This window comes from Pseudomonas sp. MWU12-2345 (genome assembly GCF_023242385.1).
Taxonomy (GTDB): domain Bacteria; phylum Pseudomonadota; class Gammaproteobacteria; order Pseudomonadales; family Pseudomonadaceae; genus Aquipseudomonas; species Aquipseudomonas gingeri_D.
Window position 1 is genome coordinate 1 of sequence record NZ_JALLJA010000013.1, and the last position, 56,572, is coordinate 56,572.

Consider the following 56,572-nt stretch of genomic DNA (forward strand, 5'->3'; position numbering starts at 1 on the left):
ACATGGCGGTTTTTTTGTTTGATGGGGCCAAATCCTTTTGTCAGGTCAATCTGCGCTCCAGGATGTGAGGAATTCGTGAAAAGACTGTCGCAGAATGCGAAATCCCTGCTGAGCGTGCCGCTTCTTCGCACCCTAGGTGTTCAGTCTCGGAGAGTCATGGTGCATCCTTAAGCACCGAGCAAGAGGATGCATTATGGAAGGACGTCTTCATGGTTCAACCCGGACAACGCCGCGAATTCGAGCCGAGCTAGCGTGCCCACAACCAACGTCGATGGGGGAATAGCTGTACCTAGACCAGCCGTCCCCACACTTGAACGAGCCCGACAAAATGGGCCATACCAAAACCTGTGCAGACTGCCGAGCTGATCAGAATGAATCGAGTGGTTCTGCCGGTATTTTTCAAGATGAAAAATCCTGCGAATCCCCGAAGCAGGTAAACGAGCGTTATAGCACTTAGCACGGGTCGCAACAGTGGTAACGGTCTAATCACCGACGCGCCGGACAGGGCATAGAGAGCCCAGACCGTGAGGATCAGCGCGATTCCAATTGTGACGATTGCCGGAAATGCTCTTCCCGCCTCCGCTGCGCGAACAAAGCGTTTTCCTGCGCCGGCAAACTGGTATCCGGCAGGACCTGCAATGACAACGCCTATGTGTAAAGCGGCAGCCATGGCGCTGCAGGCCGCACCTATGACGAGTGCTTGATTGTATTCCTCGACCACATTTTATCCTTCCTTGAGTGCCCGAGACAGAGACATCTCGGAACGGGCCCGCGTCGCCGCTTACGGAGATGGCGGAACCAAACGATGACGTTTATTTATTGCTCTTGCGGTGCAGCAGGACAAACAAACCGATCAGTTGCATCCCCACCACGACCATGACCACCCTCTTCCCTCCGATGCCGAGGCCAGCCACCCAGTCGATAAAAAGCAGCAAGAGCGCTACGCACACGGGAAGCATACAAAGGATGTACAAGACTCTGATCAGCTTCCGATTACGTCGTGCCCATGTGGACGGCCCGTCTGCTTGGGCTACAGAGTCCAGAGGGCCCAGGAACTCCAGAAGAGCAATGAATAGATCGATCATGATGTGTTCTAGCGCAATGGTTTCGACAGGAGGTGTGTGGCTTCAATTGGAACGTGCCTTTGTAACGGCTGCGTTTGAGTTTTCTGCATCCTCCTCATGACTACCAACGCCCACCTTGGCTCGAAAGCAGTCTGCCATCAACGGTACCTTTCAACCAGCGGGATCGAACACAGGGCCAGTGGTGCTCACGGTCTCTCACTGGAGCCGGCAATTTCAGCGTCCGGCAAGAGTTCTCTCTTTCCCTTGAGTGAAATTTCCTAGAAAATCCTGACCGCTTGCGCCTGCCCATATCGCTGGTTATCTTCGATCCGTCACTGCACATCAGTGACAGGGTTTGGTAGCCCTCGGTGTAACTAGGCGCAAAGCGCCACCTTGAGCAAGGCGCTTTTTTTCGGCCTCAGCTTTTATGGTGGTCGTGCGCAGGGCGTCCGCGGACGCGCCGGGTTCCTAGTGCACCGGTCTACCAACCTGCGTACGGCCGCCACCCTTCAATCGTTTGGTAGCGATGGTGACGGCTTCAATACATGCACTTGGAGTACCTCGTACTATGTTCAAGCCCACCCCCAATCCGCCTGCAACCTCAAACATCGAAAGCATCGACCCTCGTATCGCCGACCGTGCTTTGTCTCACTACAACCTCGGTCCGAAGGCAAGCGTCAAACCAGCGCCTGTCACCGTGTTGCATGAGCATCTGAATGAGCCCGGGAGCCAGGAAGACGCTCTGACCAACGTCTACTCGATTCTGCAATCCGCGGCGGCCACGGCCTATGAGCACGCCGACAACCAGACCGGTTCGAACCGCAAGGTGGCGATGGGTGTGGTTCATCTGATCGAACTCGCACAGCTCAAAATGGACTCAGTACTGGATGGGCAAGCGGTCAGCACCGGCGGCTGACCACGTTCTACGGAGAGCGGAAAGCCTGGCTTTCCGCTCGTTCGGCTCCGAAGTTCAACGGCCATGTCAGCCCCCCTCAGTCGATTGCCTGCGCCCTGCTCGGACCGACCCCATGCTGTGTGCGACGCAGTTGAACCACCACAGGCGGAATCAAGATACTGATCGCTGCCGCCGCATAAATGGCTGCCGTTGCTCACCTGTGATGCCTGTTCGCTGACAGACTGTCAACTTGCTGAATGGATTGCTGAATGTTCAAGCAAGCGGCCTGAGAAACTTCACTTGGACCGAGGATGATGTCAAGGTAATAGCCTATTGCTTTGATCAATTCGGCCAGAGCCACGTGCTTCACCGCTTGGTCAATTTCAAATGGACTTGCTGTGTTAGACATTCAGGGGAAATGTGATGCTTATGCGCTGGTGTGCCCCGTGGCTGTTGTATCTTGCTGTGAGCCAGGTTTGGGCTGTGGAAGCCGAACCCCAGAAGCTGATCACTTCAACTGTCGGCGATACGAGCGTCCAAGTGTCCGTGCTGAAGGCGAAGTCTCAGTCGGATGACGACAAAAAAATCGTGACCTTGACGCGAGAAGGTTCACAGCCGATCACGCTCAGAAACTTCGACTTCGACGTGCTCTATACAGACCCCGACCCCACCCATGCGCCGAACATGATCGTGGTGGGCCGCAGTGGTGGCGCTAATTGTTGCCATACGTTGCACATCATCAGTTTTGCTCCATCACTGCATAAACAAGATATCGAGGCTTACAACTCGGATCAGTTCGATATGCAGGAGGTTGCTCATGGCGGACCGGTATTGGGTTTCTTCGATTTCAGTTTCGCGTTTTGGTACCACTCATTCGCAGGCAGCCCTGCACCGCCAGTCTCGCTCAGTTGGGATGCCATACAAGGACGCTATGTGCTGAACGTCGCTGGCATGCGCAAACCGGCGCCATCGGATGTCGAGCTGAAGGAAGATACGCAGGCGCTCCTGCTGGAAGAGGTCGGTACCAACGATCTGTGGCCACCCGCCCTGCTATGGCGTGACATGCTGACGTACATCTATTCAGGCAACAGTGCGTCGGCCCGAACCTTGATGGATACAGCATGGCAACCGAAATGGGGTGAAAAACAGCTGTTTTTTACCTGCTTTAGCCAGAAGCTGCACGCAGGCTGGCTCTGGAACTACATGGACATCGGTCACTTAATGAAGGCCGACGGCGACTTTCCCAAACCGATAAGTGTACCGGAGAGCTGTACACAGTCAGCGCCGGAGCGGACCCCGACGAGCCATATATAACAAAGTCCTCGCCGGTTGTAAGTCGTATACCATTTCCGTTTTTTGGCAAGGATGTGCCATGCCCCTCCGAGACTGAACACCTAGCAAGCAGTTTATTGATCTGTATTCGTAGCGCTCGGTTTTCCCAAAGCTCAAGGAGTGTTGAAATGATTAAGCGTGCTCTGGTTATAGCGTGTCTGATACCAACGATTGCGTCTGCCGCGAGTTTCGATTGCGACAACGCCCATTCACCTTTGGAAAAAGCCGTGTGCGCCGATCCGGCGCTATCAACGTTGGATAGCTCAATCGCAACGTCGTATAACGCCGCGTTGCAACGCCTGTCGTCGGACGGACAGACCATCCTGCGAGACGGGCAACGACAATGGTTGCAGTTCGTACGAGATCTCTGTTTCACGCCTCAGGATGCCTCCGAAGTCGGATTCTGCCTGACTAAGCGCTATACGGATCGCCTCAAAGACCTTTCTACCGCGGCGGTTACGATTGGGCCCTACCTGTTCAGCCGTAGCGACTACTTTTCCGCGACCACTCACGACAAAGCTGGCCGGCCGTACGAAATTCACGCTGGCGCACCACGAATCGATGCACCGTTGTCACCAGCGATTGCGTCATGGAATGACGCAATGGAAAAAAAACGGATGATGCGCGCGGTTGACTCGGATTGCGGCTCTAGACATGGCGACGAATACTCCAGCCTTGAAGTGAACTACGCTTCCGCGAAGGTAATCAGCGTCAAGGCGACAGACTGGGAATACTGCCATGGCACGCCGCATGGCCAAGGCGGAACGATCGGCCTCACGTACATCATCGAGCCGCGCCTCCATACTCTTGAAGCTACGGATCTGTTCAACATAGACACCGCCTGGAAAGACTTTTTGACCAGCCGAAGCTACGAGGCCATCAAAAAGAAAGCTGACGGCACGTCAGTAGAACGCGATAGGGTCGAGCGCGCCGCAATCAACATCCGTGGCTGGACGCTTACACAAGACGGCTTGCTCATTACTATTGATCCATACGCGGTGCTCGCCTACGCGTTTGGGACGACCGAGGTCATCATTCCGTGGAGCGACCTGAAGCCCTTTCTTGCGCCAAACGCGCCTATTCCACCCCAGACCTGACGTTTGTAAATACCATTGGCCGCGAGCCTCCAGCGAAGGCATCAGGTGGCCGGTTTTTACTGCAATCAGTGGGGCGTAGGGTGCGTCACCAGCCGTATTTTTCAAGCCTCTAACGAAACACCGCAGACATAACGGCAATCCTATTCGATGTGCCTGATCAGAGTGAACTGACCAGGAGAAAAAGCGAGACGTTGATCCAGCAGCGGATAGACACTATTAGAGGCTCTCGGCGTGATATTGAAAGGTCCATTTCGGACCTGAGCTTCCAACCCGTGGAGGCAGATTGAGCCGCTGATGGCGCTCCATGTAGAGCGGAAACGGGAAGCCAAGCTTCCCGTTCCAGGTGGTTTTACTCTACCGACTTGATCGTCCACTTCCCGTACCATTTGGGCGGGCCGTTACCGACATACTCGAGCGGTACAAACAATCCATACACCTCCAGGTAGGCGTAAGTCGCGACGCCTTGCCCCCAGTCGTAGTCCTTGCCGGTACAGCTGAGTACCTTGGCGTTGCCCGTCAGGTTCGGGTAATAGTCGCTGGCAGGCTGCTGCGATTCAACGTTGCACGTGACGCTATAGTCCAACGGTATCCCAGGCACATCACCAAAGGTGAACGATATCTGCAGGGTGTATCGCAACTGCGCACCAACCGGCATCTTCGCCCAGTCGCCCTTGAACCTGAGATCGATGGCGGGTGGGCGGTCACTGATAGTCGGCCCACTCACAGGGGTGTAGTAGCTACTTTTGCTCAGGGTGATCAGGCCTCGAAAACTGACATCGACCTCCTGATTTGGCGAGACTTGGCGATGTTCAATCAATAATTTTCCCGCGCCGCTCGACTCGTAGTATGAATCGCGTCCCCAGCGCATCAAGTTATAGAGCCCTGATCGCTTTGCCTCTTCCATGTCGTCGGACGCCAGGCGCAGGTGCTGGATACTTTTCTGCGGTGCAGGCATGTTCAATGCCTTGATGGCCTTCAGGACAGGGGCCGCGATCACCTGTGGTGGCAACTCAAAGCCTGATTGCTTACGCCCTTCATAATGCGGGTACTGATCCAATGACTGCGGTTTGCCACAAGCCAACTGAAACAATTGGCGCTCATCAGCTTGCAGAAGACTGCTGCTTTTAGGAACCCGTTTTTCCCGCCACGTCGAGCCGATGACATAGCTGTCCGCGCCAAAGTAGAAGTCACTCAAGAGGGTAAGCTGTTGATGCGAACAATTTGCCCTCCACCACTGCCTTGACTGCTTATACACGGCCGTTCTGTCGGGCGTCAGCATCTCGCGGGCCGGGACTCGGGCGCTCCAGAAGATGACCTCATCCCCCTTCACCTTCAGGCTGGCGCGGTCGATCAGTTGCCAATCCTGATGGTCGGGTGTTGCGACGACGCGCCAGTCGGTCAGTGCAGTTTGAGCGCAGGCCTGTTTAAGCTGCGCGCCCTGCAAATACTGCTTTTTTTGCTCACTCGGTAGCTGCCCGATTTCCTCCGGGTGAGCTTGTGAGCCATCAGAAAACAGCTTCATTCCACCGGAAGTGTAAAAAAGCATCCGCGCAGTGGGCTGACTGCAATCGGAGATGAAGCGCACCATGTAGCGGTGCCCTAACTCCGACGGTGTGATCACGGCATAGGTGATCTGATCGCCTTTACGCACGATTAAGTTCGGCTCTGGCGGCTCGTTCAAAACAGCGTTGAACACCTCAGGCCCTGATGAGACAGCAGGCGGTGAATAAGATCCGAACCCGCTCGTTTGGCATCCTGAAAGTGCCAGGGCGAGAGTGAGCAAAGGAAAACAGCTGAAGCGGTGAAACGAAGCATCCATGCGGGCGTACTTAATCGACAGAAAGATGGCACTTTAACATGAATGCGATTCCGTCACTGAGGATGACAGTGGTGCATGCTTCAGCATCCTCGGCGCCTAATCGAAACAGCCACAAGCGATCGGGTTAAACTACCGGCGCCTCGTATGGACACTCGGACTGAATGCCCCCCTGAAAAAATCACCTCACTATCACTCCTCCTACTGACCTGCCTGCCATTACCAGGGTGGTCAGTTTGGTACGAGGTTCGCGATTACACCGACGCCCTGGGCAGCCGTTCGGTGCATATGTGGCTGCAGACATATGTGTGGCTGCAACAAGGCAACCCAGCAAGGTCAATGACAGCTATTACTATTTTGCCGTCGCCGCCACCATCCATGGTTCAAGTCGTTTACCAAAAGCAATCGCTGCCTCAAATGAAGGCGACCCGCTATTTGATGCGGAGTAACCGTTTTCCTGAACGGTTCGCTGCATCGGCTCAAATACAGACCTGAACGTAAACGGCACGTTGATGTTTTCAGCCCCCCTCTGATTGACATAACCTATAAGCATTGCCTGATTATTATGAGTGTAAACCATCGCTCGGACCTGTCCACGGACAATGCTGTATTGAGTCGTATCCGGGTACTTCGCACGCAGGGCTTCGCGGCTTACGCCAGCGTCAACAATGAATAGTCGACTGCTCATAGTCTGCTCTCTAGCCAGCGTTGTTGGCTGTTTTTTATTTAATTCGGCTGCTTCCATCTTCCTGGCAACCTCAACCGCGTGTTGATATGCTCGACCATTAAATTCCAAAACTATAAATACCTGTCTGGAATGTTGTTTTTGATAGTAAGCGCGGCCCTGTTCCGTATCGGCCGGTGCTGAAACATCAAATCCCAATTCAGCAAGCTTCTCCTTGCCAAACCATCCATCACTGTCCTCTTCGCCGGAAGCCCCCATGCTAAAAGGGCCGGTAGACCTCGCTATCAGTCTTAGCGACATCCCACTATTGTCAGCACCCTCCCTTCCACCATAAGGAACTTGCAATTCACGCTGCGACAACTTAAGCACACTCTCGGGCGTTCCACTTTTGTTGTATGCAACGCCCAGCAGCACGACCACATTTGTGATCAAAATCAACCCTACTCCGGCGATCAACGAGTGTCGACGCGTCCAGTTCATCATTTCGCCTCCCCGGACTGTGCTGTCCTCAACCGCTTGAGAACAACGAGTATGAGCACAGCCGTCAGAGCCAGCACGAAAAAGAACAAATATTTCGGCATAGACGCCCACCACCAATCGTAAAGTTTGGTGTAAAGGAAAACCACGAAAAACGTCATGCCAGTGTTCACCACTTCCGGCCAATAATTTCGTATGCCGAGCCAAATTGCGCCGCTACTAAAAAGGAAGCCTGCGACCTGATAACAATGTTTGATAAACACTGGATCAGCTTCAAAATAACTGCCACCACCCCAATTGGCTAATACCAGCATGGGCAGAAACAATGTCAGAAAAGAAAAGATTCGGTATATCACAGCAAATCCGGAAAAATCCCGGTGCGGCACAAATAGCGCCACAAGAAAGAGTAAAATCGCAGCAGGAAAAAAATTCTCTGGTCGATCACCAAGGTCAAGCCAATACATGCCACCCCACGTCCCGGCACGAGCAGCAATGAAGCCAACAAGGCAAAGAATGCCGGCGGCAAGCAGCAAACGCAACTTACATGTATATGCCAGAAGGAGTGCTAATGCCGCCCAGACAATCAAGGCGTTGTCAGATGAAGTAATATTGAAGATTTGCCCAAGCATCGTAATATCGAGAACGAAACAGGCAAATGCCACCAGGGCCGCTAGTTTAGTGAAGTAACCGGTAGCGTCGTTACTTTGTATCCACATCGTGCCAAGAAAAGTGCCTAGCGGAGCCAATACCAGTGTCGTGACCTGCGCCGGGGTAGAGAACATCCCCCAGAATTTATAGAAGAGGAAGAAAATGCTTGCCGCCAAGGCCAGCGCCCCCAGAAACGAGGCAGCACGCATGCCGATCGAGAGTTGCCGAGATGCCGTCGTTCGATCGATGTCGAACGAGCGAGTATAGCTGTCCAGCAAGTCGCGATGATGGTAGGCCACCGAGTCCCGCTGCTCTTCTGAAAGCGTAAGTACACCATGCTGCTCAAGCCGTTCCAGCTCTTGCTGGAATACCCTGATATCGTCTGCACGCTGCTGTGCATCTGTTTGCGTGAATGCGGTCATAGAGACATCCATTTCTGAGGCGAACGCTTGATGGGTAGCTCGAAAACCCGATGCCACGTCGCAACCTAGTCAATCGCATGCCGAATGTCCACATTGCGCGATCCAGACTGTCTTCGATAGGTGAGTAGGCGGTTCCCCCTTACCGCAGGTTGTGGAGCCGACGGAGCAGGAAAACGCTGTTGTCATGCTTCGTAAACCAAGCCTCCAACGCTGATCAACCCATCACAATTCGACGCGCTGATTTGACACCTATTTCCCAGCATGACGCCTTGATGCAGGATGATGTTTCTTGCCAGGAGTACGCTGAGCGCGCCTGCGGCCACCCCCGTTGCAGCATCCTCCAGGCTCTCCTCCAGATGATTGAAATTACGTCCCTCGTACTGATGTATTTCGCGGTGCGCGTAGGCGTAAATGCCGCTCACGGCGGCCCCCTTCCCCCATGCGACAATCCCATTCAGGTGGGGGCGCAATGCGTACAACGCCTCGGGACTAACCATTTCAACCAATAGCTTGGGGCTGCCGATTGATGCGATGGCCGCCGGGGTCTTGATCGCTGATTCCGTGCAGCCAAGCAGTTCTGCAACGGCGCCGATGGTGGGCACAGGCCTTTTCACATGATCAGGCTCGACGCTGATATGCAGTTCATTTCCTGCATGCGCGAAGGTCAATACCTGTTTGTGCATGACCGTCAGTGCTGACCCTGAATACTCAGCGACATGATGGGTCTGCATGTAATGCGCAGCCGCCAGGGATGCGTGCAGACAGAGGGGACTTCGAGCATGCGGGTAATAAAAATCGAGAACGCACGGTCCGATACCGTCTTCCATTGTGTTGATGAAGACGCAGGCATTGGCCTTCTGTTCGGCTGCGAATTTTTGCCGCTCAGCGACCGACCATTCGGAGGAACCCCTTTGAAAAATGACCAAAGCTTCATTTCCACTGTTCGGGCCTGTTCCGAAACATCTAAATCGCTTTAAGTGCATTTTTTACATTCACACGTGGTGGGTAATGGGTATTCAGGGTGAGGACGCCACGATGATCTTCTCATCCGTTTGGGTCAGCTTACTTTTTGTCTAACGGGTGGTTACGTCCGTTACTCACCGGCACCATGCCCAAGTCTGCAGGGTCAACACCGTCCAAGCAGCCAACGTTGTAAGCGCACTGTGAGGGATCGATTCGCCTGATGTGATGGGTGTACACCCCACAGACGGAACAGAAATAGTGGCTGGCCTGCTGGGTGTTGAAGTGATAACTCTTCAGCACGTCGGCCCCTTTCAGGATCTTCAGGCCCGTGAGGGGAACGGTGCCCATAACGGCGCCTCGCCTCTTGCAAAGTGAACAGTTGCATCGTTTCGGATCAACCACGCCGTTCGGTAGTTCCAGCTCAAGCACCACCTCCCCACAGTGGCAGGAAGCGTTGTGAACCGGTTTGATTTCTGTCTCACCAATACGTTTGATCATCGGTTTCGTCCTTGTACGGCACGGTTGACTCCACAGTACCCGCAGATTACCGAAGCGCCAGGCTGGGCGCACTCTGATTGACCAGGGTCGGGAGGCTACGACGCAGCGCTCCCCAGATTCTTTCAAGGGAGCTACAGGCGGGACTATACGGCCAACCGCCCTCTCCCCCCTCACGGAAGCCTGTCATTTCAGCGGCACGCAAGAGATCTCTCTTTCCCTTGACTGAAATTTCCTAGAAAATCCTGACCGCTTGTTTGCGCCTGCTCCCGCCGCTAGGCTTCGACTCGTCACTGCTCATCAGTGATCGGGTTTAGTCGCCCGGAAGTTCTACATTGGGCGCACAAGCGTCACCTCCCTGTCGGGCACAATTTTTATTGCCCTGCTTTATGGTGGCTGTGCGCAGGGCGCCTTCGGGCGCGCCGGGTTCCCAATGTTCCGGTCGACTAACCTGTGTACAGCTGCCACCCCCTCGTTTAGTCGCGATGACTGGCAGTTCCACTTAACATTGGAAGTGCGAATATGTTCAAAGTAACCCCCAATCCGCCTGCAATATCCAACATTGAAAGCATCGACCCTCGTATCGCCGACCGAGCCCTGTCTTACTACAACCTCGGCCCGGACGTAGGCTCGAAACCTCCCCCCGTCACCATGTTGCGTGATCATTTGAATGAGCCCAAGAATCAGGAAGACACCCTGGTCAACGTCTATTCGATTCTGCAATCCGCGGCGGCCACGGCCTATGAGCACGCCGACAACCAGACCGGTTCGAACCGCAAGGTGGCGATGGGAGTGGTGCATCTCATTGAGTTGGCACAGCTAAAGATGGACTCGGTGCTGGATGAGCAAGCGGCCAGCGTCAGCATCTGACAACTCTAAAACGATAGATGAACGGGAAGCGGATCTTCCCGTTCATTAGTATAAAGCTCTACAACCGTATCAGCCCCTCAGGCCATTGCTTGATACCTGTTCGGACTGAGCAGAAAACCAATGCAGTGCCCGGCACCGTTGAACCACAACAGACGCAGCCTGACGACGACAGCAGAATTTAGAGCAGCCGCTTCAACCGTCTGCGAAGTCGCAGGTTATCTGCAGCCAAAGCAACAAGGGCGAGAAGGTTCAAGACCGCAAACCCATCAGCACCAGCAAAATGCCAAAACGCCCAGGACACGGCGGCCACCACCAGCGCGGTGAGAAGCAACAGGATGGAGTCCTTCATACGACGCCCCTGGCGTTGCGATACAACTGACGGCCTGGCAATTGAGGTTGGTACACGCCTGGATACTGTATCAGGCAGGCACTCAGCCAATGTCGATCGAGATTGTTGGGCCGACCGAACTGGATATTCGCGCACTCAGACAGCCCCACGGTCACCCTGGTGTTGAAACTTCTTTGACGTAGGCTTGGCAGGCTGTCGGGGCGATCAGTCCTGGGTCGCCATCACCAAAGATGCAGGCTAGGACAAGTCGACGCCGGAGACCTTGACGACGGCCTGCCACGCGGCTTCCTGGCTGGCGTGATCGTGGAGATGTGGGTGGCGCTGCGCCTCAATGGGGCCTGAGAACTTCCCTTGAGCCGAGGCGAAGAATTGCCCTGAGACGTCGGTTCCGAACTCCGACGCCTGGAGGTACCGACGGGCCGCAGTCTCCGGCGTCTGATTCATGCCGGGAATAAGGTTCGCGATTGGGATAAACAGATACTTCACGGCCAGGCCAGCTTGTCGCGAAACCTTGGTAGCGGTCGCGGCACCGGGCGACACGGCGTATACGGCCATGCCGGAAGGTAGCCGGCGGGCCAGCGCCGCGACCCACCAAGCGACAATCAGCTTCGCGTCGGCATACGCATTGTTGGGCACGTACTTCACGTTCGGCCCGTTGCGGATCAAGGCTTCCACAGCGGCGGTTTGGTCACCCCGGTAGTACTTGGCCGCGAAGGCTGGCACGTCGGTGTAGCGGAACATGGGTACACCCCCTCGGGCAGGCTCTGCACCGGCGATAACAATCCGTGCGTTGGGGCTCAGCAGGTTGGCACGAAGCAAGCCGACCGTCAGTTGATGATGGCCGATCAGCGGGGCCTGGGAAGCCTCGACGCCTGCGGCCGTGATCACGCGCTCCTTGCCTGGAACCATCCCTGCATTGAGCAGCAGGAAATCGATCGGCCGACCGCGCTTGACCAGCTCGGCGAGGGCGGACTCGACGCTGGCCGGCGAGTTCAGATCCAGCTCCAGCGGCGTGAAGACCTGCGCCTTGGTCTGCGCCGCGAGCTGAGCGGCCGTCTCCTGGGTCCGGGCCAGGCTGCGCCCGGTGACGATAATCTCGCGCCAGTCCTCTCCGGCAAGAGTGCGGGCTGCCGCATAACCGAGCCCGGAGGTGGTGCCGGTGACGAGTGCGATCGAATGTTCCATAGGTGTCTCCGTGGTGAAACGTGAAGCCCCGCGAAGCCGGAGCCGGCTTGCCAATTTAGAACTATTCAGTTATATATTTGCGAAACAACCATTGTCAACGAGTTTTGAACTAAATGATTCAAAATACAGCTAGGCCGCGGGGCCGACCGCGCAGCTTCGACGAAGCGGGGGCGCTGGAAAAGGCGACCCAGGTGTTTCGGTCGAAGGGCTACGACGGAGTGACGATCGACGATCTCGTCGCCGGCATGGGTGTGGGACGACCGAGCCTGTATGCCGTCTTTGGGGACAAGCGGACGATATTCTTGCGTACCCTCAGGGCGTATGCGGAGAGGAAAGGCGCTCTCGCAGCCAAAGCCCTCCTCTCGCCAGGGACTCTTCGCGACTCGCTCACCAGCTTCCTGAGGCAGGCCGTAGAAAGTGCGACCGAGAAAGGTTCTGCCCCAGGCTGTCTTCTCGTGTGCGTCGCGCCGCTTGTGAACGACCCCGAGGTCCGGCAGTTCCTGCAGAACGCGGGAGCTGGCGCGGTGACGCTAGTGGAAGGCCGTTTCCGGGACGGGATCAGCGCGGGAGAAATCCCGTCTGACTTTCCCGTAACCGCGCGCGCAATCCAAGTCACGGATCTAGCGCGTGGGCTGACCATGCGTGCGCAGATGGGCACGCCGCGCACGACGCTCCTCAAAGACGCTGAGGAAGCGGCCGACCTGGTGCTCCTGTCGCGGCGCGTCTGACGGGTTGCCGGAAACAATTCACGGAGAAATGACTGCACAGAAAGCAGAAAGGGGACAGCAGAAAGAGACAGGTTCGCGTCTAGTCCTGTCGAACAGACATCGGCAGGCCGCCTCCCTCCACTTCGATTTCCCTGGCAAGGAAAGGTGCTCGACGGCGCAAATAGTCCAGCGAGATATCGCCACTCGCAAAAGCGGTTGCATAGTCTTCACGAACCTTCAGGCAGTCACGGTCATTCAGATTCAGCCGCTCAATGGTGGCGAGCACACGAGCCTTGATCGCGGGATCAAGGTCAATCCCGGGAATGACCTGATAGCCGGTCAATTCGAGACGGAACCATCCTTCTTCGACCTCGAACGGATCCAGGACATCCTGATAGTGGTTCTTGCGGGCGTTCATCAACGTGCAGGCCAGTCGATAGTTTTGCCACTCATAGACATCCTGCCATGCACGAGACTTGGGCAGCATGTGATCCACCGAGCCCCCTCCAGTGACACGCTCGATGTAGATGCAGACATACGCGCACAGTCGACCGTATGCCTCCATCAAATCCGGTAAGGCTTCAGTCCAGAATGGCGGAAACTCATCACCCGGAATATCTTCTCGTGTTTCGGCTACTTTCTTCCTGGGCCGCCCCCTACGCTTTGGCAAGTCCGGCTCCCCCACCATTTCAGCAATGGCTCGAAGCCCCGGTTTCCTGACCTGTTCATTGAAGCTTTGAGGCTCATCCGCGGGTTCAACTCTAATCATGCGCCGCCCACCTTCTGCTCGCGGAAATGGCTCCAGCGGATCCAGAAGGAATCGACATCACTGAGGCTGCCGCGTAACGCTGAATCAATCTCTGCCAAGGTGCTCTGTTGCTCGGCCGTCAGTGGTGTCGGCTGAGAGGCCACCTCTCGCAAAAAGGCTCGGGCACGCTCCAGCGCTTCCTCGGCGGGGACAGAGCTGGGCTCCTTCAGGTTGAAAACCTCGGACGATAGCCAGGCATTCACATCCCCTTTGCGCGAGTACGGAAAGAGCGAAGCGTGAACCTCAGTCCCGACCAGGTCGAAATCCCAAATGCAATCACGATTGTCGTCAAACTCCGGTTCGACCGACGCCAGCACCAGCGGTGAATGGGTCGCCGCCAACAGTTGCACGGGCACCTCACGGGTACCGGTCAGCGCGTTCATGACATTCAGCAAGGCCGGAACAATTCGACGCTGCCATTGTGGGTGCAAATGGCACTCGATCTCGTCGATGAGAAAGATGATCTCTCTTGCCGGTGGGACTCGATAACGTTCGTAAGCAAGCTGATGCTCTCGCCATGTCCACACCAGCAGATAGGCCAGAGCCGCAATACGGCGCATTCCCGCCGACGCCTGGGTCAGCGGTACATCTTGTCCATAGGGCATGCGCAGCGAAGGAATATCCCTGACGCTGTCGCCCACCCGCATCGGCTCCCCGGGTCTCATCTTTTCTACGCCAGAGGGCGACAAAGCATCCAGCACCTTCACCAAGTCGTCGAAAGCGGGCTTGCCGCTTTCCTGCCACAGCACCCAGTCGCTGATCAGCCCATTGCACAGCTGGGTCTTGCCGTCGCTGGAGAGCAATCCGTTCCAGACGGCGTCAGGCGAGAAGTCAAAGCTTCGTGGACGGTTCGGTGCCGCCGCCTCTCCCTTGTCACTCTTCCAGTAGTTGCGAGCCGGGTCCCAAACCGAAAAACTGCCGTCCACTCCCGCGTATATCACCACCCCCGGAATCGCCGGGCGGCTCTGTTCGACCGACCACTGCTGGGCCTCATGGTCGAAGTCACTTTTGTAGGCAAAATCGCCGGTGCTGCCTTCGTAGCAGTAAGCAATACTCGACCGCTTGGCGTCCCTGCGGGGAGTGGCCATTCCCTCCCTGGGCCAGGTACGGGTAAGCGACCACCAGGCAATATCCAGCACGAAACTCTTGCCCAGGCCATTGTCTCCGGTCAGGAAGTTCAGGCGCGACTTGAAGTCAATGGCGAGCTTTTCAGCAGGGCCAACACCTTCGAACGTCAGGTTTTTAAGCATGGGCGGTGTCTCCAGTCATTCGGGCGCCAACGAATAGATACTGCGTGATGCCCCAAGGCCGTTGGGTGCTGTGTAATGGATCGCGATGGGCAGTCACACAAGGCACTTTTGCCGACTCTCAAGCAATCATTTTGAGGAAACGCAACCGACTCTCCAGTGCGTTGATCGCCCATTCTGGACAGGTCCTCGCACTGGCTTTTTCTGAGTCGGCAAGCCACGCTCGCACGCTGCGCACACTGCACGGACGCTTGGTTTCTTGAGCAATGAGCTCCGCCGCCCGGGCCTGGGTAATGTCAGCTTGCTCGATGAGCCATAGGAGCTTGTCTTTATGGGACATGGCAGGCCTCAGTAGATGCACATGTGCCTATTGTAACGCATGGGTACAGGCTCGTCGAAGGGGCTCTCTGACCCGATGCAAGGCAGAGCATGTGATCGTTACGGAGCTGCATCCCCTGCGCACGCATAGAGCTTTCCTTCGATGTAAGAAGTAGTAACTCTCCCCCAACACGGCGCTATCGATCATTCATACTTTAAATACATCCACACCGCACAGAAAATAAAATAGAAGATAACAAACCAAGAAAAACAGGCACTCCAAACAATCCATCGTATCAATGCCTTTGGCATGAGCGGAAGTTCATTTAACTCAATCAACCGATATCGACGAGAGAATGCCGGCATCATCAGAATCAGACTCATGTTGCCGTTACGGTAGCGCGTAAGGCACGAAAGCCTTGGTCACCACTACCGTGCCGAACACATTGACTTCGAATGGGCGACGCCCCTCTGCCTTCGATGCGCCCTTCAGCTCAACTCACTTTCCCGGATGCGCTTCTTGTCGATCTTCCCGACGCTGGTCCTCGGAATCTCGGTGACAAACTTGAACTGCTTGGGAATCGCCCACTTATTGATCCGCCCCTGCAGGACAAACGCTTGCAAGTGCATCACCAGCGTCTTGTGGTCGAGATACTGCCCAGGCTCGCACACCACCAGCGCCATCGGCCGTTCGCCCCACTGTTCATCCACAATGCCCACCACCGCGACCGACCTGACCGCCGCATGCTCGCTGATCAGGCTCTCCAGCTCCAGGGAACTGATCCACTCCCCTCCCGTCTTGATGACGTCCTTGATCCGATCCTTGATTTCCACCCCGCCCAAGGCGTCGATAGAGGCCATGTCACCGGTGTGCATCCAGCCATTGCGCCACAACTCGGCGCCCTTTTCCGGTTCCTTCCAGTAACCTTGGGTCAACCAGGGCGCGCGCACCACGATCTCACCCAAGGACTCACCGTCATGAGCGACGTCATTGCCACTGGCATCGATGATTTTCAGATCGACCATCGGCACCGGCGTCCCGGTCTTGATGCGCAGGGCCAACTGGGTGTGCATGGGTAATGCCAGCGCCTCTTCACGCAGGTAAGTCGTGCACAGCAACGGACAGGTTTCCGACATGCCATAACCACTGTGCACCTCAATCCCCCTGGCGCTTGCTTCGCTGGCAAGGCCCAGGGTCAGGGCACTGCCCCCCAGGAGCATTTTCCAGCCATCCAGGCGGGTCCTGGCCGCTTCCTCGCAGCCCAGGATCATTTGCAGAATGGTCGGCACACAATGGGAAAAGGTGACGTTCTCCTCACGATACAGCCGGACCAGGCTGTTGGGTTCGTAACGGCCGGGGTACACCTGCTTGAGCCCCATCAGGGTGGCGACATACGGCACACCCCAGGCATGCACGTGAAACATCGGCGTGATGGGCATGTACACATCATCGCAACGTAGCAGCGGTAGACTGGAGCCCAGCGTTCCCGCCGCATTCAAGGTGTGCAACACCAGTTGGCGGTGAGTGAAATAGACCCCCTTCGGCTGCCCGGTCGTGCCTGTGGTGTAGAACAGGGTGGCCACCGAGTTTTCGTCAAAGTCAGGGAAGTCGTACTGGTCCGTTGCCTGGGACAACAGCTGCTCATATTCACCCAGCACCGGCAGAGCCGTCTCGGCTGCCGTGTCGTCAGTGAGCTGCAGGTAACCTTTGACCGTACCCAGTTGCCCGTGGATCGGCTCGATCAAGGGCAGAAAATCATCATGCACCAGCACCAGGTCATCCTCGGCGTGGTTCATGGTATAGAGCACCTGATCCGGAGAAAGACGAATGTTCACGGTATGCAGCACCGCGCCGATCATCGGCACGGCAAAGAAACACTCCAGGTAGCGATGGCTGTCCCAATCGAGCAGAGCCACCGTGTCCCCGGCCTTGACCCCGGCAGCCGTCAAGGCATTGGCCAGTCGGCGGATACGCTGGTTGAGCGTCTGGTAGCTGTAGCGCAGTTTGTCGGCATAGACGATCTCCCGCCCAGGCTCGTAGCGAACCCCTGACAGCAGCAATCGCTTGATCAACAAGGGATAGGTATAAGCGCCTTGGGCCGGAGGAATGATTTTTGTCGCCATCATGGTTGAGGTTCCTTTTCCTTTCGATCAGAAGTGCGTTGCGTCCAGCTCGTACAGGCATTCGCTACCGGCCCTGAGCGAAGCGCTCAACGAGTGGATGCGTGGCAACAGGCGGGCAAAGTAGAAACGTGCGGTGCCCAGTTTGCTGACGTAGAAGCCCTCCTCCGCCTGCTTGCCCTTGGCCGCTCGGGCCATCAGCGCCCACATGTAGGCATAAGCGGTGTAGCCGAACACCTGCAGGTACTCGACCGAGGCGGCACCGATTTCGTTGGGCGTGTTCGTTGCCCGATCCAGCAACCACTCCGTCAGCTCGTCGAGGGTGTCCACGGCGGCGTTCAAAGGCTTGCAGAACTCGCCGAGTCCAGCGCCGGCGTTGGCGGTGAAATGGCGGATTTCAGCGGCGAACAAACGGTAGAGCGCCCCGCCGCTACCGACGATCTTGCGCCCGGCCAGGTCCAGTGACTGGATACCGTTGGTGCCTTCGTAGATCTGCGTGATGCGGACATCGCGAACCAATTGCTCCTGCCCCCATTCGCGGATGTAACCGTGGCCGCCGAAGATCTGCTGGCCATGCAACGTGGTCTCCAGCCCCATGTCGGTGAGAAACGCCTTGGCCACCGGGGTCAGCAACGACACCAGCTCCTGGGCGCGAGAACGGGTTGCCGGGTCCTCGCTGTACTTGGCGGTATCGAGTTGCAGGGCCACATAGCTGGAAAATGCCCGCCCCCCTTCATTCAAGGCCTTCATGGTCAACAGCATGCGCCGCACATCCGGATGCACGATGATTGGATCGGCGGCCTTGTCGATGGCCTGCGGGCCACTTGGTGCGCGGCTCTGGATGCGCTCTCGGGCATATTCGACAGCGTTCTGGTACGAGCGCTCGCCCAACGCCAGGCCCTGAATCCCCACCCCCAGGCGTTCGTAGTTCATCATGGTGAACATCGCCGCCAGGCCCTTGTTCGGCGCATCGACGATCCAGCCGGCGGCCCCATCAAAGTTCATCACGCAGGTCGCGGACGCCTTGATACCCATCTTGTGCTCAATGGAACCGCAGGACAGGGCGTTGCGCTCGCCCAGCGAACCGTCGGCATTCACTAACACTTTGGGCACCAGGAACAGTGAAATGCCCTTGGGGCCAGCAGGTGCATCCGGCAGCCTGGCCAGCACCAGGTGAATGATGTTTTCAGCCAGATCGTGCTCGCCGCCGGTGATGAAGATCTTGCTGCCGCTGATCCTGTAGCTCCCATCAGCCGAAGGCTCGGCCCGGGTTCGAATCAGGCCCAGATCGGTGCCGGCATGCGCTTCGGTCAGGCACATCGAGCCGGTCCAGACGCCGGCGTACAGGTTCGGCAGGTAACGCTCCTTGAGCGCCTGGCTGGCATGAACATTGATCGACAGGCAGGCACCGGCGGTCAGCATCGGGTATAGACCGAAAGACAGGCTGGCTGAACTGACCATCTCCTCGACCTGGGCCGAAATGGCCTTGGGCATGCCCATGCCGCCGAACTGCGGGTCGCCGCCCACGCCCACCCAACCGCCTTCGGCGAACGCCCGGTACGCCGCGACGAAACCGTCCGGGACGGTCACTTTGCCGCGGCTCCATGTGCAGCCTTGTTCGTCGCCACTGCGGTCCAGCGGCGCAATCACTTCGGCACTGAGCTTGCCGGCCTCTTCGAGGATCGCGACGGCCGTCGCTTCATCGATCACCTCGGCCAGGCCTGGCAGCCGGGCCCATAGCGTGGGCGCCTCGAAGACCTCGTTGAGGACAAAGCGCATATCGCGCAAAGGGGCTCTGTAATCAGACATCGTTGGCTTACTCCGCAATGGCCCGGGCGTGATCCCGGCCTGGATGTTGGCTTGGGGCGGTTTCACTGGTGTTCCCCGCAGGGGCGGCCTCCGGCACGGGATGACGATCAAGCGACTCCCCCCGCAACAGGAAATACGACAGGGCCGGAATCAGAATCAGGGCGCCGAGCATGTTCCACAGGAACATGAAGGTCAGCAGGATGCCCATGTCCGCCTGGAACTTGATCGGCGACCAGGCCCAGCACACCACGCCGGCCGCGAGGGTAATACCCACCAGGCCCACCACTCGGCCGGTAAACGCCACGGCGTTGCGGTAGGCCAGCGCCAGCGGCAGGCCCTGGCGCTGGTAGTGCAACTGCACACTGAGCAGGTACAACGCGTAATCGACACCGATCCCCACCCCCAGCGCAATCACTGGCAGGGTCGCCACCTTCACGCCAATGCCCATGACCACCATCAACGCCTCGCAGAGGATCGAGGTCAGCACCAGTGGCAACAGCGCCACCAACGTGGCGCGCCAACTGCGGAAGGTCAGCAGGCAGAACAGCGTCACCGCCGTGTAAACGTAGAGCAACATGGTGCGATTGGCCTCGCGTACCACGATGTTGGTAGCGGCTTCGATACCGGCGGTTCCGGCCGCCAGCAGGAACTGGCGATCCGGGCTGCTGTTGTCCTTGGCAAATTTGTCGGCGATGCCAACCACCGCATCCAGGGTCTGGGCCTTGTGATCCTTGAGAAAGGCAATCACCGGCATCAGCGAGCAATCGGTATTGAACAGTTCCGGGGAGTTGACCGAGGCTTGCTGCGCGGCGTAGTTCAGGACGTCCTGGTTACGCTGGATACTGTTGAGCTTGGGGTTGCCCTCATAGGTTCCAGCCGTGATCTGGCGCACGGCGTTGACCAGCGAAGCCGTTGCCTGCACCCCCGGATACTGCTGCAGCTCCCAGGCCAGGCGGTCGGCGAGGATCAGCGTCTTGTAGCTCAGGCAACCTTCGGCGGGTGTCTTGATCATCACCGCGAACAGGTCGCTGGACAGCGCGTAGTGATGGGTGATGTAGGCGTTGTCACGGTTATAGCGAGAATCGACACGCAACTCCGGCGCCCCACTTTCAAGGTCGCCGACCTTCAGGTGCAGGCTGATCAGGAAGCCGCTGATGCCCATCAGAAGAGCGATCAGGACGGCGCCCCTGGCCCATTTGACCGTGGTGAAACGGTCGAGCCAATCCCACAGTTTGCCAAAGCCCCGATGGCTGTCCGCGCGGTTGTCGATTTTCAGGGCGCGCTCTGCCGCCTTGGCGCCCACACCGACATAGGACAGCGCCACCGGCATCAGTAACAGTGAAGTAAAGATCAGCACCGCCACACCGATACTGGCGGTGATGGCCAAGTCCTTGATCACCGGTATGTCGATCACCATCAGCACGGCGAAGCCCACGGCGTCGGCCAGCAACGCGGTGACACCGGCAATGAACAGCCGGCGAAAGGTGTAGCGTGCGGCGATCAGCCGGTGGGTGCCACGGGCGATGTCCTGCATGATGCCATTCATCTTCTGCGCCGCGTGGGATACCCCGATAGCGAAGATCAGAAACGGTACCAACACCGAGTACGGGTCAATGGCATAGCCCAGCCAGGCGACGATACCCAGTTGCCAGATCACCGCGACCAACGAGCAGCCGACCACCAGCAAGGTGCTGCGCACGCAACGGGTGTAGAGGAAAATGATGGCCAGCGAGGTGACCACGGCCAAGCCAAAGAACATCATCACCTGAATCAGACCATCGATCAGGTCACCCATCAGTTTGGCGAAACCGATCACCCGGACTTTGTACGGACCCTTGCCCTCTTCTCCGGCCTTGCGCGCGGCACTGTCGCCGGCGAATTCGATCTTGTCGCGCAGCTGTTCTTCGAGCATCTGCGAGAACGCTTGGTAGTTGATCGGCCGGCCGCCGGCTACTGCCTTGTCCAGCAACGGGACCACCAGCATGCTCGACTTGAAGTCACTGGCCACCAGGCTACCGACGAGGCCGGCGCGAGAGATATTCTGGCGCAACTGTTCGATCTGCTCGGGCTTGCCCTCATAGGTATCGGGCATCACCGGCCCACCCTGGAAACCGTCTTCGGTGACTTCGGTCCAGCGCACCGCCGGACTCCACAAGGATTTCATCCAGGCGCGGTCGACGCCTTCGGCGAGGAACAGTTGGTCATTGACTTGCTTGAGCACGTCCAGGTAAGCGGGGTCGAAAATGTCACCCCGGGTGTTCTCGATCACCACCCGCACCGAGTTGCCCAGGCCGCGCAGCGACTGGCGGTTCTCCAGGAAGTTCTGGATATACGGCTGGCTGCGAGGAATCATGTTCTCGAAGCTGGGACGCAGTTCCAGGCGCGTTGCGCCCATGTAGCCCAGCACCACCGTGGCCAGGGCCATCAGCAGCATGAACAACGGGCGATGATTGAACACCAGCCGTTCCAGGCGATTGCCGGAACGGCGGTCGAAGTCACGCACGTCTCGGATCACCGGCATGGTGTCTTGCTTGATAGTGCCCATGTCTGGGTTCTCGCTCTAAGGGTTCGAGGTCTTATTCTTCGGGCAATGCCTGGACACCACGGTTGCCCACCACCACCAGGACACCATTGACCGCCTGGACGGCGCCGGCCACCGGTAGCGGCACGGGCTCGCGCACCAGGCGCATGTCCGCGCCGCTCCCCTGGCTGAGCAACATCTGCCCGCCCTGGGTGAACAAGCGGTAACGACCACTGGCGTCGACAATGCCGGCGGTGATGCTGATGTGCAGGCCGCTGTCCAGCGGGATCCAACTGAGGCCGCCATCGGTGCTGCGCCACACGTTGCCGCGCAAGCCGTAGGCGAGCACTTCGCCAGGTTTGCCGAGCACACCGAAAAAACTGCCCTGATAGGGCGTCGGCACCGCGGCGAAGCGCTGACGGGTGTCATCCCACTTGAGCAACAGGCCCTGTTCCCCGGCGATATACAGCCCGTCGCCGGTGGACGCGATGGCGTTGAGGTGAAAGCCCTGGGGGTTGTCGGTGCGATCCTGGAAAGGGGTCCAGGTCTGGCCACCGTCCTCGGTACGCAGGATCAGGTTGAACACACCGACCACATAGCCGAGGTTGTCGTTGGCGAACCAGACGTCGAGCAAGGGTTTGTCCGCGCCCTGCTCCACCAGCCGCTGGCCCTCGATGGCCAGCAACGACCATTGTGGGTTACCCGGTTCGGCACGGGCCAATGCCCCATAGTGCTCGACCAGCAAGGCACCGATCTGGCGACCGTCCAGTTGCTTGTGCCAGGTCGCGCCGGCGTCGCTGCTGTGCAAGACCACGCCGTCGTTGCCCACCGCCCAGCCCTGCCGTGCAGACGGGAAGTTCACCGCGCTGAGATCGGCGCTCACCGGCACCGCGGCTTGCTGCCAGTGTTTGCCGGAATCGTCGGAATAGAGAATGTGGCCACGCTGCCCGACCGTAACCAAGCGCAGACCGGCGCGCGCCACGCCCAACAACGGGCTGCTGAGCGCCAGAGGGCTGGCTCGGGCCGGCAGATCCAGCACATCGACGTAAGCGCCCGCCTGGGCCACGCCCTGCAACAGCACAAACAGCGCGCCCAGGGCCAGTTGCAGGTATTTTTTACACGAACACATACCGCGTCCTCTTCGAAAAGCTGCGCAGGAACACACAACCGTGCAGTCCGACGTTCAAACTTCGCCGCCCAGACGAACAACCACGCACCAGCCCACTGCCTTGTCAGCAGTGGCCCGGAAGGACGTGTTGTCGTCGTGCGCTTAGCGAATGCCGCTACCGGCCAGCGACTCCGGCGACCACTGCGCCTTGGAGAGCGGCTCGATGTACTTGATACCGCCGTAGGGCCCTACCACACCGTTGATGTTGTAGGAGCCGCCGACCAGGTCATAGATCATGAAGGGCGTGGAGTCCGGGATCTGCTTGTCATAGCTTTGGCTGAGGAACGCAAAGGAGCCACGGTACAACTGACCGCGGGCGTCGTACTCGTCGGAAGCCAGAGCGGTCCAGCTGTCTTCATCCAGGTAGAAGCGACGCTTCTGGTAGATGTGCCGAGCGCCGGCCTTGAGGGTGCCCTCCACCACCCAGACCCGGTGCTTTTCCCAGCGCACATAGTCGGGGGCCAGGTGATTGGCGGTGGTCAGTGACTTGGGGTCCTGGGCGTAGGTCAGCTTGTAGGTGTTGTAGGGCACGATCATTTCCTGCTTGCCCACCAGCTTCCAGTCGTAACGATCCAATGCACCGTTGAACACAAAGACATCGTCATAGGTGCCCGCACCAGCGGTGCCAGGGTTAGGCGTGTCGTAGGCCAGATCCGGCGCCAGCTTGACCCGGCGCTGGCCTGGCAGGTACTGCCAGCCGCGGCGTGGCTGTTGCAACGGGTTGGCGGCGTCCTTGAGCATCACGGCCTCGCCGGCCCGGCGTGCGGGCCCGGTGTAAGACAGCTTCATCTGGTAATACACGTCGGTGCTGCCGATCGGCTTCTCCAGGTTTTCGTAGATCGGATAGGAGATGAACGCTTGCCCGGTGATGGCCAGGCTCGCAACGCCGGCGGAATCGACGTTCCAGGAGTCGTACTTGGAGCTGATGCTGACCCCCTGATAACGCAGCAGGAAGTTCCACATGGCCTCATTGCCCGTCTGTGGAATCGGAAACGGCACGCCGGGCAGCACGTTATCGATGGCCAACCCGCCTTCCAGGGACTTGGCGCCAGTGACATTTTTCACACCGTTATCCAGCACGGCCTTGGGTAGCGTGACGGTACGGTGGGTCGGATAGACATTGATATGGAAGGTCGGGAAACGCTTGGCCAGTTCGGCGCTGGTCGCCGTGAGTTCACCCTTGTACTGATCGACATTCTTGCCATCAATCACCAGCAGCGGCTTTTCATCGGCAAAGGGATCCGGACGCATACTGTCACCGGTCTTGAAACTGGCCGGCGGGGTACTCAGGCCGCCCGAATAGGCGGGTATGGAGCCGTCGGCATTCGCGGCTTTTTCAGCGCCGACCAAGGTCAGGCTGCTGCCCAGTTTGGCGGCCTCCTGAGCCGAAACAGCGGCCTGTGCCTGAGCGGCGACGGCCATGGCCAGTGAAACGGCCAGCAATGTACGCACGAATTTCATCTTGTTGTTCTCCTGCCAGCGTGACTGGGGCCATACGTGAATCAAAAGGTGGTTTTCATCGTCAGATACACGGCGCCACGGTCCGCGGTGGTTGCGCCGCCTCCGGAAAAGGCCGAGTAACCGCCGGCATAACAGGCGTAGTTCTGGTTGCCGCTGAAGGCGTTCGGTGTCGAGCCGTTACCGCTACCGGCAGCAGCCGCGCCGCTACTCACGCCACTGACGTCGCACTTGTCGGTCTTGCCAAAGGAGTCCACGTACTTGAGGTCGACAAAGTATTTGTTGTACACAACGGCACCGAAACCGACGGCATAGTTGCCAGTGTCCTTGGCTCCTCCACCGGACACCGGCGACACACCGGCGATGCCGGCGTTGATGGACAACGGCATGTTCAAGTCGACACCGGGTAACACCTGATACCAGGTCGGGGTGAAGTTGACGGCGATGCCCCAGTTGTCCCGGGTCGGCGCATCGATACCGCGATAGCTGGCCTGGCCCTTGTAGAGCGCCGCATTCTTGCTATCGAGTTTGAGCAGGTTGCTGTAGTACAGCTCGGAGAGCAGGGTCGCCGAATCGAACAGCGACGTTTTGGGCAGGGTCATCAGACCGTTGAGCGTCCAGTGCAACGTGTCACCGGTGGCGCTCATACTGTCGCCGTTGCTCGGTGTGTCATAGATCACCCCCGTCGCGGCCGTGCGCGCCGGCAGCAGGCCCAGGCCGGCCCCCAGACCATTGGGACTGGTGGAGCTGACAATCGCCGGGATACTGGCCAGAGGCATGTTGTGACGGATGCTCAGGTCCGAGCCCACGCTCACACCGTCTATCTCCTTGGACAGGCTCAGGCCGAAGATATGGATGTCGTCGGCATAGGCCAGTTGATAGGTGCTGGTGCTCAACGAGTTGAGAACGTTGACGACCGGGCTCGGCGACGGCCCTTTCGAGGTGATGCCGCGAGCATCGAGCCAGGCCTGAGGCAGGATGTCCGAGGTCTTGCGATAGTAGAGACCCAGCGTACCGTCCAGCCACTTAGGCGACCACTTGGCCATCACCCCCCAGTCGCCCATGTTGCTCGGCGTCAAGTCAGTCCCGCGACGCACATTGGTCAGTCCGTTACACGGCGCCAGGCCGCAGTTCGTCGGGGTGCCCACCGGAGCGTTGGTGTTGCCCAGCAGGAACGACTGCGCACCGGACCCGACCAGATCGGAACCGCCATAGAAAGTCCCGGCTTCCGGCAGGCGGGCGGCATCCCAATGGAGGAAATACTGGGCGCCGACCGTCAACTCGGGATTGACGGTGAACGACATCGACAGCTGGTTACGCGGAACGAACAGCTCCTTGGCTTCGGTACCGGGCGAGGCCGCCAGCTTCGCCAGGTCCAGACCCGACTGGCCATAGCTCATCGAATGCACCGGGTTGAGCACCGTCTCGCCCCAGAACACGTTGTGCTGACCCGCTTTAACACTCAGCAGGGACTCTTCGCCCACGTCAGTGCTATAGAACACGAAGGCATCCAGGATTTCGCCGGAAGGACCGGTGTAGTAACGCTGGGCGTAGTTGCTAAGGTTCGAACTGCCATTGCCGACGCCCTTGACCCCCGTAGGCCGTGGATCGTTGGCCACCAGGCCGGACGTTGAGCCATTGCCGTTGACGAACGGATTGGCAGTGGAGCCGACATTTTCATAGGCCCGGTCATACCAACTGGCGGTACTGACACGAAAGCCCATGCTGTTCTTGTAGACCACGTCCATCTCGGTCAACAGGTCGACACGATCGGTGACCGTGCTCCCGGCCTTGCGGAAGTTGTAGTCGCCATCGTTGTTGTTCGGCGTGCCCAACATACGCTTGTCGGCGTTTTCGGTGCGCACCCCGTAGTTGTATTTGACCGTGTTATCCAGGCGCGCGCTCCAGTCCGGGTTACCCGTGTCCAGCTCCATCGCCTGGGCCGTCGGCAGGGCCGTGGCCAGAATGGCCGAGGCCAGCAAGGTGTACCGCGAGGGTGCGAACCCGAGACGCTTGTTGTTATGCATTGCGTTGTCTCCGCCATTTTGTAGTTGTTTTAAGCGCAGCCGCCCTCACGCAACCCCTTGTGCCAGAGGCCAACGTTTTTCAGGAATGAGGGCAAATGCCGGTTGGCGTGGGGCCAGCCGGCGCCTGAATTAGCGATCCAGCTCCAGGACCAGGGCTTCGGCCTGCGGCCAGGGGCCAAAACCTGCCGCTGGATTGAGATGACCCACCGCGCCGAAGTTGCGCAGTTCGGCGCCCCAGCCCGCGGCCAGGCCGGTGACGGCCGAGAGGCTGGCCAGGTGATCGTTGCTGCTGGCGGCGACGATCGCCGGGAACGGCAACGGGCCTTGGGGTAGAGGATTCCAACCCTGGCGACGCAGGGTTTCAGAGCAAGGGTAGCCTTGCGGCCAGTCGGCATCGAGATCCGGTGGCGCGACCAGCAAGGCGCCCTTGATCGGGCGGGTGTACTGAGCCGCCCAGTGGGCAACCATCAACACGCCGGCGCTGTGGGCCACCAGGATCACCGGCCCGTCGATCTGCTCCAGTTCGTGCTGGATCGCCCGCACACGCGCCGCGCAGTCGAGCTTGTCGGTTTCCAGCGGCGGCACACTGCGCACCTTGCAGAGCCTGGCGGCCAGCAGCGTTTGCCAATGCTCGGCCACGTGCTCGCGCAGGCCCGGTACGATCAGAACGGTTGCGGCAGTTAGCAGTCTGTCCACTTCAACACCTTCGCTTTCTCGATGACTCGACTGGCTCTATCGCCAGAGGCTTTTTGTAGGACTGACATTAAAGAGCGCCCAACCCTGCCGCTTTTCATTGGACGTCAGGCACTTTTCTTTTGATGACAGATTTCCCGGCGCGGGCGTGCCGCGACCACCGGTCTCAAGACCCGGCGAGCGGGTCGCGGGTTGCCGTAATCATTGAGTGAAGGGCTCGGGCTCCCGTCAGTCGCGGTGATCCGGGACTGAAGGGGGGGCGTTTCATCAACTTTGTTACAACTGTTCAAGTTCCGACGCGCTGGATATAGTCGACAGGCTCGTTTCCATCGCCACCGGCCCAGGAAAGACCTCTGCATGCCAAAGCTTGTTCGCGCCGCCGTCTTGACCAACTACCTGGAGGTCACCCAATACCTGGGCTTCAACCCGCGCGATGTGCTGGCCGGCGTCGGCCTGAGCAAGGCCCAGTTGCAAGCGCCCGAACAGCGTATCGCCATCGATGCCGCCGTGCGCCTGCTGGAAGACTCGGCCGCCGCCAGCGGCTGCCAGAACTTCGGCCTGAGCATGGCGGAATCGCGCCAGCTCTCGGACTTTGGTGTGGTGAGCCTGCTGCTCAGCCACCAACGCACGCTGCGTGAGGCCCTGCAGGTGGTGGTGCATTACCGGCACTTGATGAACGATTCGCTGGCCATCTTTATTGAAGAGGCCGGCAAGATGGTGATCATTCGCGAGGAGGTGGTCACCGAATCGCCGATGCCCTCCCGGCAAGCCATCGAGCTGGCCATCGGCGTGATGTTCCGTCTATGTGCCGCGGTGCTCGGCACCCACTGGCGCCCCTACAGCGTCAACTTCACCCACCAGCCCCCCGATGACCTGCACCTGCATCGTCGTCTGTTCGGCTGCACCCTGGAATTTGGCAGCGAGTTCAATGGCATTGTCTGTTCCAATGCCAGCCTCGACATGACCAATCCCCATGCCGATCCGGCCATGGCCCGTTATGCGCAAAGCTACCTCGACTCGCTGCTCGGCCACGAAGGCCCGTCGATGCTGTTCGAAGTGCGCAAGGCGATCTACCTGTTGTTGCCGATGGGCCGCGCCACCATCGAGCAGATCGCCCAGACCCAGGGCATGAACGTAAGGACCCTGCAACGTCGCCTGAAGGACGACGGCTGCGCCTTCAACGACCTGATCAACGACGTACGCCGCGACCTGGTGCTGCGCTACCTGGATAACCCGAACTACTCGCTGGGACGGATCGCCGACATGCTCGGTTATTCCATGGCGAGCTCCTTCACTCGCTGGTTCATCACCCAGTTCGGCATGCCACCCGCCGCCTGGCGCAGCACGCAAAAGCAGGCTGGCGGCAAACTCTCGAGCGACTCCACGCCGCCCAGAGCCTCCTGAACGCGAGGCAAAAAAAACGGCGACTGCTGGTACAGTCGCCGCGAAAGAACCGGTGTGTGTGACACCGGTCGAGCACCCTGCGACGACGAGGTATCAACGCAGTGCCGCCTGGCCAGCAAGCACCTACAGCCGCGCTTAAAAGCCCCAGTGCAGCAATAGCAGCACCAGCACAGCCAGGAATACCGTCTCTCCCACCATCAACAGAATGGGCTTGATGCCGACAGCGGCCAGTTCCTTGAGCTGAGTTTTCATCCCCAGGGCGCTGATGGACACCACCAGGCTCCAGCGCGACAGCTCATTGACCGCGCCCTGCACCACCGGAACTACCCAGCCAGTACTGTTGAGACAGGCCAGCAGCACAAAACCGACAGCGAACCAAGGAAGCAGCGGTGGGCGCTTGCCCGTCGGGTCGGCGCCCTGCATGCGGGTGACCATCGCCCCAGCGACGATCACCGGCACCAGCATGGCCACCCGCATCAGCTTGACCACCGTCGCCGTATCGCCGGTCTCGGTCGACATGCTGTAACCCGCACCGACCACCTGAGCCACATCGTGGATGGTCGCGCCAAGGAACACGCCGGCCAGTTTCGGTGACAGCGACAGCCAATTGGCGATCATCGGGTAGAGGATCATCGCCGTGGTGGACAATGCCGATACCCCGATCACGGTGAACAGCGTGGCACGCTCCTTCTGCGGATGATTGGGCAGCGCCGCCGCCAGGGCCAACGCCGCCGACGCACCACAGATCGCGGTGGCGCCTCCCGTGAGCAGGCCGAACAAGCGCTGAAAGCCCAGTGCCTTAGCCGCCACCACCGAGACGCCAATCGTCACCACCACCAGAATCACCACCAGGGCCACGGGCTTCCAGCCCAGCGCGGCAATCTGTTCAAGGGTGATACGCATGCCCAGCAGCGCGACCCCCATGCGTAACACGGTGCGTGCGGTGAACTCGATACCGGCCTTACAGGCCCCCTCACCGGCCAGGAAATTCAGCGCCATGCCCAGCAGCAGGGCAAACAACATCACCGGTGCTCCGTAATGCTCGGACAAGAACGACGCCGCCGCCGCAACGATCAGGCTGATCACAAGACCGGGCACCAACTCACGCGTTCGGCTGTGCATACGGGTAAAAGCGATGGCGCTCATGGCGCGGTCTCCTCGGAAACGATGACGATAAATGCCTGGCCTTCAATGACTTCGACCGGGTAGTGGGCGACTTTGAGCAGGGTTGAATTAAGCAGGTAGCCACTACGCAGATCGAAGCGCAGGCCATGGGCGCAGCACTGAATCACCCGGCCCTCAAGGCGTCCGCCGCACAGCGAGGCACCCTGATGGGGGCAACTGTCATCGATGGCGAACAGCTCACCGTCGATGTTGAACAGCGCCAGACTTTTCTCCTCAAATTCCACCAGCGCACGACCACCCACCTGCGGGAGTTTTCCGGCAGGCACCGGGACACGCCTGCTCATAGGGTTTGCCACGCGCGCCGGTTTTCCTGAAGGGCTTCGCCCATGACACCCACCAGCACCTCGGCAGGCTGGGCACCGACCGTCGTCAGGCAACCATTGAACTGAAAACTGGGCACACCGCTGGACGCCGCCGCGTCATTGCCTGAAAAGGGACTGGCGTCCCCTTTCAGACAGTCCGCCAATTCGTCCATGTCGTAACCACACGCTTGACCGATGGCGAGCAAGGTCTGCGGGCAACCCAGGTCCTCGCCAAACCGGAAATAGGCGGCGAACAGACGCTCCAGCAACGCGTCGCGTCGAACGCTATCGCCCAGCACGCTGGCACGCGCCAGCAAGCGATGGGCATCGGCGGTATTGGGCATGATGGCGATGCGACTCAGGTCAATGGCCGCCCCCACCGTCATCGCGGCCCGTTGCACCTGGAGCTGACGCAGACTCACCGCTTCGTCACTGCCCAGGCGCTGGCGATAAAACTCGGCGAAGGGTTCGCCCTGCACCGGCAGGTGTGGCAATAACTGCACCCCATGCCACTGCGTGGTGATTTCCACCCCCGGTTGCTGGAGGCGCAACAGGTCCTGCGCACGATCCAGTTGACGTTTGCCGATCAGGCACCAGGGGCAGATGAAATCGAAAAACACATCAATACGTAAATGACTACTCACACCTTCACCCCTGACGTCGCTTCACTTTCCAAATCGTCGGCACGCTCGCCGGCCAGCCGGGCGATATCCTTGTGGTAATGGCACTTGGCATAAAAAAACACCGCCGCCGCCGCGATGCTCACCAGGGGCACCCACTGGAACGCGGCATGTAAGCCGATCACATCAGACAGCTTGCCGGTGATGAACGGCCCGGGCGCCAACCCCAGCAGGTTGTTGGCCAAGGTCAGCGTGGCAAAGGCCGTTCCATGGACCGAATAGTGGGTCAGGTTGGCGACCATCGCCCCGGCCGGGCCCGTGGTACCGGCGGCCATCAGCATGCCCAGGCAGATCAACAGCAGTTGCGCAGGCCCCGCCGACAAGGCGAACGCCGCTGACAGCAGCAGGCAACTGCCCAGGCAGTAAGCGATGGCCAGGGCCACCTTGCGCTCCGGGCAGTGGCGACACAGGCGGTCGCTGAGCATGCCGCACAGAATCATCCCTGCGCCGCTGCACAGCACGATGATCGCCGCGACGCCACCGGCCTTGTCCGTGGCCATGGCGTAATACCGATTGAGGTAGCTGGGCATCCACACAATCACAGTGCCGCCGACGAACAGTTGCAGGCCGCTGCCGACATAGGCCGCGATCACCGAGCGGCTGGAACACAGCGTGCTCAGCGGACGCTTGACCGCCGCCGCGGCCTTGTTCACGGCCAGGCTCGCGCGTTGCGGGGCAATGCGCGCTTCGCGGACGATGATCGGGTAAAGCACCGCCAGCAGCAGGCCGAACAACGCCATGCCGGCGAACGACCAGCGCCAGCCCAGCTTGGCGGCGATGGCCCCGCCCAGGGCCATGCCCAATACCGAACCGAACATGCCACCCGCCATGAAGGCACTGGCCAGGGTTGCCCGCAGATGCTTGGGAAACACCGAAATCACCACGGCGATGCCAACGCTGCCGTAGGCCGCCTCGCCGACACCCACCATGAAGCGGGCGATAAACATCTGCGGGTAATCCTGGGCCAAGCCACAGCCCAGGGTCGCCAGGCTCCACAGCAAGGCCATCAGCGCCAGACTCTTGACCCGACCGAAGCGATCCGCCAGCAACGAGAGAGGGAATGTCAGCAGGCCGACCATCAGGGCGACAACGCCACTGAGCAGGCCGAGCTGACCATCGCTCAGGGCCCACTCCCCCTTGAGCAGGGGGAACACCGCGTTCAGGACCTGGCGCGACATGTAATCGGAAATCAACAAGCCGAACGTCAGTGCAAAAACGATCCAGGCATAGGTGCGCGTAACGCCGACGCCACTGCAGTCGTCATCGGCGGCGATTGGGTGAAAGGCCATGCAGCCTCCTCGAAACTCGGTTTTATTTGTTGTTATCGAGCGTGTTGCAAGGCACTCAACGGAAGGCCCTCGGCCTCCCGTCCAGGCTGCCGGTCAGCCGCGTTGCGGTACACCCTTTTGTCCAGCCTGGCGGTTGGGCGCCATGCCGTTGGCCAACAGGGTTTCTTCGATACTCTGGTACTGCACACCGATACGGTAGATCTCACGGGCTTGTTTGCCCGTGGCGATGTCACGCCCCAGTTCATGGGCGATACGCACGGTCTGCTGGATCTGCTGCACCGAGCTGAAGCGCTGGCCGTGGTGGTCGATGATGGTGTCTTCAATGCCCACTCGCGGGTGCATGCCCATGGCCATTGCCATGGTGTTGAACGGCAGCACGTTCTTGAGCAGCGATTCGGAGGTCAAGGTGCAGCCGTCCGGCGCGCGGTGGACAAAGTTGAAGAAGTTGAACGGATTAGGCCCGTCGAAACCACCGCCAATGCCGATCCAGGTCAGGTTCAACGGCCCCATGTAGGCGCCCTTGCGCACCAGACGCTCAAGCGTCTCCATGGCATGCATGCCGGTCAGTTGAAAATGCGGCTGCACACCCGCTGCCATCAGTCGACGCAGGTGCTCCGCGACCCAGGCCGGCCCCGCAGGCACGGTCATCTCGCTGTAGGCCGCCTGATAGGCCGGGTTGGCCAGGGAGGTGCCTTCCAGGTATTCCGGATACAGCAGTTCCATGATGTTCATCTGGGTGGTGTTGATGGCCACCGTGACCTGGTCCGGTTTCGGCGTCAGCTCGGCCAGCATATGACGGGTATCATCAGACAGCCACTTGGCGGCTTCACCATCGCTTTCGGGCGCGAAGGAAATCGAACCGCCGACCTGGATGATCATGTCCGGTACGGCTTCGCGCACGCCGGCGATCAATTCGTTGAACTTGGACAGGCGCTTGGAACCCTTGCCGTCCAGCTCGCGCACATGCAGGTGCAAGACCGTGGCGCCAGCTTCATAACAATCGACCGCCTTCTGCACTTGCTCATCCATGGTCAGCGGGATGTCTTCGGGAAAGTCTTCCGGCATCCACTCCGGGCCATAGGGGGCCACGGTGATGACCACCTTTTCCATGTTTTCCGGGTGCAGGGAATCGTCGAAGAATTGCATGAGTTACTCCTATTATTATGATTGTCCGCCTGCCCGGGGTCATACCGGGCAGGCGTGTCTGCGAGTGCGAATGCAGCGGCGGTCGATCAGAACGTCTTGTCGCCGATAATCCCGGCACGCTCCATCTTGCGATGGCACGGCGGGTAATCCATGACGGCGTAGTGCTGGGTACTGCGGTTGTCCCAGATGGCGATGCTGTTGGGTGTCCAGCGCCAGCGCACCTGATACTCGGGGATATAGGCCTGGCTGATCAGGTAGCGCAGCAACTCGCCGGCCCCTGGATTGGCGTCCTGGCCGAAGCGCACCCGCTCAGGGGTGTGGTAGTTGCTGAAGTGGGTGGTAAAGGCGTTGACGAACAACACCTTTTCGCCGGTTTCCGGATGGGTGCGGACCACCGGGTGCTCGGCATCCGGGTACATCGCCTTGAGCGCCAGGCGTTTTTCGATCGGCATGGCCGCGCCGAAGCTGGCTTCGATGCTGTGGCGGGCACGCAGGTCGGCAATCTTCGCCTTCACGTCATCCGGCAAGCGGGCATAGGCCTCCACCATGTTGGCCCACATGGTGTCACCGCCGACCGGCGGACACTCCACACACCGCAGCACACAGCCCATTGGTGGGGCCTCGCGCCAGGTGGCGTCGGTGTGCCAGGCGTTCTCGTAGCGGTCGCTTGGCTGATCCGGGCTCTTGTAGATGCGTACCAGCCCCGGATGATCCGGGTCGCTGCCGGCCACCGGATGATCCTCCAGCTCGCCGAAGCGACGGGCGAAGGCCACATGCTCGGCACGCGTGATGTTCTGGTCACGCAGGAACACCACCCGATGCTTGAGCAACTGGGCACGAATCTCGGCAAACAGCCCCTCGTCATGCAAAGCATCGGCGAGGTTGACACCGATCAGCTGCGCACCGATGTTGCAGGTCAATTGTTCGACTTTCATGGAAGGCGGCCCCCCTAGATGACGAAGATCGATGAACCAGTGGTCTTGCGTGACTCCAGGTCACGATGGGCCTGTACGGCATCCTGCAAAGCATAGTGCTGGTTGATCTCTATCTTGATTCGACCGCTGCCAACGTGGTCGAACAGCTCGCCAGCCAGAGCGGCTTTTTCCGCCGGGTCGGCGATGTAGTCTGCCAGTGCCGGGCGGGTCAGGAACAGCGAGCCCTTCATCGCCAGCAGTACCGGATCGAAGGCCGGGATCGGACCGGATGCCGTGCCGACGCAAACCATCAGGCCGCGACGCTTGAGCGAATCCAGGGAGCCCATGAACGTGTTCTTGCCGACACTGTCGAACACCACGTTGACCCCGACGCCGCCGGTCAATTCACGAACGCGCGGGGCGACGTCTTCATGGCTGTAGTTGATGACATGATCGCAACCATGGGCCCGGGCGACTTCCGCCTTGGCCTCGGTGGACACGGTGCCGATCACGGTCAGGCCAAGCAGCTTGGCCCACTGTGAAACGATCAGGCCCACACCACCGGCGGCGGCATGCAGCAAAATACTGTCGCCGGCCTTGAAGTCGTAGATACGACGCATCAGGTACGACGCCGTCAGGCCGCGCATGGTCATGGCCGCAGCCGTCTCGAAACTGATGGTTTCCGGCAGCTTGATCAGCGGCGCAGCCGAGATCAGTCGTTCGGTGCTGTAGGCCCCCAGGGTGTTGAGAAAACCGGTGTAGGTAACGCGATCCCCCACCTGCACATGGGTGACGCCCTCACCGACGGCCTGCACGACACCCGAAGCTTCAACCCCTATACCGTTGGGCATCGGGATCGGGTAGGTGCCGTTGCGAAAGTAGGTGTCGGCATAGTTCAGACCGACCGCCACATGACGAAGACGAACCTGGCCTGGACCAGGTTCGCCCACTTCGACGTCCTCATAACGAAGGACTTCGGGACCTCCGGTTTCGTGGAAGCGTATGGCTTTGGCCATGTTTTCTTATTCTCCAGTCTGCAATATTGGCGTGCTGCGTCGATTTACGCTGATTGGACTGTAGGACTCCGGCATGCGCACCGCTTCTCATCAGACGACAATGGCTTTTCATTTCATGACAATTTTAGCGGGCAGGTATGCGCTATTCGCAGGGCAGCGTGTGAAGGGAGGGTCATTGCGGAACACTTGAGCAGTAGCCAGTACAGCGGGGTCGAAGTTCTCCCACAGACCAGTCAAGGCATCGCGAAATGTCGGGATGCCACTTTCAGCGGAAATGCCTGCGCCGGAAAATGGGCCAGCAGCGGTCAGTCGAAAAACTCCATACCCTCGTAAGGTCGGAGCCGACATTGATCAAGTCGAGAAGTAAGGCTGCCCACGTGCACCTCTAGCCGATGACCATCAGGGTCTGAAAAATAAAATGAATCACCTTCGCTCGAATTACTTTTCCACTCAACGACGTTAAGTGCTCGCAGGTGTGCGGTTACTTTTTTGAAATCTTCCTGTTCGACCGAAAGCGCGTAATGCGTGTAATCCATATTCTTTTCTGTCTCCCTGCTCTTATCCAGAGACAGACATAGCCAGAGATCGCCCAGAGAAAGATACGCCCCCGCCACCCAGCGTGCGGTCAATCGAAAACCAGGTAAAGACTCATAGAACTCGACGCTCCGAGAGAGGTTCGCAACCGCCAACGTGAGATGATTCAGACCAGTCAACATGAGCCATTATCCAGAAGAAATCTCGGGGGGCACTGAGGATATCAACATCCTTGATTGACTGCGTCACATGGATTTCAACCGGTTGCAGCGCGCGCCTAGATATCACCAATACTGGCACGTAGGGACTCGAAGTAATCGCCATCCACAGGAGCAGTGGGAGCCGACTCGGCCCCAGCCAGCAGCAGGCCACGCAAGTGCTGCCGATCCTGATCCTTGCGAATCAGCTCCCGGACATATTCGCTACCGGTGCAGCAACCTCGCTGGCTCACTTGAGCATCGGCAAAGGACTTGAGGGCATCCAGTAGGGAGACGCTCGTGGTGTTCATGGCTTTGTCCATCTTTGCCAAAATCCCCCATTGCCGTACCTCGCCAGTGCAGAAGGATCGCGCGGCCATCCAAGGAGACCTCACTGGAATGGGTGCCATATCCAAAAGGCAATCATGCCGAAGAATAGAGGAATCTCAAGATACAAAGGCGCCTTGCTCCATCGTTTGAGCCCCTGCGGTATCGCGTCAAGTTCTTGCTGGGTGACGAGTCTGCGCCAGATGAACACTCTGGGAAACATGATAACAATGCCGATCAGACCGACAGGAATGGCCTTTGAGGTCCGCTCCCTGCCCTCCATCCATGATCAGGCAGGGCCATTTTCCGTTTTCCATCCATCACCCTGACAAATCTTGCAAGAGGCCCTCCAGCATGAATTCCAGACTCAAACTAGGCATGAGCCAATGCGATGGCATAATATGCCAACATCCGCAGCAACGTTATTTGTTCCTGGAGCACAACATGGCTACGCGAAATGTCGTTCTCACTGATCACATGGACCAGGTCATCAACGACCTGGTTGTCTCCGGCCGATACCAGAACGCCAGCGAAGTCATGCGCGAAGGGCTTCGTCTGCTGGAGCAGCGTGAAGCTGAAGAACTGGCCAAGCTCGATGCTTTGCGTCATGCCACTTCAGCAGGACTGATGGACCTGGAGCGGGGTCGTTTCATCGAGATTGGCGGTGACCAGTTGGGAGAGCTTCTGGCTGACATCGGCGAACGAGCTGCCCTCTCCCCTACCAAGAACCGTTGAGCATGGGGAAGTACCGTCTCTCTCATACGGCCCTCAGTGATATCGAGGATGTTCTAAGGTACTCCCACATACAGTTTGGCTCACATGCCAGGGTCAGGTACCAAGCGCTTATACGCGCAGCAATCGAAGACCTTGCGGAAACGCCAAACAGGGTGGGTAGCAACCCTAGAGATGAACTTTCAGTGGGACTGAGAAGCTTTCATCTGACCTATGTGCGCAACCAAGCTGCAACGGCCACTGGCACCGTACAGAGGCCGCGGCATATCGTTTTCTATAGATTGGCGGATGACCAGATCATTGAGATCGTTCGGATACTGCATGACGCAATGGAAGTCAGGCAGCACCTTACGCTGGAATTGAAGGGTAGTTAGCGGCGCATAGCCATGAAATACCAGCCCAGATCCCCCTATTCACCTTACAGGCCGGCGCGGGAAAGGCTTCCCCGCCGGAGCAAGTGTCCCTGCACGTTCCTGCGCATGTACCTGGAGGTTCAATCCCATCTGCGCCTGCTACACACCAGAAGATAGGTCAGAGCCACGATACAGCCATCCCCGTCGAAGCCTTCACCAACACCGATTGAAAACTGACCACCCGACCAGGCATCAGGCTCTGTTCTTGGAGAAAGCCTTCAGGACCTCCTCACGCGAGGGTAGGCTTCTCTCACCATCCGCGAGGGTAGTTTTGAAGCCTTCCAGACGCAGACTGGCCGCGTAGTTAGATTGGCGAGTCTTGGCCGCATAGGCCTTCTTGGCTTCAAGACTGATAGTGCCCATACGCTGGACCTCAATTGCGTTGTTCGAGCAATTATATGTCGATCATACTGCGCAGAACCCAAGTGAGATGTGTTCGGGCAAGCAAGGTTTGATCGACCTGACAACTAGATGATCAAGCCAACCGTGTGCCAGACGTTGGCACACGGCTCTGCCCGGGCCCTTACGAAAAAGAGATCAAGCTGCCAAGTGCTTGATCTCTTTCAGCATAACGACCTCAATCAATCGAAGGGTTATCCGATGCGGGCGATACTTGGCTGGATAGGCTCAAGCCCTCAAGCAAGGCATCCACCACCGCACGCACATAGCTTCGAATAGATTTGTGGGGATCACTCAGGGCCTGCCCCTATTTCCCAACCGTTTTAAATGGTGCCCCCTTCATCGAATAATAAGCCGCGGTGTAAAACAAAGTTTTAGCGTAACCAGGTATAGCAATAGCACCCCCAACATAGGGAATACCGGAGTGTATTTTTCCATCCGCAGGATCGATAACTGTAATGGAAGGAGGAGTCGTGCCTGACGATGTCTGTTGATCCGTGCAGCCGATGATTAATATGTAGTGCCCACCCGTGGACGCCTTACCTTTATTAGGCCGCACCTCACTGACACATTGGATGATTGGGTTTCCAGAATTCAAGGCATTTAGCAAATCATTAAAATCAGCCCTTACATCGCTTTCACCCATCTCATAAATATTGCATAACTCCATAATATCTTTAACATCTGTACATCTATCAGCATCGACTCCGAGCTTATTAGCCAGCGCATCATCAGAAGTCACATAAAGCTGATTAAACCAAAGCACCATTCGTACACACGTTGCCCAGCAGGAGTTTCGATGCTGCTGCTTCATCGGCTCCACATCCAATAGTGGCATAACGCCCCCTTGCGTTAGGTCCTTTAGAACGAGCGCAATCAACGCTTCCCGTGACAAATTCCGGACGAAGCATAGCAGTCGGAGCGCAGCGACGCAGGTTTGCGTTGTTCATCCAAATTACCCGCCATGAAATAGGGGGCGGGCCAGTGTGGCCCTTACTCAACGGATAAGCTACTGATATGAAGAATGAAAATAGTTTTCGACACACGACGCCCCGTCCCTATACTGACCGACGACTCATGCAACACCCAGGGAATTGACCGATCATTTGAGGGAACACTTTTGAGCGCCGCACTCTGCAACAACATCGCCGCCGTGACATTCGTCAGCAAACACAAAGCGGTCTGCCAACCGATTGCCGACCAACTGGACCTGCCGGTAGAGAACATCCTCGGGCTTGCTGCCCAAGAGAGCCAGTACGGCAGCGGGCGCATTGCCCGGCAACTGAACAATTATTTCTCCCTACACGCGCCAGCACCCTTGCAGATTGGCTCGCAAGCCCCTATGGGCAACAGCAAAATCCAGGTGGCGCAGTTTTCTTCCTTTCAGCAATGCGCCCAGTCTTTCGCCACGCGCTACGGCTCGGCCGTCAGGGGCAAGAAAGACCCGATGGAGTTCGCCCAGACCCTGGTGAAGATTGGCTTCAACACCGGCCGCGCGGCCACGGGCGGGCGTGACGGATTCGCCAAGTACCTGGCGCAAATCATCACCACAGTCAAAGGACGTCTGGCGTGCTGATCAAAGCAACTACTTCGTGGTTACTCACCCTGGGCCTGGTCTGCGCCACGCTCCCGGCCTGCGCCGCTTCAGCATTGCAGCCCAGCCAGGTCAAAACCCAAGGCCTGAGCCGCGAGCAAGCCCAGCAGGTGCTGGAAGTAGCGCTCAAACATGAGGACTACAAACTGGGCAAGCCCGGGGTATTTATCGACGGCGACCTCGCCGATGCCCATGGCAAGCCGCCCCATCCCGGGTATTTCGACTTCAGCCTGGGCTACGACGATCCCAAGGCGGGGGCCACCGAATACTGGGGGTTATTCTCGGTGAGCGTGACGACCGGTGACGTGTGGGAAATCAATACCTGCAAGCGCTTGGCAGGTGCAGAGCTCAAACAATTGCAAAGCCGGATCATGACCAGGACAGGCAAGACCTTAAGTGACGAGAAAGTACAACGACAGGGACTGGGGTGTGACGATGAACAATGAGTATCGTACCTGACCTGACCGTATCACTCCCACTTCCAACATGCTGACCGCTCGTGGCCCTCGATAGATGCATTTTCCACCTATCGGGGTGTCCGGGGAAATTAAACCACCACACTGACTGCACAGATCTTCGAGCGCAACCAGCTCTCCCCTTACCCTTAAAAGGCTTTTAGGGAAGGCTGTGTGTTCTAGGGAAGGCAGTGTGTTCCGATGCACGGAAGGCAATGTGTTGCAACGATCGGAAGGCTCCGTGTGTCCGCCATGGTCGTCGGGCTGAAAGAGTACCCTGAGCAAGTGGCATTTGAACGCACAAAAGCTGGATCCTCAATGTTCCTAGAAAATCCTTGGTCTGTAACCGTCCGGCCAAGTCATCTACCCAACCCCGCAAAGCCCAGACATGGTGTGCACTTAAATTTAAGTGGGCACCAGCTCTAGCCCTTTAAGTGGGTATTTTATGCAGTCAACACGCCGTTCCTATTCCAAATCCTGCACGGCCCAGGTCATTCAAGAGTGTGCCCAGCCCAGCAGGTGAGTGAAATCGATCAGTTGCCGCCGTATAGGTGGCAGCCGGTCTAATCGCACAAGTAGTGATGCCCAAACGCATACCCATTTTCGGCAGCAAGAATCGGAGTGCGAGCACATTGCGAACACCCTTACTATGAGGCTCCAAACTTAGAGGAGTCCACCATGGCTTCCGTATATCTGGCCTTTCCCCCTTAACCATTCCAATCACTTTTTGGATTACCCGGCATCAGCTGCGCAATTCTCGAGTCATTTTTTAGTTAACGAAAAGCACCGAAGGCACCCCATGAAATTATCCGATTATATTCGACTACTCGTTCTGGCGGCGATCTGGGGCGCCAGTTTTCTCTTCATGCGCATCTCGGTTCCTGTTCTGGGCGCATTGCCGACTGCATTTTTTCGCGTGTTGTTGGGCGCCATTGGTTTGACCGTCATTCTCGCCATTTTAAAAACCAAAATCGACTTCAAAGGCAAGTTGAAGGAGATCATGGTGTTGGGCGTTATCAATTCTGGCATCCCATTTTTAATGTATAGCGTGGCGGCACTGTTGTTACCTGCCGGTTATTCGGCAATTTTCAATGCGACCACCCCGCTGATGGGAGTGATGATCGGTTGGATGTGTTTCAGCGATTCGTTGACACCGAAAAAGGCCGCCGGCGTGTTGATCGGTTTGATGGGCATTACATTGCTGACCAGCACCGGCCCCGTCACACTTTCAATCAGCGTGGTCATGGGCGCGTTGGCGTGTTTAGTCGCCACCAGTTGCTACGGCGCAGCAGGATTTCTGACCAAACGATGGGTCGCTGATAAGGGCGGACTGGACGCGAAACTTGTAGCTTTTGGCAGTCAGATTGGCGCGACGCTGTTTCTCGCGCCGTTCTTCGGAATCTCAGCCACAGCGAATCCACCGGCGACTTGGGGTAACTCGCAGGTTTGGATAGCACTGGTTGCAGTGGGTTTCATCTGTACCGCGTGTGCATACATTCTGTATTTCCGCTTGATCGCAGATATCGGGCCGGTGCGTTCGCTGACCGTGACCTTCCTTATCCCTCCCTTCGGCGTGCTGTGGGGTGTGATGTTCCTTGGTGAACATCTTTCGGCCGCACATTTGTACGGCGGCGGGCTTATTTGTTTAGCAGTGTGGTTTGTTCTCAGCAAGAACAAGCTGAAGCAGGAACCCTCAAGGCAAAACTCGGCCTCGGGTTGATCCAACAACTTAACTGCTCTCAACGACTTCTCATCTGACTGGCTGGTGAGCACTTAAGTGCACACCATGTCTTGATTTTGCGGAGTGGGTAGATGACTTGGCCGAACGGATATCGTTTTCTGCCGACTATGACAGGCAGAAAACGGTAACCGGCCAGCGAACACACCTTGCAGAGATCAAGCAGGCATCCATTGATGCGGCAACAGTTGCTCAATCTCAGTGACCCGTTGCTGCCCAAGCCGCTCCTGGGCTTCACGCGCCACGGCATTGTTGGCGATGAAATCTTCACGCATCGCTCCGGAGAGCCTCGCCTGTTGAGCCAAGCTGAACAGACTGCGCAACACACGACCACCGGCGTTGATCCAGCGCTCAATGTCCCTACGCCCCATCAACGCGGTGTGGTACGCCAACAGCAAGCGAAGGACGATGTTGTCGTAGTCGATCAGCCGGTACACGGCCAAGAAACCCAACGGGGTATTGATGAACAGTGGCATCGTGACAGGGTGAACATTGAGGTTGTCACCCACTCGAGCCGACATGGGCAAGAGGCCGCAGCCCCGTTTTTTTCAATCGGAAGCTGCGTAAGAGCTCTATAAGGCTTAGCTAGCCTGGCCCAACACCAGACTCTTTTCGCTCGTGCGCCAGTCCCGATGTCGCTTGCAGGCAAGCAGCAGTCGATTGCGACACGCTCTGGCATTTTGCTACCGACTGCTTAGCAACTGCCCTACACTCAGATCAGCTGACGGATCAGCACCCTCTGGAAATAGCCCGGCCCAGTGCCGGGCTTTTCGCATCGCCCCCCCCTCGAACTGTCAGTGGCAGGCGACCAGCCAGATATGAGCCGAAAACAGTCCTCGAAAGCCTTTTACGTATTTTTGAAACGCGCTGGAGATACTCCAGAGGCGCAGGATGGCGTCGCGCAAAAAAATGGTAGAGCTGGCCAAGGAAATCCCGGGAAAAATAACTCCGAGGAATATTGCCAATGTCGCGCTGAACCAAAGCCTCAACGCGAACCTCGTCCATAAATGGATTCGAGTGCAAACGCCGAAAACCATGGCGCTGCAACCTGCTTTCATTCCGCTGCCCTTGCAACCTATCGGGGCAAGGTTGGAAGCCACGTCGTCGACTATCTGCCTCGAAATCCCACACTCGCGCGGCACCGTCAAAGTGAACTGGCCGATCGAAAGCACTGCTGCCTACGCGACCTTCCTGCGAGACCTGTTGCGATGATCCGCAGCGACTCCATCTGGCTCGCCACCGAGCCGATGGGCATGCGCACCGGCACCGCGCTGGCGCGGGTGGTGTCGGTGGTGGATGACGACACCACTCACTCTGGCACAGCGAGACGATTATGGGCGGGGGCGTCCATCCCATTGCTTACGGCGCTGGAACAGTCGCTGCCGTTGCATCGTCAAGGCACCGCAGCAGAGGCGGACACTGCGGTTGCTTTCCTAATGACCAATGGGTTTATGAACGGCGCCCCCGTGAATATCGACGGCGGCGCCAGACTGATCTGAGCGGCCCAATCGCCACCTGTGCCAGTTCGATCAAACGAGCGGTTGTCTACGGTGATGCGTGATGGTGTGAGGTCGACCCTTCAAGCAGCGCATCCACCACAGCCTTCGCCATCTCTACAGAGTGAAGCATGCCCCAGAACAGAGACCGTTCCACCGGATTCGTATGCAGGCTGATTTCGTCTCCATTCAGTTCGGCGACTGCGAGCAATTTCGAAACATAAGTCAGCGCGTCCTGGGCTCGGACGCCTGGCTGGATGGCAAAAATCGTAGGTCTGAAAGGGTCATCGTAATCGATGGTTTTAGAGAGGGTCAGACCGAGGGTATCGAGCAAGCGGGCCGCATCCGGCCGGGTGGATTTCACGGAACCGTTGGAAACGGGAGGCGGATCGGGGGTGATTTTTTTAACCATGGTAAATCTCCTAACTGACTCAGGGATCTCCACTCCTGCTGCGACGCAAGGGTGGCGAACTGCACGCAGGTTCGCAGACCGGTCAGTTAGGACACCGGCAGGCATAAGCCTCCTGCGCACAGCCCGCCATAACGCAGACATAGAAAAGCCGCTTACGCGGCGCTGTGCGCCTAACTGACCGGGCTGCGAAACCCGTATCGCTGAATTTGCAGCGACAACAGGAATGTAGACCCGGCAGCGAGTGCACACAACATTCTCCCACGACTAAAACACGTAGGAAATATTAGTTTTTCTGGAAGGCCATTTCTCGTCATTACCAGGCGCTGGCGAGCTACGGACGAGTAAGGGAATCACCATCAAAGAACTCGAGTCGCTGTCACTATCGGTGGGGCGAGCGGAACTAAGAGTACGTCTGCGGCGTCTTGGCCGCGCAAATCCCTGATAGGCATCCGCAGGCACGCAACCAAGCCCAAGCGCTCACCTATGAGCAGATCAATCCCAACGAGCACAAGAAAACCGCCAAGGCATAGGCGCGCGCCGCGGCTAGTCGAATAGAGATGGCCAACGCAACAATCCTAGCTTCGGCGAACGGGGCTAACATCATCGACTAGTGAGCTTCCACTACTGGCCGATAGCTACCCACAATGAATCGCAGCTATCAGCAATGGAGCGGGGATGATCTGCGCGCTTCCTGCTGAGAAAGCTACTTTCGATGATTGTAGCTATTCGTGCGCAAGCAAAATTTTCCGATCAATAGCTTTCCTCAGCACATGGTTCTCGTGGGGAAATTATCGGATACTGCCATTGCGCCAGCACCCATCTTTTCAAGGTTGAAACGACTCATGGCAAGGAAGAAGGCAAAAAACTCCACAAGTAACGGCATCCTGATCATTTTCGCTCTGGCCTTCGGCGCAGTCGCATCAATCCCGAAAAATGCTTGGATCGCCATTGGTGTTATTGCTTGCATTGCCGCGGTTTTTTGGCTGCTGGTTCGTCGCTCAAGGCGGCATGCTGAGCAATTGTCAGTGACCATTTCGGAGGCGGAACATCTGCGAGAGCATCAACGATCCGGCCTCACTTTCTCTATGCGTGAGGTTTCAGGGAGCCATATGGGTACTGAGGAAGCCTCTGACTTTTACACTGTCCAACTCGGCTCAGCACCTTCAAAGTCCTTCAAAATTCCAAATGCGAGCACGCAAAAACCTGATGTTCGCTGGGTACCAGCGGGTGAATCTGTCACCGTTTCCGGCTTTTCAATTCCCGGTGGCATGTTCTATATGGGCAGCGTGCTAGGTGGCCGGCACGATGCCGAAGAACCCTCACTGATAAACCCCAAGCTCCGTATCGCAAAGACACACGTCGATCTAGAAGAACCGCTGATGTCCTATTGGCCCAGTTTTCACTCCATCACGTCAGAGGCTCGCCGTGGATACCTTCAATGGCTGGAGGGTGGTCGTCGTTACCCACTGGCAGACACCGGCTACGTCTTTTTGTATTTCTATGGTCTAGAACGCCGAGCACTCGTTGACGCAGTTAGTGACCCGGGCGTCAAGGCTGAGCTTCCTTTGATCCTCGAAGAAGTCCAACGCCTATTGAGTATCTATGGGGAAAATAGGTCATTCAGGGGATATGCGGAAGGTTTTCTGGATTACCTGAGCAACACCAAGATCGATCCAGACCTTTACCTTGGCCCACCTCCCAACGTTGTCGCTTGTAGCTACGAGATGCCACTGCCACTGCGCGTAGGCCTGGGGCAATTCGCTTCCAACAAGCGCCCCCTTGATGCCGATTGGGCATTAGCCTGGGCGCTAGCTGACCCCAACATCAGCAAACGCACGCCCGTGACCCGCTGTAAGGATGTCTTTTCGAGACTGTTCAAGCTTAAGTACACAAGCGCCCATCCTAAGGGTCTTGTCCTGGCGCAGAACAAGACCAAACTTAAAACCAGCTATCGGCCGGCCTCGGCGGTCTTAATGGCGCCCACGCTTAGCTTGGGTGACCTTCCTGATGTCCTAGCCACGTCAGGCACACGAAAGAGCCTGCAGTTGCTGGTTGAGCTATGCACTACCGAGCTTGAACCCTACAGCCGATATTTGGGCCGCAACCCTGATAGCGCAGAAGCTCTCGAAGGTCTTCTGCAGCTTCCCGTCGCTCTCTGGCCGACGGCAGCTCGTACAGAATTGGACGAGCTTCAACTCAGAATTGGCGACGACCTGATTGTCATGAGCTTTGGCGAACTCGCAGGCCGGTTCAAGAGCGCCGGCGCCCTGTCCCGCGACAAAGTACTTGCACTTGCCCGCGCACTGGAATCGCTTCACATCGGTATTGAACCCGACGTACTGGCTGGCAGTAAGACACCGAAGACAGAGGATCAAATCGCGCTGTTCGTGACTCAACCAGAAGATGGGGCACTGCGAGCTTCTGCAGCTTACAATGCTGCTTCGGTGACGCTCGACCTTGCTAGTGCTGTGGCTTCTGCCGATGGTGATACCTCCACTGAGGAAGTTACGCTGCTTGCTCAACACATCGACTCCTGGAATCACCTGAGTGTGGCCCATCGCAAACGCCTTAAAGCACACCTGCGAATCCAGATCCAACAACCACCAACGCTGACCAGCCTGAAGAAAAAACTCGCCCCACTAACGGTCGAAGCCAAACGCACGATTGCCAGCTTTCTGGCCCATCTGGCGCAAGCTGATGGCATCGTCAGCCCATTGGAAGTGAAACTTCTTGAGCGCGTTTACAAGGCCCTGCAGCTAGACAGTCAGTTGCTGTACAGCGATCTCCACGGTGCTGCATCTGGAGCAAGTATTGCCTCCGTAAAACCAAAAGCCGGCACTCCTCGTTCCGAGCCTGGTACCCCGATCACCGCCACTGCGAATCAAGGGTTCGTGCTTGATCACGAGCGCATTGCAGAACTGCAACGAGAAACCGCAGAGGTCTCCGCCCTCCTTGCCAAAGTCTTCACTGATGACCAGGTTGACGAGCCGGAACAGTTGGTCGATGTGGCAGAATCAGTACAGGAATCGAGTGCAGACATTGATGGTCTCGATTTAAAACACTCTGCATTCCTTCGGTTGCTGATCTCACGCCCTGAGTGGAGCCGCTCCGAACTTGAAGCTGCCGCCAGCGACATGGAGCTGATGCTCGATGGTGCCCTGGAACAAATTAACGACATGGCTTTTGAACGTTTCGACATGCCCGTCACTGAGGGTGATGACCCTGTCGAGATCAATACAGACATTCTGGAAGAGTTAGCCCTATGAGCACTATCAGAGCCAAGGATCGCGATGCGGTCATCCAGTCGCTACGCGCAGGCGTCGTTCCTCGCGTGGGCCAACACCTGATTCAGGTTGGCCGGGTAGGCGAACTAGATGCACTGATCAAGGACGTCAATCGCCTGGTTGAAAGTGGATCGGCATTTCGAGTCGTCATTGGCGAGTACGGTGCGGGCAAGACGTTTTTTCTGAACCTGGTACGAGCCATTGCCATGGAGCGCAAGCTTGTCACCATGCATGCCGACTTGAACCCAGATCGCAGATTACATGCCACGGGTGGACAAGCACGTTCGCTTTACTCCGAGTTGGCTAAAAACATGTCGACGCGTACGAAGCCCGACGGTGGGGCTATGCAAGGCATTGTTGAGAAATTCATCTCTCAGGCCAAAACCGAAGCCAAGGCGGCGGGTACGGACAGCGAGACTGTTATTCGTGCTCACCTGGCCGAGCTGACCGAGATGGTCAACGGGTATGATTTTGCGGAGGTGATTGCCGCCTATTGCCGAGGTTTCGAAGAAGGCAACGAGCAGCTCAAGGCCGACGCCATCCGTTGGTTGCGTGGAGAGTTCACCACTAAGACTGATGCCCGAGCAGCCTTGGGCGTACGAACCATCATTGATGATGCCTCCGTCTACGATCAGCTCAAGCTCCTGTCGAGATTCGTCAGACTTGCAGGTTTTGGCGGTCTGATGATCTGCCTCGACGAACTGGTCAATCTCTACAAACTGGCCAATACCCAAGCTCGTAATGCCAATTACGAACAGATCCTCCGTATTCTCAACGACTCTCTGCAGGGATCGTCCGAAGGGCTTGGTTTCGTTTTAGGTGGCACGCCTGAGTTTTTGATGGACACTCGTCGAGGGCTATTCAGCTACCCTGCCCTGCAATCTCGATTGGCCGAGAACTCGTTTGCGAAATCAGGATTGGTGGATCTGTCGGGGCCGGTCATTCGCCTGACCAGCCTGACCCCGGAAGACTTCTACGTACTGCTTCAGAAACTTCGTCACGTATACGCTGGCGGAGATGCTGAAAAGTACTTACTGCCTGACGAGGCGCTCCCACTGTTTATGGCGCATTGTAATCAGCGCTTGGGGGAAGCCTACTTCCGTACGCCGCGCACCACGATCACAGCGTTCATCAACCTGCTAGCCATCTTGGAGCAAAACCCAGGCGCCGATTGGCGGACGCTGCTTGGAGCTGTCGAGGTCGCCCGGGACTCAGGCGGCGAAGACGATACCAAAGTCGATGCGGACGATGAACTTGCCACCTTCATACTCTGAGTCATCGGGTTTCGATCAACTTGAGTCCCGAATCCAGCGATGGATTTGGGCGGAAGGCTGGACTTCTTTGCGCGACGCCCAGGAATGGGCGGTACCTGTGCTGGTGGATGCCGATCAGGATGTCATCATCGCCGCAGCAACAGCGGCAGGCAAAACCGAGGCTGCTTTTCTTCCCATCCTCACCAATCTGCTGAATCATGATGACCCACCCGGTTCGGTGCTGTATATCAGCCCGCTCAAGGCCCTGATCAACGACCAGTGGGACAGGTTAAGCCGTCTTTGTGAGCAGCTTGAGATTCCCGTAGTGGCTTGGCACGGGGACATCTCCTCAAGCAAAAAACATCGTTTTTTGAAGTCCCCTGAGGGGGTGCTTCTGATCACTCCTGAATCCCTTGAAGCCCTGTTCGTCAACCGCGGTTCTAGTCTTGGCGGGGTGTTCCAACACCTGCGCTATATCGTCGTGGATGAGCTGCATGCGTTCATCGGTAGCGAACGAGGCAAGCAACTTCAGTCACTGATGCATCGGGTAGAACTTGTTGCCGGGTACCGTCTCCCTAGAGTCGGGCTCTCAGCCACCCTCGGCGACATGAAGATGGCGTCGGAGTTTTTGCGTCCGGGAAATGCCGATGGCGTTACCGTCATTGAATCAAAAAGCTCCAACCAGACTCTCCAGGTGCAAGTTCGTGGTTACATTCAGCCACCCATGAGCGAGTTCAAGAAGAAGCCCATAAAGCTTTCTGAGCAAGAGGGAAATGAAGACGAGACAGAGAACGAGGCAAGCCCAGACTTCGCGATCGCTGATCATCTTTACAAGGTGTTACGCGGCAGTAATAACCTAATTTTCCCAAACAGTCGGTCACAGGTTGAATGGTACGCAGATCAACTGCGTCGGCGCTGCGAGAAAGACGGCATGCCTAACGAATTCTGGCCTCATCACGGTAGCCTTTCGAAGGACCTACGTGAGCAAGCTGAGCATGCTCTCAAAACAGGGACTCACGCGGCATCCGCGATTTGCACTACGACGCTTGAGCTCGGCATAGACATCGGCAGCATCAAAACAGTCGTGCAGATTGGTGCCCCACCATCGGTGGCGAGTCTGCGACAACGTCTAGGGCGATCGGGAAGGCGCCCAGGAGAAAAAGCAACGCTGCGCGTTTACTGCAAGGAATCGCCACTCAAAGATGGATCGAGCCTCTCGGATCAACTGCGCCAAGGTTTGGTTCAAACCATTGCCATGGTTCGACTGCTGGCCAAGGGGTGGTTTGAACCTCCCAGGGCTCAAGGCATTCACGCGTCCACCCTCGTTCAACAATGTCTTTCAGTGATTGCCCAGTGCGGCGGTGCATCTGCTGCAGATCTCTGGAAAAGTTTGATTGCTGAGGGAGCATTTCCAAAAGTTGAGAAACCAGACTTTGTGAAGCTGCTCAAGGCGCTCGGAGAACACGAGCTCATTGTTCAGGACAGCTCAGGATTGCTGCTTCCTGGGACGGTTGGAGAGCGATTGATCAACCACTATGAGTTCTACAGCGCATTCACCAGCGACGAAGAATTTCGCCTTGTATGCGCTGGTAGGGCACTGGGATCTGTGCCGGTAAGCCGTCCACTGACCAAGGATCAGCGCATTATTTTCGGAGGCCGGAGGTGGCAGGTTCGTGATGTTGATCTCCAGGCCAAAGTCATCATCGTTTCAGCAGCCCGCGGTGGTGCCCCTCCTCAGTTCGATGGTCTGGGTGCGATGGTGCATGACAACGTACGCCAAGAGATGCGAGCCGTCTTGGTAGACACACTCCCCTGCCCCTTTATTGATCAAGTGGCTCAAGAGCTTCTCGACGAGGCTCGAAAGACATTTGTTTCGCTGGGCCTTGGTAAGCGCTACATAGTAGAGTCGGGCGGAAAATGCTATTTGATGAGCTGGCTAGGTGATCATGCCAACGATGCACTGCGCTTGTTACTCAATCATGTCGGCCTTTCTTGTGATAACGCAGGCCTTGCCATTGAGGTTGACGCCGACATCGGTCGAACCCAAATGGCGCTGAAGGAAGTCGGAAGCCTGGATGCCGCTGATCTAGACTCGATACTTTCGGAGGTAGAAAACATGCTGCGCGAAAAGTGGGACTGGGCGCTGCCGCAATCCTTGCTGATGAGGTCGTTTGCTTCCATATCGCTCGATATCTCGACCGCAATTTTTTTTGCACAGAGTCATTCTGTAGAAAAATAAGCAGAAGAAACTGCCCTGCATTGATCCGATGCAACGACACAAAAACACTGCGATGCTTCGCCGCTGGGCTGGTGATGTGTATCAGCGTGTCATTCGGAACAGATATTTAGTCCCAATCTGCCCCACGGCCTACCTTGACCTCGATGTTCACACGTCACATACGCAACTCAAGAATCTCAAAAAACCGCTTAGCCCAAGGAGAAGCCTCGCTCACCTTGCCCGGATCGATCAACCCCAGCAACTTGAAAGAATGCTCTCCCTTACCGTATTGACTCTTGGATTTGCAGTCTCGGGTGGCCTTAGCCAGAGCGTCGTAGACCTGCTGTTTTGGCACAAGCTCAATGGGGTTCCCCATTGCAGGTAATTGATTCTCCTGAAAGCCCTGCCCGAAAAAATCCTTGAGCGTCTGTCGATCCGCCAACAACCAGCTTTCCATGCACTGCACCATCAAGTGACAGTGCAAATCCTCTGAGCCTGCGGGCTTTTGCCAACCATCGCCTTTACGCTGCTGCAAATGCTGCCAGGGCAGCCATTTTGCCCGGTCGGACGCTTCGTTTGCATCGCTAGGTTGCCCAGCATCGGATACCGGCGCTTCACTATCGACCAACAACATCGCCGGCTCACCAATATGAATAGCCGTACAAAAAGAATCAAACGCATCGTTACGGCTACCGCACGCCACGATCCTGGGCATACGCCCCTTGAAACCGGCCTTTTCAAGAAGCTTAGAAAAACCTTCGCGACAAGCTGTTTTCAATGAAGCGGCGTTGCCGCCTCCTTCGACGTAGAGTTTCACCAGCGTGTTCCTCCGATCTCACCCCGCGTCCACAACTGCCCGAGCCTGTACTTCTCCAGCCAGGGCTTGAGCTTTTCAGCATCCAATCGCGTCAGTGTCGTACCCGATTCAGTTTTTTCCGCCACCAGAACAGATTCCGGCTGATCGCTCATGGCATCTACCAGCACATCGGAATGCGTTGTCACAATCAGCTGAGTGCGAGTAGCCGCGTCCTTCAGCAGCTCTGCCAAGGTCGGCAAAATGTCAGGGTGCAGCCCAAGCTCCGGCTCTTCGATACAGATCAGCGGTGGTGGGTTGGGATGGCACAGTACGGCCAGCAGACACAGATAACGCAAAGTGCCGTCAGACAGTCGGGTCGCTGGTACAGTCATTCCACCCTCGTGGAAAAACACCTGCACCGTGCCGCCCTCGATCTGCACGTCGTAGTCATCAATACCACTGTAAAGTGCCTGCAAGGCCGTCAACAGACGCTGCTTGACCGCAGGGTCGCGCCGCAGCCGATTGAGCACCAACCCCAGATTGCTGCAGTCCGGCTCCAGTACGTCGTTGGGCAGGTCCGCTTTTTGCGGCAGTCGAGGCGCCGTATAGCGACCGAAACTCCATTCCCTATAAAGCCGAATTTTGCCTAGCGTCTGCCCCAGATAAGTTATTTCGGGATACTGATCCGGATCACGACGCTGAGACAGAATGGACTTTTCCAGATCGACATCTTCCTGACGTAGGGAACGACTCTCCCCACCTTTCAGATTCAGAACGGGTCGACCACTGTTGAAGTGGTAAAAAAAGTACGGCTGAGAATGCTTCGGACCATCCGGCTTTTCATATTCGACTCGCTCATCCGCGATCTCGAAACGCTGCCCGACCTCAGTAAAAGCCAAGTGATAACGCAGATTCTGCGGTCCCTTGGGGTGAGCGAGCAGAACATCAATAGAGGCGACTGGTGTAGCTGGCGCACCTTTCCAAAGCCAATCGCGAACGCCCCCTCCTTCACGGATAGGCTTCAGCAATTGCTCCGGCGCGCTACGCAACAACTCAATGGATTCCAACAGGTTGGACTTGCCCGACCCGTTAGGCCCGATAATGACATTCAGCGAACGTAGAGGAATGGCGGTGGATGACGCGCCGAAACTCAGAAAGTTCGTCAGTTGAATGGACTGGATCAGCATTGCGTCTGCTCCTGGGTTAAACGTCATTAGTCTCCCGCCTTGCCACTCCATCATAGATGGAGCGTTTGCTGATACCTACACAAGGCGAGATATCTCCGGGCATAAAAAAGCCCAACCGGTAAAGATTGGGCTTTTTCAAAAATATGGTCGGGACGGAGTGATTCGAACACTCGACCCCTAGCACCCCATGCTAGTGCGCTACCGGACTGCGCTACGCCCCGACTAGGCGTGAAACTGGGTTTTGCTTCTTGTGGAAGCGAGGAGAAATATACCGCAAGCTTTTGAAATGTCAAAGTATTTTAAAACCTTGAATCACTTCTTCAGCACCACCAGCACATCCTCCAGCTCGGAGATCATCTGGCGGATCAGTTGCTTGTACTGGGTGCTGTCATCCTTGGCCTCATCGCCGGAGAGACGCAGACGCGCCCCACCGATGGTGAACCCCTGGTCGTACAGCAACGCGCGAATCTGCCGGATCATCAGCACGTCATGGCGCTGATAATACCGGCGATTGCCACCACGCTTGGCGGGGTTGAGTTGAGGAAACTCCTGTTCCCAGTAACGCAGCACGTGCGGTTTTACCGCACACAGCTCGCTGACTTCACCGATGGTGAAGTAGCGTTTGCCTGGGATCGGCGGAAGCTCGTCGTTATGACTTGGTTCCAGCATAGGCCTCAACTCGGGCTTTCAACTTCTGCCCTGGACGAAAGGTGACCACACGGCGAGCCGTGATCGGGATTTCCTCTCCCGTTTTTGGATTGCGGCCAGGCCGCTGGCGTTTGTCCCGCAAGTCAAAATTGCCGAAACCCGACAGTTTGACCTGCTCGTTGTCTTCGAGAGCGTGTCTGATTTCTTCAAAAAACAGTTCGACCAATTCCTTGGCCTCCCGTTTGTTCAGACCCAGCTCCTCGTAGAGACGTTCCGCCATTTCAGCTTTCGTCAGAGCCCCCATACGTCACTTCCTTAACGTGGCGTTCAACCTGGTTTCGAGCGAGGTGAGGATATTTTGCGTCGTGGAATTCACCTCATCGTCATTAAGAGTGCGCGATGGATGCTGCCAGGTCAAGCCAACTGCAAGGCTTTTTCTATGCGGATCAATGCCTTTACCCTCATAGACGTCAAAGAGCCTGAGCTCTGTGAGCCATTCGCCTGCATTTTCACGGATTACGTCCAGCACGGCACTGGAGGCCACACCCTTGTCCGCCAGCAACGCCAGGTCACGACGCACTTCAGGAAAACGCGACAGCTCGCTGAATTTAGGCATTTTTCCCAACGCCACTTCAGCCAATACCAGCTCGAAAACGAAGACCGGACGGTCGAGACCGAGGGTTTTCGACAATTCAGGGTGGATTGCGCCGATGAAACCGACCAGACGCCCTTCCCGCTCGATGCGCGCGGTCTGACCAGGGTGCAACGCAGGGTGTTTGCCCGGCACGAAGGTGAACGAATCCAGCGCACCGGCAAAGCCCAGCAGCGCTTCCACGTCAGCCTTGACGTCGAAGAAGTCGACGGTGTCGCGACCCTGTGCCCAACCTTCCGGCAGACGGCTGCCGCACACCACACCGGCCAGCATCGGCTCTTGCTTCAGGCCTTCCAGCTGACCGACAAAACGCAGGCCGCTTTCGAACAGACGCACGCGATCCTGCTGACGGTTCAGGTTGTGCTGCAACGCCTTGACCAGACCTGGCCACAGGGACGAGCGCATAGCCGCCATGTCGTTGGAGATCGGGTTGGCCAGCAGCAACGGCTCGACGCCCGGGTTGAACAGTTCGAACTGTTTCGGATCGATGAAGCTGTAGGTGATCGCTTCCTGGTAACCGCGAGCCACCAGCAGACGACGCAGCTCAGGCAGGTCGCTACGGGCTTCAGCCTTGGCTTGTGGCGCCAGGCGGGCTTGCGGGTAACGAACCGGCAGGCGGTTGTAGCCGTACAGGCGCGCCAGTTCTTCGATCAGGTCGACTTCCAGGCTGATATCGAAGCGATGGCTTGGTACTTCTACCTGCCACTGCCCTGCTCCGCTGGCAACAATACCCAAGCCCAGGCCGGACAACAGGCGCTCGACCTGCGGTGCGTCCATTTCCATGCCCAGCATCTGGGTGATGCGCTCGGCACGCAGGGTCACCGGTGCAATGGAAGGCAGGTGCGCTTCGCTGACGGTTTCGATGATCGGGCCAGCTTCGCCACCGGTGATTTCCAGCAGCAGGCCAGTGGCGCGCTCCATGGCTTCACGGGCCAGTTGCCAGTCCACACCACGCTCGTAGCGGTGCGAAGCGTCGGTGTGCAGGCCGTAGGAGCGAGCCTTGCCAGCGACGGCGATCTGATCGAAGAAAGCGCTTTCGAGGAAGATGTCACGAGTGCTCGCGGTGTTGACGCCGCTGTGCTCGCCCCCCATCACGCCGGCAATCGCCAGGGCGCGGGTGTGGTCGGCAATCACCAGGGTATCGCTACGCAGGGTGACTTCCTGGCCATCGAGCAGCACCAGCTTCTCGCCTTCTTCAGCCATGCGCACGCGGATGCCGCCATTGATCTCAGAGAGATCGAAAGCGTGCAGCGGCTGGCCCAGTTCGATCATCACATAGTTGGTGATATCGACGGCGGCGTCGATGCTGCGCACGTCGGAACGACGCAGGCGCTCAACCATCCACAGTGGGGTCGGCTTCGACAGGTCGACGTTACGGATCACACGGCCCAGGTAACGCGGGCAGGCTGCCGGCGCCAGGACTTCGATCGAACGGACTTCGTCGTGTACAGCAGGTACAGCCGGTACTACCGGACGGACGACCGGAGCGGCATACAGCGCGCCAACTTCACGGGCCAGACCGGCCAGGGACAGGCAGTCGCCACGGTTCGGGGTCAGGTCGACCTCGATGCTGGCATCGTCCAGGCTCAGGTAGACACGAATGTCTTCGCCGACCGGCGCATCGGCCGCCAGCTCCATCAGGCCGTCGTTGCCTTCACCGACCTGCAGCTCGGCTTGCGAGCAGAGCATGCCGTTGGACTCGACGCCCCGCAGCTTGGCTTTCTTGATCTTGAAATCGCCGGGCAGTTCGGCACCGATCATCGCGAACGGGATCTTCAGGCCCGGGCGCACATTCGGCGCGCCGCAGACCACCTGGAAGGTCTCCGAACCATTGCTGACCTGGCACACACGCAGCTTGTCGGCATCCGGGTGCTGTTCGGTGCTGAGGACTTCACCGACAACCACGCCGCTGAACGCGCCGGCGGCCGGCGTGACGCTATCGACCTCAAGACCGGCCATGGACAGACGAGCGACCAGCTCGTCGCGGCTCACTTGCGGGCTTACCCAGCCACGCAGCCATTGTTCACTGAATTTCATCCTGCTCTCCTAATAGATTCGTTACGGGTCGCGACCTAGCGAAATTGCGCGAGGAACCGCAAGTCGTTGTCGAAGAACAGGCGCAAGTCGTTCACGCCGTAACGCAGCATGGCCAGGCGTTCAACGCCCATGCCGAAGGCAAAGCCCTGGAACTCTTCCGGATCGATCCCGGACATGCGCAGCACGTTCGGGTGAACCATGCCGCAGCCCATGACTTCCAGCCAGCCGGTCTGCTTGCAGACGCGGCAGCCTTTACCGCTGCACATCACGCATTCCATGTCGACTTCAGCGGACGGCTCGGTGAACGGGAAGTAGGAAGGACGGAAACGCACCGCCAGTTCCTTCTCGAAGAACACCCGCAGGAACTCTTCGATGGTGCCTTTCAGGTCGGCGAAGTTGATGTCGCGATCAACCAGCAGGCCTTCGACCTGATGGAACATCGGCGAGTGGGTGATATCCGAGTCGCTACGGTACACACGGCCTGGGCAGACGATGCGGATCGGCGGCTTTTTCGATTCCATGGTGCGGACCTGGACCGGCGAGGTATGGGTGCGCAGCAACATGTTGGCATTGAAATAGAAGGTGTCATGCATCGACCGGGCCGGGTGATGGCCTGGGATGTTGAGCGCTTCGAAGTTGTGGTAATCGTCTTCCACCTCGGGACCTTCGGCGATGCCGTAGCCGATGTGGGTGAAAAATTGTTCGACACGTTCCAGAGTCCGGGTGACCGGATGCAAACCACCGGAAGTCTGGCCGCGGCCAGGCAGGGTCACGTCAATGGACTCGGCCGCGAGCTTGGTGGCCAGGTCGGCCTCCTCGAACGACGCCTTGCGCGCATTGAGAACCTCTGTGACACGCTCCTTGGCGACGTTGATCAGCGCGCCGACTTGCGGACGCTCTTCTGCCGGCAAGCTGCCCAGGGTCTTCATCACCTGAGTCAATTCACCTTTCTTGCCAAGGTACTGAACCCGGATTTGCTCCAGGGCATTGATATCTTCAGCGCTTTGCACAGCCTCGAGAGCTTGAGAGACCAGCGCGTCCAGGTTTTCCATGTACAGACTCCAGATACGAAATAGGGGAAGAGCTTAA

At 57.7% G+C, this 56,572-nt stretch carries 55 protein-coding genes and 1 tRNA gene; 16 read left to right on the forward strand and 40 right to left on the reverse strand.

Features of this window, described 5'->3' with window-relative positions:
• Nucleotides 1-289 precede the first annotated feature (289 nt).
• Both M5C71_RS22765 and M5C71_RS22770 read right to left on the reverse strand, forming a co-directional pair.
• Entirely contained in the window at nt 290-721 is a 432-nt protein-coding gene (locus tag M5C71_RS22765; RefSeq protein ID WP_248768769.1) for a hypothetical protein, read from the reverse strand.
• 91 nt (nt 722-812) lie between these two features.
• A complete protein-coding gene (locus M5C71_RS22770; RefSeq protein WP_248768770.1) occupies nt 813-1,085 on the reverse strand; it encodes a hypothetical protein in 273 nt (90 codons plus the stop codon).
• A gap of 547 nt (nt 1,086-1,632) precedes the next feature.
• On the opposite strand from M5C71_RS22770, the gene M5C71_RS22775 reads away from it, so the two are divergent.
• The 3 genes from M5C71_RS22775 to M5C71_RS22785 all read left to right on the forward strand — a co-directional run bounded on the left by M5C71_RS22775 (nt 1,633) and on the right by M5C71_RS22785 (nt 4,388).
• On the forward strand, nt 1,633-1,980 hold the full coding sequence (locus tag M5C71_RS22775; protein ID WP_248768771.1) for a hypothetical protein: 348 nt from the start codon (nt 1,633-1,635) through the stop codon (nt 1,978-1,980).
• A gap of 462 nt (nt 1,981-2,442) precedes the next feature.
• Nucleotides 2,443-3,273 (forward strand): hypothetical protein, encoded by an 831-nt coding sequence (locus M5C71_RS22780; protein ID WP_248768772.1) that lies wholly within the window; start codon nt 2,443-2,445, stop codon nt 3,271-3,273.
• Between the two features lie 146 nt (nt 3,274-3,419).
• On the forward strand, nt 3,420-4,388 hold the full coding sequence (locus M5C71_RS22785; RefSeq protein WP_248768773.1) for a DUF3298 domain-containing protein: 969 nt from the start codon (nt 3,420-3,422) through the stop codon (nt 4,386-4,388).
• 349 nt (nt 4,389-4,737) lie between these two features.
• On the opposite strand, the gene M5C71_RS22790 is transcribed toward M5C71_RS22785, so the two are convergent.
• The 5 genes from M5C71_RS22790 to M5C71_RS22810 all read right to left on the reverse strand — a co-directional run bounded on the left by M5C71_RS22790 (nt 4,738) and on the right by M5C71_RS22810 (nt 9,897).
• A complete protein-coding gene (locus tag M5C71_RS22790) occupies nt 4,738-6,207 on the reverse strand; it encodes a hypothetical protein (RefSeq protein WP_248768774.1) in 1,470 nt (489 codons plus the stop codon).
• Nucleotides 6,208-6,556: 349 nt separating this feature from the next.
• The gene (locus tag M5C71_RS22795; protein WP_248768775.1) at nt 6,557-7,372 is read right to left on the reverse strand and encodes a DUF4824 family protein; all 816 of its coding nucleotides are present in this window, start codon (nt 7,370-7,372) and stop codon (nt 6,557-6,559) included.
• Entirely contained in the window at nt 7,369-8,436 is a 1,068-nt protein-coding gene (locus M5C71_RS22800) for a DUF2157 domain-containing protein (RefSeq protein WP_248768776.1), read from the reverse strand. The genes M5C71_RS22795 and M5C71_RS22800 overlap by 4 nt, the downstream gene beginning before the upstream one ends.
• Before the next feature lie 182 nt (nt 8,437-8,618).
• A complete protein-coding gene (locus M5C71_RS22805) occupies nt 8,619-9,419 on the reverse strand; it encodes a PhzF family phenazine biosynthesis protein (RefSeq protein WP_283094050.1) in 801 nt (266 codons plus the stop codon).
• A gap of 79 nt (nt 9,420-9,498) precedes the next feature.
• Nucleotides 9,499-9,897, reverse strand: a complete 399-nt coding sequence (locus M5C71_RS22810) for a GFA family protein (protein ID WP_248768778.1) — start codon at nt 9,895-9,897, stop codon at nt 9,499-9,501.
• A 519-nt stretch (nt 9,898-10,416) separates the two neighbouring features.
• On the opposite strand from M5C71_RS22810, the gene M5C71_RS22815 reads away from it, so the two are divergent.
• Complete coding sequence (locus M5C71_RS22815) at nt 10,417-10,764, forward strand: hypothetical protein (protein WP_248768779.1); 348 nt, start codon at nt 10,417-10,419, stop codon at nt 10,762-10,764.
• Nucleotides 10,765-10,942: 178 nt separating this feature from the next.
• Here the strand turns inward: M5C71_RS22815 and M5C71_RS22820 are convergent, their stop codons facing one another.
• A complete protein-coding gene (locus tag M5C71_RS22820; RefSeq protein WP_178130051.1) occupies nt 10,943-11,113 on the reverse strand; it encodes a hypothetical protein in 171 nt (56 codons plus the stop codon).
• Nucleotides 11,114-11,350: 237 nt separating this feature from the next.
• Nucleotides 11,351-12,298 carry an SDR family NAD(P)-dependent oxidoreductase gene (locus tag M5C71_RS22825; RefSeq protein WP_248768780.1) on the reverse strand — a complete coding sequence of 316 codons (948 nt, stop codon included), beginning with the start codon at nt 12,296-12,298 and terminating at the stop codon, nt 11,351-11,353.
• A 113-nt stretch (nt 12,299-12,411) separates the two neighbouring features.
• Here M5C71_RS22825 and M5C71_RS22830 point away from each other — a divergent pair, with 113 nt between their 5' ends.
• Nucleotides 12,412-13,026 carry a TetR/AcrR family transcriptional regulator gene (locus M5C71_RS22830; protein WP_177103592.1) on the forward strand — a complete coding sequence of 205 codons (615 nt, stop codon included), beginning with the start codon at nt 12,412-12,414 and terminating at the stop codon, nt 13,024-13,026.
• 79 nt (nt 13,027-13,105) lie between these two features.
• On the opposite strand, the gene M5C71_RS22835 is transcribed toward M5C71_RS22830, so the two are convergent.
• From M5C71_RS22835 to M5C71_RS22880, 10 genes are all read right to left on the reverse strand, one after another.
• Nucleotides 13,106-13,774, reverse strand: coding sequence for a hypothetical protein (locus tag M5C71_RS22835; RefSeq protein ID WP_177103594.1), 669 nt, complete (start codon nt 13,772-13,774; stop codon nt 13,106-13,108).
• On the reverse strand, nt 13,771-15,063 hold the full coding sequence (locus M5C71_RS22840) for an ATP-binding protein (protein ID WP_152739971.1): 1,293 nt from the start codon (nt 15,061-15,063) through the stop codon (nt 13,771-13,773). The genes M5C71_RS22835 and M5C71_RS22840 overlap by 4 nt, the downstream gene beginning before the upstream one ends.
• Before the next feature lie 118 nt (nt 15,064-15,181).
• A complete protein-coding gene (locus M5C71_RS22845; protein ID WP_152739970.1) occupies nt 15,182-15,400 on the reverse strand; it encodes a hypothetical protein in 219 nt (72 codons plus the stop codon).
• 467 nt (nt 15,401-15,867) lie between these two features.
• The gene (locus tag M5C71_RS22850; protein WP_152739969.1) at nt 15,868-17,505 is read right to left on the reverse strand and encodes a fatty acid--CoA ligase; all 1,638 of its coding nucleotides are present in this window, start codon (nt 17,503-17,505) and stop codon (nt 15,868-15,870) included.
• A gap of 24 nt (nt 17,506-17,529) precedes the next feature.
• A complete protein-coding gene (locus M5C71_RS22855; RefSeq protein WP_248768781.1) occupies nt 17,530-19,308 on the reverse strand; it encodes an acyl-CoA dehydrogenase C-terminal domain-containing protein in 1,779 nt (592 codons plus the stop codon).
• Nucleotides 19,309-19,315: 7 nt separating this feature from the next.
• Entirely contained in the window at nt 19,316-21,853 is a 2,538-nt protein-coding gene (locus tag M5C71_RS22860; protein WP_248768782.1) for an MMPL family transporter, read from the reverse strand.
• 31 nt (nt 21,854-21,884) lie between these two features.
• A complete protein-coding gene (locus tag M5C71_RS22865; protein WP_177143488.1) occupies nt 21,885-22,958 on the reverse strand; it encodes a YCF48-related protein in 1,074 nt (357 codons plus the stop codon).
• A 141-nt stretch (nt 22,959-23,099) separates the two neighbouring features.
• Nucleotides 23,100-24,458 (reverse strand): DUF1329 domain-containing protein, encoded by a 1,359-nt coding sequence (locus M5C71_RS22870; RefSeq protein ID WP_248768783.1) that lies wholly within the window; start codon nt 24,456-24,458, stop codon nt 23,100-23,102.
• 41 nt (nt 24,459-24,499) lie between these two features.
• Nucleotides 24,500-26,482 (reverse strand): DUF1302 domain-containing protein, encoded by a 1,983-nt coding sequence (locus M5C71_RS22875; protein ID WP_103499252.1) that lies wholly within the window; start codon nt 26,480-26,482, stop codon nt 24,500-24,502.
• 129 nt (nt 26,483-26,611) lie between these two features.
• A complete protein-coding gene (locus tag M5C71_RS22880) occupies nt 26,612-27,178 on the reverse strand; it encodes an alpha/beta hydrolase (protein ID WP_103499251.1) in 567 nt (188 codons plus the stop codon).
• 354 nt (nt 27,179-27,532) lie between these two features.
• Between M5C71_RS22880 and M5C71_RS22885 the strand changes: the two genes are divergently transcribed.
• Nucleotides 27,533-28,579: an AraC family transcriptional regulator gene (locus tag M5C71_RS22885; RefSeq protein ID WP_103499250.1), complete on the forward strand. Its 1,047-nt coding sequence runs from the start codon at nt 27,533-27,535 to the stop codon at nt 28,577-28,579.
• 135 nt (nt 28,580-28,714) lie between these two features.
• On the opposite strand, the gene M5C71_RS22890 is transcribed toward M5C71_RS22885, so the two are convergent.
• The 10 genes from M5C71_RS22890 to M5C71_RS22935 form a co-directional block, all read right to left on the reverse strand.
• The gene (locus M5C71_RS22890) at nt 28,715-29,725 is read right to left on the reverse strand and encodes a putative sulfate exporter family transporter (RefSeq protein WP_103499249.1); all 1,011 of its coding nucleotides are present in this window, start codon (nt 29,723-29,725) and stop codon (nt 28,715-28,717) included.
• Nucleotides 29,722-30,048, reverse strand: coding sequence for a Rieske 2Fe-2S domain-containing protein (locus tag M5C71_RS22895; protein WP_103499248.1), 327 nt, complete (start codon nt 30,046-30,048; stop codon nt 29,722-29,724). Before M5C71_RS22895 ends, M5C71_RS22890 begins: the two co-directional genes overlap by 4 nt.
• A complete protein-coding gene (locus tag M5C71_RS22900) occupies nt 30,045-30,710 on the reverse strand; it encodes a DsbA family oxidoreductase (protein ID WP_248768784.1) in 666 nt (221 codons plus the stop codon). The genes M5C71_RS22895 and M5C71_RS22900 overlap by 4 nt, the downstream gene beginning before the upstream one ends.
• Nucleotides 30,707-32,035, reverse strand: a complete 1,329-nt coding sequence (locus tag M5C71_RS22905) for an MFS transporter (protein ID WP_152739963.1) — start codon at nt 32,033-32,035, stop codon at nt 30,707-30,709. The genes M5C71_RS22900 and M5C71_RS22905 overlap by 4 nt, the downstream gene beginning before the upstream one ends.
• Before the next feature lie 93 nt (nt 32,036-32,128).
• Nucleotides 32,129-33,181 (reverse strand): 3-keto-5-aminohexanoate cleavage protein, encoded by a 1,053-nt coding sequence (locus M5C71_RS22910; RefSeq protein WP_248768785.1) that lies wholly within the window; start codon nt 33,179-33,181, stop codon nt 32,129-32,131.
• An 86-nt stretch (nt 33,182-33,267) separates the two neighbouring features.
• The gene (locus M5C71_RS22915; protein WP_103499244.1) at nt 33,268-34,116 is read right to left on the reverse strand and encodes a TauD/TfdA family dioxygenase; all 849 of its coding nucleotides are present in this window, start codon (nt 34,114-34,116) and stop codon (nt 33,268-33,270) included.
• Nucleotides 34,117-34,130: 14 nt separating this feature from the next.
• Nucleotides 34,131-35,111, reverse strand: a complete 981-nt coding sequence (locus M5C71_RS22920) for a quinone oxidoreductase (RefSeq protein ID WP_103499243.1) — start codon at nt 35,109-35,111, stop codon at nt 34,131-34,133.
• Between the two features lie 108 nt (nt 35,112-35,219).
• Complete coding sequence (locus M5C71_RS22925) at nt 35,220-35,459, reverse strand: Sir2 family NAD-dependent protein deacetylase (protein WP_255916945.1); 240 nt, start codon at nt 35,457-35,459, stop codon at nt 35,220-35,222.
• Nucleotides 35,417-35,827, reverse strand: coding sequence for a fosfomycin resistance glutathione transferase (fos, locus tag M5C71_RS22930; protein ID WP_100940203.1), 411 nt, complete (start codon nt 35,825-35,827; stop codon nt 35,417-35,419). The genes M5C71_RS22925 and fos overlap by 43 nt, the downstream gene beginning before the upstream one ends.
• Before the next feature lie 95 nt (nt 35,828-35,922).
• Nucleotides 35,923-36,153, reverse strand: a complete 231-nt coding sequence (locus M5C71_RS22935) for a type II toxin-antitoxin system ParD family antitoxin (protein WP_152739962.1) — start codon at nt 36,151-36,153, stop codon at nt 35,923-35,925.
• A gap of 460 nt (nt 36,154-36,613) precedes the next feature.
• Between M5C71_RS22935 and M5C71_RS22940 the strand changes: the two genes are divergently transcribed.
• Together M5C71_RS22940 and M5C71_RS22945 are read left to right on the forward strand one after the other, a co-directional pair.
• Nucleotides 36,614-36,904, forward strand: a complete 291-nt coding sequence (locus M5C71_RS22940) for a type II toxin-antitoxin system ParD family antitoxin (RefSeq protein WP_040066196.1) — start codon at nt 36,614-36,616, stop codon at nt 36,902-36,904.
• Between the two features lie 2 nt (nt 36,905-36,906).
• Complete coding sequence (locus M5C71_RS22945) at nt 36,907-37,275, forward strand: type II toxin-antitoxin system RelE/ParE family toxin (protein WP_103499240.1); 369 nt, start codon at nt 36,907-36,909, stop codon at nt 37,273-37,275.
• 231 nt (nt 37,276-37,506) lie between these two features.
• Here the strand turns inward: M5C71_RS22945 and M5C71_RS22950 are convergent, their stop codons facing one another.
• Both M5C71_RS22950 and M5C71_RS22955 read right to left on the reverse strand, forming a co-directional pair.
• Nucleotides 37,507-37,677 carry a YhfG family protein gene (locus M5C71_RS22950; RefSeq protein ID WP_152739960.1) on the reverse strand — a complete coding sequence of 57 codons (171 nt, stop codon included), beginning with the start codon at nt 37,675-37,677 and terminating at the stop codon, nt 37,507-37,509.
• 343 nt (nt 37,678-38,020) lie between these two features.
• Nucleotides 38,021-38,551 carry a C39 family peptidase gene (locus M5C71_RS22955; protein ID WP_248768786.1) on the reverse strand — a complete coding sequence of 177 codons (531 nt, stop codon included), beginning with the start codon at nt 38,549-38,551 and terminating at the stop codon, nt 38,021-38,023.
• Nucleotides 38,552-38,833: 282 nt separating this feature from the next.
• Between M5C71_RS22955 and M5C71_RS22960 the strand changes: the two genes are divergently transcribed.
• The 3 genes from M5C71_RS22960 to M5C71_RS22970 all read left to right on the forward strand — a co-directional run bounded on the left by M5C71_RS22960 (nt 38,834) and on the right by M5C71_RS22970 (nt 41,482).
• Nucleotides 38,834-39,289, forward strand: a complete 456-nt coding sequence (locus M5C71_RS22960) for a glucosaminidase domain-containing protein (RefSeq protein ID WP_248768787.1) — start codon at nt 38,834-38,836, stop codon at nt 39,287-39,289.
• Nucleotides 39,283-39,753: a hypothetical protein gene (locus tag M5C71_RS22965; RefSeq protein WP_248768788.1), complete on the forward strand. Its 471-nt coding sequence runs from the start codon at nt 39,283-39,285 to the stop codon at nt 39,751-39,753. Before M5C71_RS22960 ends, M5C71_RS22965 begins: the two co-directional genes overlap by 7 nt.
• An 808-nt stretch (nt 39,754-40,561) precedes the next feature.
• Entirely contained in the window at nt 40,562-41,482 is a 921-nt protein-coding gene (locus M5C71_RS22970; protein WP_248768789.1) for a DMT family transporter, read from the forward strand.
• A 176-nt stretch (nt 41,483-41,658) separates the two neighbouring features.
• Here the strand turns inward: M5C71_RS22970 and M5C71_RS22975 are convergent, their stop codons facing one another.
• Nucleotides 41,659-42,021, reverse strand: coding sequence for an AcaB family transcriptional regulator (locus tag M5C71_RS22975; RefSeq protein WP_283094051.1), 363 nt, complete (start codon nt 42,019-42,021; stop codon nt 41,659-41,661).
• Nucleotides 42,022-42,391: 370 nt separating this feature from the next.
• Here M5C71_RS22975 and M5C71_RS22980 point away from each other — a divergent pair, with 370 nt between their 5' ends.
• Both M5C71_RS22980 and M5C71_RS22985 read left to right on the forward strand, forming a co-directional pair.
• Nucleotides 42,392-42,712 carry a hypothetical protein gene (locus tag M5C71_RS22980; RefSeq protein WP_248768791.1) on the forward strand — a complete coding sequence of 107 codons (321 nt, stop codon included), beginning with the start codon at nt 42,392-42,394 and terminating at the stop codon, nt 42,710-42,712.
• Nucleotides 42,709-42,999 carry a hypothetical protein gene (locus M5C71_RS22985; protein ID WP_248768792.1) on the forward strand — a complete coding sequence of 97 codons (291 nt, stop codon included), beginning with the start codon at nt 42,709-42,711 and terminating at the stop codon, nt 42,997-42,999. The genes M5C71_RS22980 and M5C71_RS22985 overlap by 4 nt, the downstream gene beginning before the upstream one ends.
• 46 nt (nt 43,000-43,045) lie before the next feature.
• Here M5C71_RS22985 and M5C71_RS22990 read toward each other — a convergent pair whose 3' ends face one another.
• Nucleotides 43,046-43,408 carry a hypothetical protein gene (locus M5C71_RS22990; protein ID WP_248768793.1) on the reverse strand — a complete coding sequence of 121 codons (363 nt, stop codon included), beginning with the start codon at nt 43,406-43,408 and terminating at the stop codon, nt 43,046-43,048.
• 842 nt (nt 43,409-44,250) lie between these two features.
• Here M5C71_RS22990 and M5C71_RS22995 point away from each other — a divergent pair.
• From M5C71_RS22995 to M5C71_RS23005, 3 genes are read left to right on the forward strand one after another with little or no spacing between them, the layout of a single operon-like run.
• Entirely contained in the window at nt 44,251-46,674 is a 2,424-nt protein-coding gene (locus M5C71_RS22995; RefSeq protein WP_248768859.1) for a TerB N-terminal domain-containing protein, read from the forward strand.
• Nucleotides 46,671-47,966: an ATP-binding protein gene (locus tag M5C71_RS23000; protein ID WP_248768794.1), complete on the forward strand. Its 1,296-nt coding sequence runs from the start codon at nt 46,671-46,673 to the stop codon at nt 47,964-47,966. The genes M5C71_RS22995 and M5C71_RS23000 overlap by 4 nt, the downstream gene beginning before the upstream one ends.
• Nucleotides 47,941-50,184, forward strand: a complete 2,244-nt coding sequence (locus M5C71_RS23005) for a DEAD/DEAH box helicase (RefSeq protein ID WP_248768795.1) — start codon at nt 47,941-47,943, stop codon at nt 50,182-50,184. The genes M5C71_RS23000 and M5C71_RS23005 overlap by 26 nt, the downstream gene beginning before the upstream one ends.
• Nucleotides 50,185-50,338: 154 nt before the next feature.
• Here M5C71_RS23005 and M5C71_RS23010 read toward each other — a convergent pair whose 3' ends face one another.
• The 7 genes from M5C71_RS23010 to pheS all read right to left on the reverse strand — a co-directional run bounded on the left by M5C71_RS23010 (nt 50,339) and on the right by pheS (nt 56,535).
• Entirely contained in the window at nt 50,339-50,980 is a 642-nt protein-coding gene (locus tag M5C71_RS23010) for a DUF4276 family protein (protein ID WP_248768796.1), read from the reverse strand.
• Entirely contained in the window at nt 50,977-52,146 is a 1,170-nt protein-coding gene (locus M5C71_RS23015) for an AAA family ATPase (RefSeq protein ID WP_248768797.1), read from the reverse strand. The genes M5C71_RS23010 and M5C71_RS23015 overlap by 4 nt, the downstream gene beginning before the upstream one ends.
• Before the next feature lie 144 nt (nt 52,147-52,290).
• Nucleotides 52,291-52,367, reverse strand: a tRNA-Pro gene (locus M5C71_RS23020).
• Nucleotides 52,368-52,458: 91 nt separating this feature from the next.
• On the reverse strand, nt 52,459-52,815 hold the full coding sequence (locus M5C71_RS23025; RefSeq protein ID WP_017128239.1) for a MerR family transcriptional regulator: 357 nt from the start codon (nt 52,813-52,815) through the stop codon (nt 52,459-52,461).
• Nucleotides 52,796-53,098 carry an integration host factor subunit alpha gene (gene ihfA / locus M5C71_RS23030; RefSeq protein ID WP_002553164.1) on the reverse strand — a complete coding sequence of 101 codons (303 nt, stop codon included), beginning with the start codon at nt 53,096-53,098 and terminating at the stop codon, nt 52,796-52,798. Before ihfA ends, M5C71_RS23025 begins: the two co-directional genes overlap by 20 nt.
• A 3-nt stretch (nt 53,099-53,101) precedes the next feature.
• Complete coding sequence (gene pheT, locus M5C71_RS23035; RefSeq protein WP_248768798.1) at nt 53,102-55,483, reverse strand: phenylalanine--tRNA ligase subunit beta; 2,382 nt, start codon at nt 55,481-55,483, stop codon at nt 53,102-53,104.
• 35 nt (nt 55,484-55,518) lie between these two features.
• Nucleotides 55,519-56,535, reverse strand: coding sequence for a phenylalanine--tRNA ligase subunit alpha (pheS, locus tag M5C71_RS23040; RefSeq protein ID WP_103496466.1), 1,017 nt, complete (start codon nt 56,533-56,535; stop codon nt 55,519-55,521).
• Nucleotides 56,536-56,572: the final 37 nt, after the last annotated feature.

Bases quoted from the DNA above. Each gene is read 5' to 3' on its own strand.
- M5C71_RS22770 (WP_248768770.1), bottom strand. From the start codon at position 1,085: ATGATCGATCTATTCATTGCTCTTCTGGAGTTCCTGGGCCCTCTGGAC.
- M5C71_RS22775 (WP_248768771.1), top strand. From the start codon at position 1,633: ATGTTCAAGCCCACCCCCAATCCGCCTGCAACCTCAAACATCGAAAGC.
- M5C71_RS22785 (WP_248768773.1), top strand. From the start codon at position 3,420: ATGATTAAGCGTGCTCTGGTTATAGCGTGTCTGATACCAACGATTGCG.
- M5C71_RS22790 (WP_248768774.1), bottom strand. From the start codon at position 6,207: ATGGATGCTTCGTTTCACCGCTTCAGCTGTTTTCCTTTGCTCACTCTC.
- M5C71_RS22795 (WP_248768775.1), bottom strand. From the start codon at position 7,372: ATGATGAACTGGACGCGTCGACACTCGTTGATCGCCGGAGTAGGGTTG.
- M5C71_RS22800 (WP_248768776.1), bottom strand. From the start codon at position 8,436: ATGACCGCATTCACGCAAACAGATGCACAGCAGCGTGCAGACGATATC.
- M5C71_RS22805 (WP_283094050.1), bottom strand. From the start codon at position 9,419: ATGCACTTAAAGCGATTTAGATGTTTCGGAACAGGCCCGAACAGTGGA.
- M5C71_RS22810 (WP_248768778.1), bottom strand. From the start codon at position 9,897: ATGATCAAACGTATTGGTGAGACAGAAATCAAACCGGTTCACAACGCT.
- M5C71_RS22815 (WP_248768779.1), top strand. From the start codon at position 10,417: ATGTTCAAAGTAACCCCCAATCCGCCTGCAATATCCAACATTGAAAGC.
- M5C71_RS22820 (WP_178130051.1), bottom strand. From the start codon at position 11,113: ATGAAGGACTCCATCCTGTTGCTTCTCACCGCGCTGGTGGTGGCCGCC.
- M5C71_RS22825 (WP_248768780.1), bottom strand. From the start codon at position 12,298: ATGGAACATTCGATCGCACTCGTCACCGGCACCACCTCCGGGCTCGGT.
- M5C71_RS22830 (WP_177103592.1), top strand. From the start codon at position 12,412: ATGATTCAAAATACAGCTAGGCCGCGGGGCCGACCGCGCAGCTTCGAC.
- M5C71_RS22835 (WP_177103594.1), bottom strand. From the start codon at position 13,774: ATGATTAGAGTTGAACCCGCGGATGAGCCTCAAAGCTTCAATGAACAG.
- M5C71_RS22840 (WP_152739971.1), bottom strand. From the start codon at position 15,063: ATGCTTAAAAACCTGACGTTCGAAGGTGTTGGCCCTGCTGAAAAGCTC.
- M5C71_RS22845 (WP_152739970.1), bottom strand. From the start codon at position 15,400: ATGTCCCATAAAGACAAGCTCCTATGGCTCATCGAGCAAGCTGACATT.
- M5C71_RS22850 (WP_152739969.1), bottom strand. From the start codon at position 17,505: ATGATGGCGACAAAAATCATTCCTCCGGCCCAAGGCGCTTATACCTAT.
- M5C71_RS22855 (WP_248768781.1), bottom strand. From the start codon at position 19,308: ATGTCTGATTACAGAGCCCCTTTGCGCGATATGCGCTTTGTCCTCAAC.
- M5C71_RS22860 (WP_248768782.1), bottom strand. From the start codon at position 21,853: ATGGGCACTATCAAGCAAGACACCATGCCGGTGATCCGAGACGTGCGT.
- M5C71_RS22865 (WP_177143488.1), bottom strand. From the start codon at position 22,958: ATGTGTTCGTGTAAAAAATACCTGCAACTGGCCCTGGGCGCGCTGTTT.
- M5C71_RS22870 (WP_248768783.1), bottom strand. From the start codon at position 24,458: ATGAAATTCGTGCGTACATTGCTGGCCGTTTCACTGGCCATGGCCGTC.
- M5C71_RS22875 (WP_103499252.1), bottom strand. From the start codon at position 26,482: ATGCATAACAACAAGCGTCTCGGGTTCGCACCCTCGCGGTACACCTTG.
- M5C71_RS22885 (WP_103499250.1), top strand. From the start codon at position 27,533: ATGCCAAAGCTTGTTCGCGCCGCCGTCTTGACCAACTACCTGGAGGTC.
- M5C71_RS22890 (WP_103499249.1), bottom strand. From the start codon at position 29,725: ATGAGCGCCATCGCTTTTACCCGTATGCACAGCCGAACGCGTGAGTTG.
- M5C71_RS22895 (WP_103499248.1), bottom strand. From the start codon at position 30,048: ATGAGCAGGCGTGTCCCGGTGCCTGCCGGAAAACTCCCGCAGGTGGGT.
- M5C71_RS22905 (WP_152739963.1), bottom strand. From the start codon at position 32,035: ATGGCCTTTCACCCAATCGCCGCCGATGACGACTGCAGTGGCGTCGGC.
- M5C71_RS22910 (WP_248768785.1), bottom strand. From the start codon at position 33,181: ATGCAATTCTTCGACGATTCCCTGCACCCGGAAAACATGGAAAAGGTG.
- M5C71_RS22915 (WP_103499244.1), bottom strand. From the start codon at position 34,116: ATGAAAGTCGAACAATTGACCTGCAACATCGGTGCGCAGCTGATCGGT.
- M5C71_RS22920 (WP_103499243.1), bottom strand. From the start codon at position 35,111: ATGGCCAAAGCCATACGCTTCCACGAAACCGGAGGTCCCGAAGTCCTT.
- M5C71_RS22925 (WP_255916945.1), bottom strand. From the start codon at position 35,459: ATGTCGGCTCCGACCTTACGAGGGTATGGAGTTTTTCGACTGACCGCT.
- fos (WP_100940203.1), bottom strand. From the start codon at position 35,827: ATGTTGACTGGTCTGAATCATCTCACGTTGGCGGTTGCGAACCTCTCT.
- M5C71_RS22935 (WP_152739962.1), bottom strand. From the start codon at position 36,153: ATGAACACCACGAGCGTCTCCCTACTGGATGCCCTCAAGTCCTTTGCC.
- M5C71_RS22940 (WP_040066196.1), top strand. From the start codon at position 36,614: ATGGCTACGCGAAATGTCGTTCTCACTGATCACATGGACCAGGTCATC.
- M5C71_RS22945 (WP_103499240.1), top strand. From the start codon at position 36,907: ATGGGGAAGTACCGTCTCTCTCATACGGCCCTCAGTGATATCGAGGAT.
- M5C71_RS22950 (WP_152739960.1), bottom strand. From the start codon at position 37,677: ATGGGCACTATCAGTCTTGAAGCCAAGAAGGCCTATGCGGCCAAGACT.
- M5C71_RS22955 (WP_248768786.1), bottom strand. From the start codon at position 38,551: ATGCCACTATTGGATGTGGAGCCGATGAAGCAGCAGCATCGAAACTCC.
- M5C71_RS22970 (WP_248768789.1), top strand. From the start codon at position 40,562: ATGAAATTATCCGATTATATTCGACTACTCGTTCTGGCGGCGATCTGG.
- M5C71_RS22975 (WP_283094051.1), bottom strand. From the start codon at position 42,021: ATGTCGGCTCGAGTGGGTGACAACCTCAATGTTCACCCTGTCACGATG.
- M5C71_RS22980 (WP_248768791.1), top strand. From the start codon at position 42,392: ATGGCGTCGCGCAAAAAAATGGTAGAGCTGGCCAAGGAAATCCCGGGA.
- M5C71_RS22985 (WP_248768792.1), top strand. From the start codon at position 42,709: ATGATCCGCAGCGACTCCATCTGGCTCGCCACCGAGCCGATGGGCATG.
- M5C71_RS22990 (WP_248768793.1), bottom strand. From the start codon at position 43,408: ATGGTTAAAAAAATCACCCCCGATCCGCCTCCCGTTTCCAACGGTTCC.
- M5C71_RS22995 (WP_248768859.1), top strand. From the start codon at position 44,251: ATGGCAAGGAAGAAGGCAAAAAACTCCACAAGTAACGGCATCCTGATC.
- M5C71_RS23000 (WP_248768794.1), top strand. From the start codon at position 46,671: ATGAGCACTATCAGAGCCAAGGATCGCGATGCGGTCATCCAGTCGCTA.
- M5C71_RS23005 (WP_248768795.1), top strand. From the start codon at position 47,941: ATGAACTTGCCACCTTCATACTCTGAGTCATCGGGTTTCGATCAACTT.
- M5C71_RS23015 (WP_248768797.1), bottom strand. From the start codon at position 52,146: ATGCTGATCCAGTCCATTCAACTGACGAACTTTCTGAGTTTCGGCGCG.
- M5C71_RS23025 (WP_017128239.1), bottom strand. From the start codon at position 52,815: ATGCTGGAACCAAGTCATAACGACGAGCTTCCGCCGATCCCAGGCAAA.
- ihfA (WP_002553164.1), bottom strand. From the start codon at position 53,098: ATGGGGGCTCTGACGAAAGCTGAAATGGCGGAACGTCTCTACGAGGAG.
- pheT (WP_248768798.1), bottom strand. From the start codon at position 55,483: ATGAAATTCAGTGAACAATGGCTGCGTGGCTGGGTAAGCCCGCAAGTG.
- pheS (WP_103496466.1), bottom strand. From the start codon at position 56,535: ATGGAAAACCTGGACGCGCTGGTCTCTCAAGCTCTCGAGGCTGTGCAA.